The organism is Azospirillum picis, from assembly GCF_017876115.1.
GTDB classification, from domain to species: domain Bacteria; phylum Pseudomonadota; class Alphaproteobacteria; order Azospirillales; family Azospirillaceae; genus Azospirillum; species Azospirillum picis.
Genome location: NZ_JAGINO010000006.1, coordinates 1 through 57,671, shown reverse-complemented (window position 1 = coordinate 57,671; position 57,671 = coordinate 1). Strand labels below are relative to the sequence as shown.

The following is a 57,671-nucleotide window of genomic DNA, read 5'->3' as shown; positions in this document are numbered from 1 at the left end:
GTACGGTCAGGATGCGGCCGTTGTCGTCCTTGTTGAAGTTGACGAAGCTGTGCTGGCCGCCGCCGGTGAAGAACACCTCGCCGGGGCTGGCGGAATAGCGCCGCTCCATCGCCGCCTCCAGCATGGCCGGCAGCCCGCGGTCGGCGGCGGCGGCCAGCCAGGCGGTCGCCCAGCGCGTCAGGGTGTCCGACGCCTCCTCGCCGACGTCGCCCAGCAACTCCTTGGGCAGATGGGCATAGCGGCTGTGCAGTTCCGCCACGATCTCCAGGTAGGTCGTCAGCGTGCGCAGCTTGGCGGTCGAGCCGAGATCGAGCTTCGCCCCTTCGTTGATGTCCAGCGGCTGGTCCAGGTTGTCAGCCTGGACGCGCAGGTAGTTGGCCTCCGGCCCGCGCTCGAACAGGGCGATCGAATAGACGATCTTCGACAGGTCGTTGTTGCGGGCGTCCAGCAGCCGTTCGCCGGTGAGGCCGAGCGAGCGGGCGAAGTCCGGCTGGCCCAGCCTGCCCAGCACCTCCACCACCCGCGCCTGGGCCGCGGCGTCCAGCGTGGATTGCGCGGTGAGGTCCAGGCGGTCGAGCTGGTAGAGGCCCGGCACCCCCAGCATCGCCAGCAGCCGGGCGCGGATGGCGTTGGTCGCCTTCTGCTCGACGAAGGAGGCGGCCGGAGCCGCCGGCAGGTCGTCGCGGAAGGCGAGCGGCATCGCCAGCGCCGCGTCGCGCAGCCCCGGGTCGATCACGCCGGCCTGGGCGAGCGCCCGCAAGTGGGCGTCGGCCAGCCGGTCGAGCGCCGGGCGGTCCTGGATCAGGTAATGGGAGGGCCGCCGCTGGGCGAGCAGGAGCGCCAGGACCTGCTTGTAGGCCAACGCCTTCAGCTTCAGGCCGCGTCCGTCGGCCGACGGTTCGGCCAGCACCCGCTTGGCGATCGACAGGTCGGTGCCGAACCAGGCCCATAGCCCGTCGCCGAGCCCGTTGACCTCGCCGTAGCCCGCCCGCCCGGTCAGCGGGGTGGAGTTCAGGTAGTCGACCAGGATGCGCCGGCGTGCCGCGCCGGTGTCCTCGCCGTCGCGGTAGGCGCGGACGCTGGCCGAGATCATCTGGCGCAGCTTCTCGACGCTGCCGGTGGTCTGGCCGTCGGGCGAATGGCGGTACTTCTCGATCTGGGTGGCGAGGGTCGAGCCGCCGGGCGAGCGCTGGCCGGGGCGGAGCACCTGCAGCGGCAGCATCGCCACCGCGGCACCGAACCGGTCCCATTCCACCGCCGGGTTGCGCCGGGGCTGGTCCTCGTTCAGCAGCTCGCGGTTCTCGATGAACAGCAGGGTATCGGCGACCAGCGGCGGCACGTCGTCGAAGCCGTCGAACACCCGTTCCGGGTAACGCGCCGCATACATGGGGGCGCCGTTGCGGTCGAGCAGGGTCAGCCCGGCCTGCGTCTTTTCCCGATAGATCGGAAAGCCGCCGCCGGCCATGAAGCGGTCCAGCGCCGGCGAAGCCACGGCCTGCTGCTCGACGCTGTAGAGGTCGCGGGTCAGCGCGTCCAGGTAGCCGGGCAGGGCGGTGTAGCCCAGCCGTTCATTGTAGGGGCCCTGGCGGGGATAGCGGGTGTCCGGGTTGGGGCCGTCGCGCAGGGTCACGGTCATCGACTGCGCGTAGCCGGACAGCAGGCGGGCCTGGAGGCGGGAGGTTTCCATCTCGCGCCAGCCGGTGAACCCGGCAGCCGCGACGGTGGTCGCCAGCGCGGCGCCGATCGTCGCCCGCCGTGCCCAGCGTCCGGCCCGCATCCATCCTTGAACCCACCCCTTCGCCATACCGGATGCGTGTCCCTTACCGCCCGACAAGCTTCGGCCCAGGTCGGAACGATAGGGGCGTCATGGTAAATCGAAGATTAAGGGCGTGCCTGTTCAGCCTTCCAGCAGCGCCTTCGCCTGCGCCGCCAGCTCGGCGAGCGGCACCTCGACCTGCTCGCCCTTCACGAGGTGCTTCAGGGTCGCGGTGCCGCGCGCCTTCTCGTCGGAGCCCATCAGCAGGACCACCGGGATGCCGGCGCGGTCGGCATACTTCATCTGCTTGGCGATCTTGCCGCCGTCGAGCTGGATTTCCGTGTTGATGCCTGCGGCGCGCAGCTCGCTGGCCATGCGGAAATAATCGGCCGACAGCGACGGGTCCATCTGCGTCACCAGCACCTGGGCGGTGGGGGCGGCGTCCTTGATGATGCCGGCCTCCATAAGCTGGTAGAACAGCCGGGTGGCGCCGATCGAGATGCCGACGCCCGGCAGCTTCGACTTGGTGTAGTGGCTGGCGAGGTTCTCGTACCGGCCGCCCGAGCAGACCGAGCCGATGCCGGGATGGTCGTTCAGGAAGGTTTCGTAGACGGTGCCGGTGTAGTAGTCGAGCCCGCGCGCGATGGCGAGGTTGATGCGGACCGTGCCGTCCGGCACCTGGAAAGCGCTCAGCCCCTCGATGACGGTGGTCAGCTCGCCGACGCCCTCGCGGAAGGTGGCGTTCTCGATGTCCAGCGCGCCGAGCGCCGCCAGCGTCTCTGCATTGGTGCCCTTCATGTCGATCAGCGACAGGATGGTGTCCGCGGCCCGCTCGCCCACGCCGAGGCCGAGCAGGCTCTCGCGCACCTTGTCGCGGCCGATCTTGTCGAGCTTGTCGATCTCGCGCAGCACCAGCACGCGGGTGTCGGCGTCGGCGACGCCCAGCCCGTCCAGCAGGCCCAGCAGGATCTTGCGGTTGTTCACGTTGATGGTGAAGCCGCCGAAATCCAGCTCGGTGAAGACGTGATGGATGACCGCCGGGATCTCGGCGTCGTAATGGGCGGACAGGCTGTCCTTGCCGATCACGTCGATGTCGCACTGGTAGAATTCGCGGAAGCGCCCGCGCTGCGCCCGCTCGCCGCGGTAGACCCGCTGGATCTGGTAGCGGCGGAAGGGAAAGGCGAGGTCGCGCTCATGCTCCGCCACATAGCGGGCGAGCGGCACCGTCAGGTCGAAGCGCAAGGCCAGCTCCGGCTTGTTGCCCTGCTGGATGGCGCCGGTCGACTGCACGAAATAGACCTGCTTCTCCGTCTCGCCGCCCGACTTGGTCAGCAGCGTGTCCACCGTCTCGAACACCGGGGTTTCGACGGGGACGAAGCCGAACCGTTCGTAGCCGCGGCGGATCGTGTCCAGCATGCGCTGGAAGGCCACCTGCTGGCGCGGCAGCAGTTCCATCGTTCCGGGCGGGGTGCGGGGCGTGATCAGGCTCATCGGAAGGGTCCGGGCTGGATGGGAAAAGCGTGCGTTTTCTAGCCCCTTTCGCCGGTCGCGTCACCTGTGGCCAAAAAGCGGCCGGAAAAAATTCGGCAAGGGCCGGAAATTTTCGCAAGGACGTGGAATGAAGCGGCGGGAGGCCACGTTCATCTAAGCACGATCCCGCAACGAGGATCGCTCACCGAAATGGAGAAACCAAATGTCCGGCACCGTCTTCGGGTCGCGTATCCGTTCGTCCGTTTCGACCTTTGCGTTTGCTGCCCTGGTGGCGGCGGCCCCGATGCTGGCCGCCGGTGCCGCCGGCGCCGCGACGATCGTTCCGGCCAGCCCGACCGCACCCGCCCCGGCCGCGACGACCGACTCCACCACCGCCACCCCGGCGCCCAAGGTCGAGCAGAAAGCCGATCAGAAGGCGGAGGGCAAGTCCGTCACCAAGGCCGAGGGGGCGAGGACCGAAACCCAGGGCCAGGCCGCTCCCGCCACCAAGCAACAGCATCAGCAGGTCGCCGCGACGCCGAAGGCCGAGGTGACCAAGGCGCAGGCCGATGCCGTCGCCAAGGAACTGGGCGCCAAGCCGACCGAGCAGCTTTCGGTCCAGCTCGGCAAGTATCATGAGCAAATCCTGGCCGCCCATGCGCTGAAGGACGGCGCCGCTCGCGACAAGGCGGTGGCCGAGGCCCGCCAGCAGCTCGCCGCCATCGGCGGCAAGCCGGTGACCGCCGAGCAGGCCGCCAAGATCGACGGCATCCTGGGCGTGAAGACCTCGACCACCATCCAGTAAGGCCATCCGGCAAACCCGTCCACCCGGATCGCGCTCTCCATCCGCCAACGCCGGCCGGCGGTTGGGGAAGCGGTCCAGGTGGACTTTTCCGGGCCGGCAGGACGCGACGGCGCCTTTGCCCTGGGCGCGCAGGCGCAAGGCACGTCGGGTCGGTTCTGTTGAGATGCGGCGGCGTTGGCGATAGAACCTCGGTCAGTCTTCCATCGCCTCTTCACTCCCAGCGCCGGGACCTCGATCCATGCCGTTCGACCGTATTGTCATCCGCCGCCCCGACGACTGGCACGTTCACCTGCGCGACGGCGCCATGCTGAAGGCGGTGCTGCCCTTCACCGCCCGCCAGTTCGGCCGCGCGATCGTGATGCCGAACCTGAAGCCGCCGGTGACCACCACCGCCGACGCCGACGCCTACCGCGGGCGCATCCTGGCGGCGCTGCCGGACGGCGTGTCCTTCACCCCGCTGATGACCGCCTACCTGACCGACGGCACCGATGCCGGGGATCTGGCCCGCGGCTTCGCCGACGGGGTGTTCGCGGCGGCCAAGCTCTATCCGGCCAACGCCACCACCAACAGCGCCCATGGCGTCACCGACATCGCCCGCATCGCCCCGGTTCTGGAGCGCATGGCGGAGATCGGCATGCCGCTGCTGATCCATGGCGAGGTCACCGACCAGTCCGTCGACATCTTCGACCGCGAGGCGGTGTTCATCGACAGCATCCTGGCGCCGCTGCTGGAGCGCCATCCGACCCTGCGGGTGGTGCTGGAGCATGTGACGACCTCCGAGGCGGTGCAGTTCGTGCGTGCCCATGCCGCCAGCGGCCGCATCGGCGCCACCATCACCGCGCACCATCTGCTGATCAACCGCAGCCACATCTTCCAGGGCGGCATCCGCCCGCACCTGTACTGCCTGCCGATCGCCAAGCGCGAGACGCACCGGGTGGCGCTGGTCGAGGCGGCGACCTCCGGCGACGGGCCGTTCTTCCTGGGCACCGACACCGCCCCGCACACGGTGACGGCCAAGGAGGCGGCCTGCGGCTGCGCCGGCTGCTTCACCGCCGCCAACGCGCTGGAAGTCTATGCCGAGGCGTTCGAGGACGCCGGCGCGCTCGACAAGCTGGAGGCGTTCGCCAGCCTGAACGGCCCGCGATTCTACAACCTGCCGGTCAGCGAGGAGCGCGTGGTCCTGGAACGCCGCCCGTCGGTCGCCCCGGACCTCATCCTGGTCAGCGAAGGCGACGCCGTCCTGCCCTTCCGCAGTGGCGAAACCCTGCGTTGGAGCTTCGGCGGAACGGTCTGAGGCGCGGCTGGCAATCCCGGCCGTGCCGCCGCCTCAGGCGGGGGGACGGGTGCGGGAGCCGGCGTTCCGTTCCATCGCCGCCCGCAGCAGGGCGGCGACCCGGAACGGAGCGTGCAGGAATTTGCCGTAAGGCAGCGTCGCGAAGACACCGAGCACGATGCCGAGATGGGTCAGCAGCAGCGGTCCCATCGCCGCCGTCCCGCGCAGCGCCAGCAGGGCCAGTCCGCTGGCCGCCGCCAGGAACAGAACGAGCAGGAACGCCCGATCGCCCCCGGTCACGCTCGCCGCAACCGGCACGGGGTCGGCCCGGCGCTTCAACAGGGCGAGTCCGGCCGTGCCGGCCATGATGCCGCCCCCGCCCAGGCTGCCCAGCAGCACCGGGAGGCTCAGGACCGGGTAGGGCGCCTGCCAGCCGAACAGATGGTCGTAGAGCGTGGCGACGGCGGTGGACGCGAAACAGAGCGCCACGCTGTAGAACAGCGCATGGTGGAACCGTCGCCTCGTCTGCGAGAGGCCGCCCTCCCGGCCGCCCTCCCGTCCATAGCATCCGGCCCCGCCACCGCCCAGGTTGCGCAGGGTCAGGACATCCAGCACCGTGTCCCGCAGCGCCGCCGGCAGCGACACCCCGGCCGGTGCCGGCCCCATGCCGCGCCAGAAGGCGGCGACGCTGAGGGCGATGGCGAGCAGCGACCACAGCATCACGATCCCGGCCACGCCGGCCATCACCTCCCACGGCACCACCCGGTAGAAGGCGCCGGGGCCGGAATGCCGTCCAAGCAGCGTCCCTGCCGGAACCGCCAGGATCGCCGCCAGCGTCAGGACCTCCACCGCCAGCAGGGTGGCGATGACGACCGCCCTGCCGGTATAGCGCAGGCGTCGCCGCAGCAGCGGCGGCCAGGCATGGTCGCGGTAGGACCGCTGCCTGACCAGGCTGAGGCTCTTCGGCAGGTTGACGCCGAAGGCGTGCGGCGGCGCGTATTGGCAGGCGTGGTAGCAGGACCGGCAGTTGTGGCAGAGGTTCGCCAGGAAGAGCAGGTCGGCCGTGCCGACCTGCCGCCGCGCCTTCAGCGTCCGGAACACCGCGCAGTAGCCGTTGCAGTACTGGCAGGCGTTGCAGATCTCCAGCGCCCGCCGCGCCTCGGCCATAATGTCCGCCGCGATGTCCTCCGGGTGGTCCTCAGTGCAGGGCATGGGCCGCCGCCTCCCGGCCGGCGATCCGCCCGAACACCGCCCCGATCGACATGGCGCTGCCTGCCAGGTAGCCCCGGCCGAGGATGTTGGGCGCCATGATCACGCCCGCCGCGAACACGCCGCAGATGGGCTGCCCGCCGTCCCGCAGGACCCGCGCCTTGCCGTCGACCCGGATGCCGAGGCAGGTGGAGGTGACGCCGGCCCGCACCGGGTAGGCCCCGAAGGGAGGAACAAGGAGTGGCGCGGCGAGCCGCGTCTTCGGCGGCTCGGTGCCCATCGCAAAGCCATCGGCACCGATCCCGCCACTCCCCAATGCCGCGTTGAAGCTGCCGACCGTGGCCTCCAGCGCCGCCGGGTCGATGCCCAGCTTCCCCGCCAGCTCGCCGATGCCGTCCGCCCGGATCGCCGGGAAGATGGACGGGCGGAAGCGGGCCTCGCTCGCCGCGTCGAAGATCGAGAAGGCGACGCCCCCCGGACAGCGGGCCACGCGGTCTCCCCACACCGAGAAGCGCGTCGGTCCGGTGTGGGATCCCTCGTCGGCGAAGCGGCGGCCGTCGCGGTTCACCACGATGCCGTGGGGGATGCCGTCCAGCCGGGTGACGATGCCTGCGTCGAATCCGGGAGAGCGGCCGTCCACGGCGACCATGTGGCAGTGGCCGGCGGCACCCACCGGCTGCGCGCCCTCCGCCAGCAACGCCTTCAGCATGGTGCCGGTCGCGTGGGGCGTGCCGCGGATCACGAAGCCGTCGGCCGCCTCGCCCCACTCGTCGCGAAGCCAGCCGCGGTTCGCCTGGAAGCCGCCGGACGCGACGACCACCGCCCGTGCCCGGACCACCTGCAAGCCCTTGGGATGCCCGACCGTGACGGACGGCAGCCCGTCCTTCAGGTGGAGGGCGCAGGCCTCGCTGTCATAATGGATGGCGACGCCCAGCCCTTCGGCGGTGGTGTAGAGCGCATTCACCAGCGCCTTCCCGCCGCCGAGGAAGAAGGCGGTCTTCCGGGAATGGGGCAGGCAGTCGTCGGCGCCGCTCTGGAACCGCACGCCGTTCCGGCCCATCCAGTCGATGATCCCGGCGGAGTCGGCGATCAGCATGCGTGCCAGCGTCCCGTCGGCGGCAGCGCCCGTCGCGGCATCCGTTACGGCGTCCAGGTCGGACCGGTAGTCCTCCGCCGGATAGCTGCCCCTGGTCCAGGGCGTCGGGCCGGGATGCATGACGCGGAAATTGCGGGAATGGCGGGCGTTCCCGCCGCGCAGCGCCCTGGGCGCCCCCTCCAGCAGGGTGACGGCGGCACCCGAGCGGCGGGCGGAAATGGCGGCGCAGAGCGCCGCGTTCCCGCCCCCGATCACCAGGACGTCGCAGTCGCGCGGGACACGTGTCATCGATCAGCCATCGCAGGAGACGTCGCGTCCGGGATCGCGGAGCGAATCCTGTGGAGCGAGCCTTGTGGAGCTGATGGCTTTAGCCCCGACGGGTGCGGCCTGGGAAGGGGCCGCCGCCTGCGACACAGGGCAGCGGCCGGCCGCACGGGCCGGCCCGGTTCCGTGCTCAGAACAGGGTGCCCTGCACCGGAACCACCCGCGGCTTGCGGGGCTCGGCCCTCTTCTCCGGCTTCGCCTCCGTCCTGGGGGTGCCGCCGTCGATGGTCGCGGCCACCTTGGCGTCGCCGGCGAAGACGATGTTGACCTCCAGGCCCGGCGTCGCCTGGTCCGGCCGGGTGACCGGGCGGCCGTCGCGGTCCTCGACCAGGGCGAAGCCGCGGGCCAGCACGCCCTTGTAACTGTAGCTTTCCAGCAGTTGGCCAAGCGACGCCAGCTTCGCCGCCTTGTCGGCGACCCCCTTGGCATGGCTGCGGTCGAGGCGGGGCGCCAGGTCGGCGACGCGGCGCTCGCCATCGGCCAGCTTCACCCGCGCCGGGGTCAGCGACAGCCGGCCGGCGATGCGGTCGAAGCGCCCGCCGGCGGTGGTCACCGCATGGCGCAGCGCCGCGTCGAAGGCGCGGCTCTCCGACGCCAGCTTCTGGTCCGCCTGGGCCAGCTTCTCGCGCGGGTGGCGCAGCTTGGCGGCCAGCTCGCCGACGCGGGTGCGCCGCCGTTCCAGCAGGGAGGCCGCCGCCAGGTTCAGGCGCTCCGCCCGGTCGTCCAGCCGCTGGGCGTGCCCCTCCAGCAGGGCGCGGGGATCGCCCAGCCCGCGGGCCAGCCCCTCCACACGGTTGCGGCGATCCTCCACGGCGCGCGAGGCGCAGGCGAGCAGCCGGCGCTCGTCGTCCAGGATCTGGGCCATCAGCTCGCCGCGCACCGGCACCGCCATCTCGGCGGCGGCGGTCGGGGTGGGTGCGCGCAGGTCCGACGCGAAGTCGATCAGCGTGGTGTCGGTCTCGTGCCCGACCGCGGAGATCAGCGGGATGGCGCTGGCCGCCGCCGCGCGGACGACGTTCTCCTCGTTGAAGGCCATCAGGTCCTCCAGCGAGCCGCCGCCGCGCGCCACGATGATCAGGTCGGGGCGCGGCACCCGGCCGCTGCCCGGCTGGATGCGGTTGAAGCCCTCGATGGCCGCCGTCACCTCGGCCGCCGCGCGCTCGCCCTGGACCGCCACCGGCCACAGCAGGACATGGCGCGGGAAGCGGTCGTTCAGCCGGTGCAGGATGTCGCGGATGACGGCGCCGGTCGGCGAGGTGACGACGCCGATCACGTCGGGCAGGAAGGGGATGCGCTTCTTGCGGCCGGGATCGAACAGCCCCTCCGCCGCCAGCCGCCGCTTGCGCTCCTCCAGCATCTTCAGCAGCGCGCCTTCGCCGGCCAGTTCCATCGACTCGATGACAAGCTGGTATTGCGAGCGGCCGGGATAGGTGGTCATCCGTCCGGTGACGATGACCTCCAGGCCCTCCTCCGGCTTGACCGCCAGCTTGGCCACCGTGCCGCGCCAGCACACCGCCTCGATCACCGCCGTATCGTCCTTCAGGCGCATGTAGCAGTGGCCGGAGCTGTGCTTCTTCGGCTGGCTGATCTCGCCGCGGACGCGGACGAAGCCGAATTCCTCCTCGATGCTGCGCTTCAGCCGGCGGGCGAGGTCGCCCACGGTGAATTCCGGAAGGTTGGAGCCCGGCCGCGGCTCCGGGGCGATCAGGGGCGAGGAGTCGGAATCGTAGGTCATGGCGCTCTTGAGTTGGGGTGCGGCCATGATACAAGGCGCGCAGCTTGCAACAAGGCGGAAGGAGCGCCTCCCCATGAAAGTCCTCGTCGTCGGATCGGGCGGTCGTGAGCACGCGCTCTGCTGGGCCATCTCCAACTCGCCGCTGTGCGACGCGCTCTTCTGCGCGCCGGGCAACGCCGGCATCGCCGACGTCGCCACGCTGGTCCCCATCGGCTCGGAGGATGTCGAGGCGCTGGTCCGCTTCGTCCAGGACACCGCCATCGACTTCGTCGTCGTCGGCCCGGAAGGGCCGCTGGTGCTGGGCCTGGTCGATCGGCTGGCGGCGCTCGGCGTCAGGGCGTTCGGCCCCAGTGCCGCCGCGGCGGAGCTCGAGGGCTCGAAGGGCTTCATGAAGGACATCCTGGCGAAGTACGGGGTGCCCACCGCCTTCTACGAGCGCTTCAAGGACGCGGAGGCCGCCAAGGCCTATGTCCGCAGGCATGGCGCGCCGATCGTGGTGAAGGCCGACGGCCTGGCCGCCGGCAAGGGCGTCACCGTCGCCCGCAGCGAGCAGGAGGCGTTCGACGCCATCGACGACGCGCTGGTCGGCGGCCGATTCGGCGCCGCCGGTGCCGAGGTGGTGGTCGAGGAGTTCCTGGACGGCGAGGAGGTCAGCTTCTTCGCGCTGTGCGACGGCGAGAACGCGCTGCCGCTGGCCTCGGCCCAGGACCACAAGGCGGTGGGCGACGGCGACACCGGCCCCAACACCGGCGGCATGGGCGCCTATTCTCCCGCCCCGGCTCTGACCCCCGGGCTGCAGGACCGCGTGATGCGCGAGATCATCCTGCCAACGGTCAAGGGCATGGCGGCGGAAGGCAAGCCCTTCAAGGGCGTGCTGTTCGCCGGCCTGATGATCATGGCCACGCCGGACGGCCCGGTGCCGAAGACGCTGGAGTTCAACGTCCGCTTCGGCGACCCGGAATGCCAGACGCTGATGATGCGGCTGAAGTCCGATGCGCTGGCGGCGCTGGTCGCGGCGGCCGACGGCGTGCTCGACAGCATCGACCTGCGCTGGCACGACCAGACCGCGCTGTGCGTGGTGATGGCCGCCAACGGCTATCCCGGCGACTATGTGAAGAACAGCGAGATCCGAGGCCTGGACAAGGCCGGCGCGGTCGACGGGGTCACCGTCTTCCATGCCGGCACCAGGCGTGCCGAGGACGGCCGCGTGCTGTCCACCGGCGGCCGCGTGCTGGGCGTCACGGCGCTGGCCCCGACGGTGGCGGAAGCGCAGGCGGCGGCCTACGAGGCGGTCGACGCGCTGGATTGGCCGGAGGGCTTCTGCCGCCGCGACATCGGCTGGCGGGCGGTGGGCCGGTAAGGTCGCGGCGTTCAGGGAATGGGGGCGCAGCGATGCGCCCCCTTTTTCATTCCGGCGTCAGGCGCGCAGCCGCTCCGACGCGGTGGTGATGTTCTGGGACACCACCTCGATGTCGCGGACCACGCGGGTGACGCTGTGCGCGATCTCCTTGGTGGCCGATTCCTGCTGCGACACCGCCGCCGCGATGGTGGTGGAGATCTGCTGCACGTCGGTGACGATGGTGCCGATCCGCCGGATGGCGTCGACCGCGTGCAGGGCTTCCTGCTGCACGGCCGCGATCTGGGCGGCGATGTCGTCGGCGGCGCTGCCGCTCTGCTGGGCCAGCGACTTCACCTCGTTGGCGACCACGGCGAAGCCGCGGCCGGCCTCGCCGGCGCGGGCGGCCTCGATGGTCGCGTTCAGCGCCAGCAGGTTGGTCTGCGAGGCGATGCTGTTGATCAGCTTGGTGATGGCGCCGATCCGCTCGGCCGAGGTGACCAGCGCCTCGACCGCGGCGTTGGTGCGCGTCGCCTCCTCCGACGCCTTCAGCGAGGCGCCCGACGCCTCGGTGGCGCGGTTGCTGATGTCGGAGATCGAGGCCGACAGCTCCTCGGTCGCCGCGGCGACGGTCTGGGCGTTGGTGGTGGCGCGCTCGGCGGCGGAGCCGACCTCGCTGTCCAGCGATTCGGCGAGCCCCGAAACCATGCGGCGGCGCTCGACCTCCGTCTCCGACTGGCGCAGCTCCGCCGATTTCTGCGCGTCGATGTCGATCAGCGAGCCGCAGGCGCGCAGCGCCCGGCCGCTGGCGTCGCGGGCCACGCCGCCGATGGCGCGGAACCAGCGGTATCTGCCGTCTTTCATCTTAAGGCGGTAGTCGACGTCGTAGCCGGTGCGGCCGCTGCGGTCGTTCAGGCAGGCCATGAAGGCGTCGAAGGTCGGCTTGGCGTCGTCGGGGTGCAGCCGGTCGGCCCAGGAGCTGACGCCGTTGGGGAAGCCGACGGTGTCGTCGCGGTCGAAGCCCGCGAGGCGGCGGAACTCCGGCGACCAGTGCCAGCGGCTCTGCGCGTGCATGGGGTCGCTGTCGTGGAAGACCGCGTCCCACAGCCCGACGCCGGCATGGCGGTCGAGCAGCTTCGCCCGCTCCAGCTCGTTGCGCTCGGCGTCGATGTCGATCAGCGAGCCGCAGGCGCGCAGCGCCCGGCCGCTGGCGTCGCGGGAGACGCCGCCGATGGCGCGGAACCAGCGGTAGCTGCCGTCCTTCACCTTGAGGCGGTAATTGACGTCGTAGCCGGTGCGGCCGCTGCGGTCGTTCAGGCAGGCCATGAAGGCGTCGAAGGTCGGCTTGGCGTCGTCGGGATGCAAACGTCCGGCCCATGAATCGACATGGTCCGGGAAGCCCACGGTGTCGTCGCGGTCGAAGCCGACGAGGCGGCGGAACTCCGGCGACCAGTGCCAGCGGCTTTGCGCGTGCATGGGGTCTCCGTCGTGGATCGCCGCGTCCCACAGCCCGACGCCGGCATGGCGGCCAAGCAACGCCAGTTCCTCGGCAGCGCGGTTGTCCTGTGGTTTGCGGAACGACAGCATCCTCAACTCCTGATGTATAGAGATACCGGGGAGGCATGGTTGCGCGGTCCGATTAAAGAAACACTTAATGACATCGAGTTTGATCAATCTTTTTACCGGCAATTCGTTGGATATGACTTAGGGTGTAGGGATTATTCATGCCGGGTTGCATTTCTAAACTATGTCGGACTGCGAAACCCAATTTCCGCGAGCGAGAAACTAAATTCCAATATTGCCGGTCAGCGCCGGTCCCGGAAGAAGTCGCGCAGCAATGCTCCCGCCCGCGTCTCGCCGATGCCGCTGTAGACCTCGGGGGCGTGGTGGCAGGTCGGCTGCGTGAAGAAGCGCGGCCCATGATCGACGGCGCCCCCCTTCGGGTCATAGGCACCGTAATAGACGCGGCGCAGCCGTGCGAAGCTGATCGCCGCGGCGCACAGGGCACAGGGCTCCAGCGTCACGTAGAGGTCGCAGCCTGGAAGGCGGGGCTGCCCGCGGGCGGCGCAGGCTTCCCGGATCGCCAGCAGCTCGGCATGGGCCGAGGGGTCGCACAGTTCCTCGGTGCGGTTGCCGGCGGCGGCCAGCACGCGTCCGGCGACCGGGTCCACCAGGACGGCGCCGACCGGCACCTCGCCGCGTGCGGCGGCGGCCTCGGCGGCGGCGAAGGCAAGGTCCATATAGGGCGGGGGCGGCATGGGCGGGCAGGGTGCCAACCGCCCGTCGGCGGCGTCAACCGGATTCCGGCGCCCTCCCACGGGTCTCGTGTTGCGGGCGGCGCGCCCAGGCCCTATGGTCCGGCCATGGACCGCTCCGATACCGCCAAGAAATCCGACTCCGCCGCAGATGGCGGTGAACGCATCGCCAAGCGCCTGGCACGTGCCGGCCTCTGCTCGCGCCGCGACGCAGAGCGCTGGATCGCCGAGGGCCGCGTCTCGGTCAACAGCCGCGTCCTGGACAGCCCGGCCTGCGTGGTGCATCCCGGCGACATCGTCCAGGTCGACGGCAAGGTCGTTCCGGAACCGGAGCCGTCGCGCCTGTGGCGCTATCACAAACCGTCCGGGCTGGTCACCACCGCGCGCGACGAGAAGGGACGCGAGACCGTCTTCGACCGCCTGCCGGAGGATCTGCCGCGGGTGGTCTCCATCGGCCGCCTCGACCTGACGACGGAAGGCCTGCTGCTGCTGACCAACGATGGCGAACTGGCGCGCTTCCTGGAGCTGCCCGCCACCGGCTGGACCCGCCGCTATCGCGTGCGCGTGTTCGGCGAGGTCGACGAGGCGCAGCTTGCCGGCCTCGCCAAGGGGCCGACCATCGAAGGCGTGAAGTACGGCCCGATCGAGGCCGTGCTCGACCGCGTCCAGGGCCGCAACGCCTGGCTGACCGTCAGCCTGAAGGAAGGCAAGAACCGCGAGATCCGCAAGGTCATGGAGGCGCTCGGCCTCCAGGTGAACCGGCTGATCCGCGTCGCCTATGGTCCCTTCCAGCTCGGCAAGCTGGAGGAGGGGGCGGTCGAGGAGGTGCCCAAGCGCGTCGTCCGCGAGCAGATCGCCCCATTCTTCACCGCGCAGGAGCCGGCGGAGCCGGCGGAATCGGCGACCAAGCAGCGTGCCAAGGCACGGGCCGATTCGGAAAAGGCATCCTCGGCCAGGGCCGGGGCGGCCGGAGCCCCCGCGAAGGCTCCCATGAAGGCCGCGGCCAAGCCGGAGACCAAGCGCCCGCCGCGCACCGCGGCCAAGCGGCACGAGGCGGAAGCCGCCCGCAAGGGCGAGGATGCCGCGCCTGCCCGCCGCAGCACCCTGTCGCTGTCCGCCAAGGCGGGCGGCAAGCCGGCCGCCGCCAAACCTGCCACAAAGTCGGCGAGGAAGCCCGGAGAGGCTGGTCCCAAGCCGCAGGGGAAGCCTGCGGGAAAGCCGGTTGGCAAGCCGTCCGGGACGATGTCCGCCAAGCCGGGACCGAAGCCGGGACCTAAGTCCATCGACGGCGCCGGTCCGCGTGGCGGCAGGGGCGGCAAGCCCGACGGTTCCAAGGCCGGCCCGGCCGCTACCGGCGGCGCGAAGCCGGGAGCCAAGGCCGGTGGCCGGACGGAGCGCCCGCGTGCGGATCGTCGGCGGTAAGCACCGCGGCCGCAGCCTGGCCGCGCCTGCCGGCCGCGACACCCGGCCCACCACCGACCGTACGCGGCAGGCCATCTTCAACATCCTCGCCCACGCCGACTGGGCGCCCGACCTCGACGGCGCGGCGGTCGTCGACGCTTTCTGCGGCACCGGCGCGCTGGGGCTGGAGGCGATGTCGCGCGGGGCCGCCTGGTGCGGCTTCCTCGACATCGGCCGGCCGGCGCTGGACGCCGTGCGCGCCAACCTTGCCGCGCTCGCCGAAGCCGGCAATGCATTGGTGCTGCGCGCGGATGCTACCCGCCCGCCGCCGGCACCGCGGGCCTGCACGCTCGCCTTCCTCGATCCCCCCTATGGCCAGGGGCTGGCGCCGCGCGCGCTGGACGGGCTGCTGAAGGCCGGTTGGCTCGCCGACGAGGCGCTCGCGGTGGTCGAGGTGGCCGACCGTGATCCGCTTCCGTTGCCCGACGGCATTGTGCAGGTCGACGAACGTCGCTACGGCGATACCCGCGTCGCCTTCCTGACGGTCCGCCGGACCGCCTGATCCCCGGCACCGCCGACGACCGCTCCCGCCATCGCCTCCGCTCCCACCACCGCAGTAGGCCCGGCCGCCGCTATACCCCTCGCGCGGTCGAGTTCCATTTTTTCCCGAACCCGGTGCCTGCGGGCCGGTGGTCCGAACTTGGCGCACCAAGGGGTGCGGCATCGTTTTTCCATCATGCGGAAAGACGAAACGGACTGTTGAGTTCCAAAACAATCCGAGTAAATGATCAAGGGTCGCCGATGCGGTTCCTATATGGAAACGGCGGCATCTTACTATCTCCTTTGACTGCACACCCTCGTTTGAGGGGGCCGTGCAGGTACCGGCACGGCTTTTTTTCAAGAACGTGGATCGAAACGGAGCATAGGGCCACCCATGGGATGGTGGACCCGACACCGAAGAGGGCATGTTCGGCAGGTTTTATTTGATCAAAGGAGAAATCGCGGAGCCCGACCATCTTTTGGAGGGGATTTTTGTTCCCGGCTTTGGTATACCAGATTAGATATCTGGCATTCCTAAATCGGGACAATCGAACTCCGAGCGATTGTCGGCATCCGCGCCGAGTTCCGGAATGGACCCGTCGCCAAGAGCGGGCCGTCCGGCCAGTCCGCAATCGTGATTGGTGTGCCCGCACACCCCCGCAAGACATCTCCGGCAACCGGGGAGCGGGACGAGGGCCACCGGCTCAGGCAAGCTCAATGGGAGGCACGATGGCTCATATGAACTCTCAACCGGCGGCGCAGGCGGCGCCGGTGTCCGATGCGGTCCGCTGGACCCAGATCGTCGTCGGCATCGTCTGCATGGTGGCGGCGGCCAACATCCAGTACGCCTGGACGCTGTTCGTTCCGGAAATCCAGGCGACGCACGGCTGGACGCGCGCGTCGATCCAGACCGCCTTCACCATCTTCGTCGTCGTGCAGACCTGGCTGACGCCGATCGAGGGCTACTTCATCGACAAGTACGGCCCCCGCGTGATCGTCGCCGCCGGCGGCTTCTTCACCGGCCTCTCCTGGATCATCGACAGCTATGCCGGCTCGCTCAGCATGCTGTATGTCGGCTCGGCCATCGGCGGCGTCGGCGTCGGCTGCGTCTATGCCACCTGCGTCAACAACGCCCTGAAGTGGTTCCCGGAAAAGCGCGGACTGGCGGTCGGCCTGACGGCGGGCGGCTACGGCGCCGGCTCGGCCCTCACCATCCTGCCGATCTCGGCGATGATCCACAGCAGCGGCTACCAGACGACCTTCTTCTGGTTCGGCCTGCTGCAGGGCGCGATCATCATCGCCGCCGCGCTGTTCCTGCGCATGCCGCAGAAGGAACAGGTCAAGGCGTCGACCAAGGTCGCGCAGACCCGCCGCGACTACACGCTGGGCGAGGCGATCCGCACCCCGGTGTTCTGGGTGATGTGGGCGATGTTCATCGGCACCGTCACCGGCGGCCTGATGGCGGTGGCCCAGCTCGGCGTCATCGCCCACGACCTCGGCGTGAAGGAGGCCCCGGTCAGCGTCTTCGGCCTGACCATGGCGGCGCTGCCCTTCGCCCTGATGCTCGACCGCGTGATGAACGGCATCTCGCGCCCGCTGTTCGGCTTCATCTCGGACCATATCGGCCGTGAGGCGACCATGTTCGTCGCCTTCACGCTGGAAGGGCTGGGCATCATCATGCTCAGCAAGTTCGGCCACGACCCGATGATGTTCCTGATCCTCAGCGGCATGGTCTTCCTGGCCTGGGGCGAAGTGTACAGCCTGTTCAGCGCCACCTCGGCCGACACCTTCGGCACCAAGCATGCCGGCAAGATCTACGGCGTCCTCTACTGCGCCAAGGGTGTCGCGGCACTTCTGGTGCCGATGGGCAACCTGCTGATGGAAGCCACCGGCACCTGGGCAACCGTGCTGTACGTCACCGCCACCATGGACCTGACGGCTGCGGCCTGTGCGCTCCTGGTCCTGAAGCCGATGCTGGCCCGCCACCACGCCCGCAACGAGGAAATGGCCCGTCGTGCCGAACAGGGGGAAACGACGCGGACGGTTCCGGTCGGGGCGGCTGCCGGCACGGCCAACGGGTAAGGGTCGACGGGCGACGGCCGCCGGGCGGGTGCCACCCGCAACATGGGCAACAGCCGGCCGCCGACAGCCCGATCGGGGGCTTGACCTGACAGTGTGAGACGGAGGCGGACCGGGGCGGAAGCGCTCCGGTCCGTCTCCTCATTCGATCCAGAACGGACGGTCGGCGGCCTTGTCGGACTTGGGCGTCTGCTGGAGCCGCTCGGAGGAGAACAGGACGCCCGGTTCCTCGTCGGTCTCTTCCTTCTCCGGCCGGATGAGGGTGAAGCCGCCGCGACCGCTGGCCATGTAGACGGCATGCCCGATCATCCCGGTCAGCGCGAGGAACAGAAGGGCCTGGGTCTCGATCATGGCGGGGCATCCTTGTCGGAAGGGAAGGGGCCAGGGAAGGGGCATCTGCATCATCAACACGGCGTGACGGCAATCGGCGTCAGCCGCGGCCTGGGGGAACCGTACGGTCCAGCCAAGGCCATGCTGTGCTGCAACATAAGCATTCTGGCATGCCACCGCAAAAAGTTTTGCATGCCAGATACCGGATGTCAGACCTGCAACTTTGCTGCAGTGCTCCCTACCCAAACGATCAGTCCCGCCCTGCAACGAACGGGGCGCGCCGCTGTTTCCGCCCTGTTGCCCCGGCACCCCGCCGGGGGCCGGCGGACGGAGCGGTGCGCATGATCCAGGACCTCTGGTACAAGAATGCGGTCATCTACAACCTGTCGCTCGCCAGCTTCATGGATGCCAACGGCGACGGTATCGGCGATTTCCAGGGACTGCTGCGACGGCTGGACTACCTGCACGGTCTGGGGGTGACCTGCCTGTGGCTTGGGCCGTTCCAGACATCGCCGATGAAGGACGACGGCTACGACGTCGCCGACTACTACAACGTCGATCCGCGCTACGGCACGCTGGGCGACTTCGTGGAGTTCACCCATGCCTGCGAGCAGCGCGGCATCCGCGTCATCATTGATCTGGTGATCAACCACACCTCCGACCAGCATCCCTGGTTCCAGGAGGCCCGCCGCGATCCCGGCAGCAAGTACCGCGACTGGTATGTCTGGTCCGACAGGAAGCCGGAGAATGCCGACAAGGGCATGGTCTTTCCCGGCGTGCAGAAATCGACCTGGACCTACGACCGCGAGGCGCGCGCCTGGTATTTCCACCGCTTCTACAAATTCCAGCCCGACCTGAACACCGCCAACCCGGCGGTGCAGGCGGAATTGCTGAAGATCATGGGCTTCTGGATCCAGCTTGGCGTCGCCGGGTTCCGCATGGACGCGGTGCCCTTCATCATCGCCGAGAAGGGGCCGGACGTGACCAAGCCGAAGGAGCAGTTCGGCATGCTCCGCAGTTTCCGTGAGTTCGTGCAGTGGCGCCGCGGCGATGCGGTGCTGCTGGCGGAAGCCAACATCCTGCCGGAAGATGACCTCGAATATTTCGGCAGCGACGGCGACCGCTGCCATATGATGTTCAATTTCCAGGTCAACCAGCACCTGTTCTATGCGCTGGCGACCGCCGATACCGAACCGCTGGCCAAGGCACTGGAGATCACCAAGCCGCGCCCCGCCACCGCGCAGTGGGGCACCTTCCTGCGCAACCATGACGAACTCGACCTCGGCCGTTTGACCGAGGAGCAGCGTCAGGCGGTGTTCGCCGCTTTCGGCCCCGACAAGTCGATGCAGCTCTACGACCGCGGCATCCGGCGGCGGCTGGCGCCGATGCTGCACGACGACCGCCGACGGATCGAACTGGCCTACAGCCTGATGTTCACGCTGCCGGGAACCCCGGTCATCCGCTACGGCGACGAGATCGGCATGGGCGACGACCTGTCGCTGCCGGAACGCAACTGCGCCCGGACGCCGATGCAATGGTCGGACGAGCCGCACGGCGGCTTCACCAAGTCCGACGAACCTGAGATGCCGGTCATCTCCGGCGGCGTCTTCGGCTATGAGCGGGTGAACGCCGCCATCCAGCGCCGCGATCCCGAATCGCTGCTGAACTGGACGGAGCGCATCATCCGCATGCGCAAGGAATGCCCGGAGATCGGCTGGGGCGACTTTCGCATCCTCGACACCGGCCGGCGCGAGGTGCTGGCGCTGCGCTACGACTGGCGTAACAACGGGGTCGTCGTGCTGCACAACCTGTCGGAAAAGCCCTGCGAGTTCGTGCTGGACGTCGACGGGCATGGCGAAGGCTGCCGGCTGGTCAACCTGCTGTCGGAGGACCACAGCGAGCCGGACGGGGAAGGCCGCCACCGCCTGGTGATGGAAGCTTACGGCTACCGCTGGTTCCGCGTCGGCGGGCTGGACTACCTGCTGCGCCGGACCGAGGAGGAGCGGCAGCCCGGCAAGTGATCCCTCATCTCCAACGGTATCCGGTCCTCGCGCAGGTGCCGATGCTGCCCCCTCCCCATCCCTCCCCCGCTTTGCGGGAGAGGGGACTGCCGCCGCTCTTTGTAAACTTCCGGCAAAGCTCCCACCCCCTCTCCCGCGAAGCGGGGGAGGGATGGGGAGGGGGCACCGTCACCGATCATCCTGCGGGAGCCGCGGGATGCCTCTCCGCAAGCGCCGCCGACGGTCAGGCCGCGTCGGCGGTCCGTTCATCCGCCATGCGGTCGTCCCCCGCCCGGTCATAGGCGGCGCGGGCCTCCAGCATCCGGGTGATATGGGTTTCGGCCCAGACGCGCAGGGGCACCAGCGTCTGGGCCAGCGTCGCGCCCAGCGGCGTGATGGAATATTCGACGGTGACCGGCACGGTGGCGAAAGCCCTGCGGCTGACCAGCCCGTCGCGCTCCAGGCTCTTCAGCGTCTGTGACAGCATCTTCTGCGAGATGCCCTCGATCTCGCGGCGCAACTGGTTGAAGCGCATCGGGCCGCCTTCCAGCAGGCCCAGGACCAGCACCGTCCATTTGTCGGCGATCCGGTCGAGCGCCTGCCGGGTCGGGCAGGCGGAGACATAGGCGTTCGGATCCTGAACCGCCTCCGACAGCGTCTTTCCTCCCAGCCCCAACAGCGTTCCGTCCATCCGCGATCACTCCGTCGGCGCGTGCCACCGGCCAATCCGCTTGCGTGGGTTACGCGCGGGTGACCATGTCACGAAAAGGTGCCCTCTTTACACCAGATTTCCGAAAAAGCATCAAGTCACCATTAGAAACCTATTCTGGAGACAGCACCATGAACGTTGCGATCATCGGCGCAGCCGGACGTGCCGGCAGCCGCATCCAGGCCGAACTGCTTCGCCGGGGCCATGGCGTCACCGCCATCGTCCGTGATCCCGCCAAGGTCGCCGCCACCCCCGGCCTGACCGTCAAGGCCGGCGACGCCAACAAAGGCGAGACGCTTGTCCCCCTGCTGGCCGGCCATGACGCGGTGGTCAGCGCCGTCATGTTCCTGATGAGCGATGCCGAGACGCTGATCGGTGCTGTGAAGCGCGCCGGCGTGCCGCGCTACCTTGTGGTCGGCGGGGCCGGCAGCCTGGAGGTGGCCCCCGGCGTCCGTCTGATCGACACCCCGCAATTCCCCGAGCTCTACAAGGCCGAGGCGACCAGGGGCGCCGAGTTCCTCGACCGCCTGAAGGCCGAGCCGGACCTGAACTGGACCTTCCTTTCGCCCTCCGCCGAATTCGTGCTGGGCGAGCGGACCGGCACGTTCCGCCTCGGCGGCGATGCGCTGCTGGCCGACGAGAGCGGCCGGAGCTGGATTTCCTACGAGGATTTCGCGGTGGCGCTGGCCGACGAGATCGAAGTGCCCAAGCATGAGCGCAAGCGCTTCACGGTCGGGTACTGACCGGGCCGGCAGGGCGCGGCGGACAGCCCACCGCCGCGCCCTCCACCTGCAAGCCCGCAGGCGAGGGAGAGGTTTCCCATTCCATGGTTCCACAACCGCCGGCTTTTCCCCAGACGGGACTGGAATGGACCGCGGCACCTCCCATGTCTTCGGCAAGGGCAAATCCGGCCCGGCAAGACATGGGAAGGAACGGCATGGCTTTGATCCCCTGCACCGCATGCGGCCATACGATTTCCACTGAAGCTTTGTCCTGCCCATCCTGCGGGCATCCCGGCGCGAACGCGTCGCGAGGCGGGCGCGAGGGGGTGGCACGCATCGCCGGGACTGTCGCCGGCTCCTACATCTCGGCGCAGATGCTGGCCAGCATCATCGTCGGCTCCGTGGCGATCGTCAGCTTTGCCGCCATCATGATCGCGGTGATCCTGGCAGGCTGAATGCCGCGCCGCCTCCCTCTCGGCTGGCTGTCCGCCGGCGAACGGACGTGGCAATCGGCGATCGACCCGACGGTGGTCGCGTGCTACCGCCGCCCGAACAACCGCTCGATGTCCGCCAGCTTCAGCTCCACATAGGTCGGTCGGCCGTGGTTGCATTGCCCGCTGTGCGGCGTCGCCTCCATCTGGCGCAGCAGGGCGTTCATCTCGTCGACGCTCAGGCTGCGGCCGGCGCGGACGGAGCCGTGGCAGGCCATGGTGGCGCAGACCTCTTCCAGCCGCTCCTTCAGCGACAGGGTGTCGCCCAGTTCGGACAGCTCTTCCGCCAGATCGCGGATCAGGTTCTTGACGTCGGACTGGCCGAGCAGGGCGGGCACCTCGCGCACCATGATGCAGCCATGGCCGAACCCCTCGATCACCAGGCCAAGCTCGGCGAGTTCGGCGCCGCGGGCCAGCAGGCGGTTGGCGGATGGTTCGTCCAGCTCCACCAGTTCGGGGATCAGCAGGGCCTGGCGCTTGACGCCGCCGTCCAGCAGGGCCGTCTTCATCCGTTCATAGACCAGCCGCTCATGGGCGGCATGCTGGTCGACGATGACGATGCCCTCGCGGGTCTGCGCCACGATGTAGGTGGTGTGGACCTGCGCCCGTGCCGCGCCAAGCGGGTGGCTGTCGGGCGGCGGTTCGGGCTTGTGCGTGGACGGCGCCGGCTGCCGGTATTCCGGCGGCCGGGCGGCCGGGGCGAACCCGTTGCCGAAGCCGCTGAGCCGCCCTTGCAGCGGCGGCGGCCCGCCCTGTACCGGCGCCTGGAAGGCGGCCGACCGCTCGGCGAGCCCGCGCGGCACGGCGGCCGGCGTGTAGGAGCCGCCCCACCCACCGCCTGCACCACCGCCCGCATTGCCTCCGGAGCGGCCATGGGGCAGGGGGGAGGGGGTGAAGCCGCCGCCGGCGTCCGCTTCGCCGGCCGGTTCCGGCCGCAGGGCGCCCAGCGTCGCGAGGCCGACGGTGGTGGAGGCGCGGTGTCCGGCCTCGGCCAGCGCGTGCTTCAGCGAGCCGACGATCAGACCGCGCACCAGCCCCTGGTCGCGGAAGCGCACCTCGGCCTTGGCCGGATGGACGTTCACATCGACCTCCTGCGGGTCGATCTCCAGGAACAGGGCCAGCATCGGATGGCGGTCGCGCGGCAGGAAATCGGCGTAGGCGGCCCGCACGGCGCCGACCATCAGCTTGTCGCGGACCGGGCGGCCGTTGACGAACAGATGCTGGTGCTTGGCGGTCGGGCGGTGCAGGGTGGGCAGGCCGATCCAGCCGGCCAGCCCGACCTCCTCGCGCTCGGATCGGACGGGAACCGCGTTCTCCTGGAAATCGCGGCCCATCAGTGCGCCGAGCCGGGTCAGCCGGGCGTCGAGCAGGTCGCCCTGCGCCGCGCTCAGCCGCAGCCCGCCGCGGCCGCCGTCGGTCAGGGTGAAGGCGACGCCCGGATGGGCCATCGCCAGCCGTTCCAGGCAGTCGGCGATGTGGTCGTATTCGGTCCGCGCGGCCTTGAGGAACTTCAACCGGGCCGGCACGGCGGCGAACAGGTCGCGCACCTCGATCCGCGTGCCCTGGGCCAGGGCCGCCGGCTGCGGCGTGCCCTTGGCCCCGGCATCGACGGTCAGGCTCCAGGCGCTGTCGGCGCCGCGGGCACGGCTGGTGATGGTCAGACAGCTTACGGCGCCGATCGACGGCAGCGCCTCGCCGCGGAAACCCAGGGAGCGGATGTCGAGCAGGTCGTCGCCCGGCAGCTTGGAGGTGGCATGGCGTTCCACCGCCAGCACCAGCTCGTCGGGAGTCATGCCGCAGCCGTCGTCGGTGACGGTGATCAGCGACTTGCCGCCGTCGCGCGCCACCACGTCGATGCGCGTGGCGCCGGCGTCGATGGCGTTCTCCACCAGCTCCTTCACGGCGGCGGCGGGGCGTTCGACCACTTCGCCGGCGGCGATGCGGTTCACCAGGGTCTCGGGCAGAAGGCGGATCGGCATGCCCATAGATATAGTGGGTTGCCGCGCCATGCACCACCAGCTTCGACGGGAAGCTTACAGGCCCTTCCAGGCCTTCAGGTAATCGACCAGCTTGCGCTCGTAGAAGGGCTGGGGCGACTGGTACCGGGCGACCAGACCCGACTCGCCGGTCAGCTTCACGACCAGGCCGCGGCAGCCGATGTCGACCGGGTCGCCGCCGAGGTCGAACACCAGGCGGAAGTCGAACTGCTGCTTGGCGATCAGGTCACCGTCATAGGGACGGAGCCGGAACGAGCCGATGACGAACTCCTCCGGCTGGTACTCGTGATGGTCGATCACGATCCGGGGCGGCGAGGACGGGCGGTCACGCCGGGCCGTGACGGAGGCGGCTGCACCGCCGGAGGTCTTGTTGCTTCCGGAAAATTTCGACAGCCACGACATGAAGAGTTGAATCCCCTTGTTCCGGAAGCCTGAAGCCGTCCCCACCCATGTCCGATAGTTTCCCTGCACTCCGTTTAGCAAGGGTTAATGACCCGGATAAGGGACGTCACCGGGTAATTCCTGCGATGGATCAGGCTTTAAAGCCTCGCCACGCTGAGATGCGGCTTTGCGGCATCTCTCTACCGCGCCGCAGCGATCCCGGGCCGCCCGACAATTGACGGTCCCGGGGCAAGTCTGCGGGCGATCGGCGCGGGGATTTGCAGGCCCGTGCGCCGGTCCTTTTCCAGCCGCGGCCGGCCGCATGCGCCACCGGTTCCCGGTCAGGCCCGGCCCACCATGCGGCGGCGGTCGGCGTCCTCGGCCGGGACGATCTCGGTGCCGACCGGCCACAGCGCGAGCAGCGCCAGCTTCAGGTGCGCCCAGGCGAAGGGCAGGCCGATGATGGTGATCGCCAGCGCGACGGCGGCGGCGAGATGGCCGAGCGCCAGCCACCAGCCGGCCAGCACGAACCAGATCACGTTGCCGATGAACCCGACGGCGCCGGTGCCCAGATCTTCGCGCCCGCGGAACTCATCGCGGCGTACCGCGGTTTGCCCAAAGGGGAGCAGCGTATAATGGGCGATGGTCAGAGCGGACCGGGCCCACGGCAGGCCGATGATCGACAAGGCCATCAGGACCGCGGCCAGAAGCCAGCCGAGCGCCATCCAGATGCCGCCCGTGACCAACCACAGAGCATTGAGGAGAAAGCTGACCAAAGGCATGAAACGACCCTCCCTTTCGCCGCAGATGTGGGGACGCCTCCACCCGCCGCCTAGAGGGCCGGCGCCCGAAAGCGGGATCCCGCAATTCCACAGCGGCGGCGCGAAAGAGCGGGCCGGCCGGACCACACCCCGCCTTGAACCGGTTCCGTGCGCTGCACAGATCCTGGAATGGGCATCATGACGACGCGTCCGGAGGGGGTTCCCGCCGTTGGCCGCCAGACGGCCAGCTCGCGCGGGTCGCCCGCCTCCGGAATACACGGATCGGAGGCCGCATGAATGAGGCACTGAACACCGAAGCCGGCGCCGACGCGCCGAACATGCCACGGGAAGGTGAATCGCTGTCGCCGGTGGTTGCGGCGATCTTGGGCACCGCGGTCGCCGCGGCGGCCAAGCGTGGCGGCAGCGGAGACGTCGCCCGCGGGCTGATCGCCGGGCTGCGCATCCTGCGCGCCACCGTCGAGGAGGAGGCCGGCTACACCATGGCCGCCGCCGTCGACAACGCGATCCGCACCCGTCTCCTCGCCGACAACCTGTCGCAGTTGCGGGTGACCGGACAGAAGCCGGAGGCCGTGCCGCTGCCGGTCCCGGGGCCGGGAGCCACCGCCGCCGCCGCCATCTTCGAAAGCGCGGCCGAGTCCTGCCTGACCGTCAACGCGCATGCCGAGGACAACGGACCGCTGGAGCATGCGGTGTTCGCCTTCACGGCGCAGCTCCTCCAGCAGCTCGGCGGCGCACCGGACTGGCGCAGCCTCGCCGGTGAACTTCGCCGCCCTCTCGTCGCGATACCCGACGGCGAGGATATGGAGGTGACGCTGCACTGACGCGGCACCGGGGTGCCGCGTTAACGGATTGCTCCGGAGGCAGGCGCCCTCCAGCCGGCTTTTCGGGCTTTTGAGCCGTTTCGGCGGCTCCTGAAACCTTTTGCGGGCGTGGCTCTATTAAGCTTTCTGCCCGATTTATCGAACGGGACGGCGTGTGCCCGGCTTCGTTAGGGTTGGCTTCGGCGATGGGGTTCATCCATCGCGGAACGCCAGCTCCGGGAAACGCGACCGTGTTTTTTCACACTCAGCCTTCCGCCGTCCGTATCGGACGGGCAGACCACGCCCGCATTCCGGCGACCGGCGCTCCCGAGATGGTGGATGCCAGAACGGATGCGAGGCCGGACACCGGGGCGATCGACCGTCTCGGCGATCGTGCCGGCGACCCCTGGGGGCAGCGGGTGATCTTCCTGCATTCCGGCAAGGGGGCGTGGTGGCGGTTGCTCGAACATGTTCCGGCCGGACAGGAGTGGATGACCCTCGCGGCCACCGCCGACGCCGCACGCCTGCCGTCGCTCCTCGTTGACCGTGGCGGGCGCCGCACCGTCCTGGTTGCCGGCGTCGCGGTGGCGGCGCTGGCGATCGCGGCAGCGCTCGACCAGCCGGGGCAGGTGGGCGGCGTGATGATCATCGACGATGTTGGGGCCGACACGCCGCTGCGCCGGCACTGGAACGCGCTCGCTGCCCGCTTCGGCCGCCAAGCCCACGACGGGCTCGGCGACCTGGAAATCGAGCTGCCGGCGGTGCACCAGCCGGTCACGCTGCTGCAGGGCACGGAGCCTGCCGACCTCTTCACCCGGCTGGAGCGGGGCCTGACCGGCTGCCGGACGCTGACCGTCGTGGCGGTGCCGGATGCGGTGGCCGTCCGGCCGCGCACCCATGCCGCCGAACTGCGCGGCGCGCTTGCCGCGCTGGTCGCAGCGGTGGAGCGGGCGAAGCGCTAGCGGAGGAAGCCGACGGCGCCTGATCGGCCCATAGAGGCCGGTATAAGCCCGTGGGCCACCCAAACGTCCTGAAGCGCCTGGGGCCGCGGCTTGCGCGGCGCGTAACGCATCCGGAGAGCCGGAAGCCGGCAGCGCCGTAAAGTGGGCGCCATAGGGAGGGGCAAGACGAATGCGGCCGCGCGGTGGCGCGCGGCCGCTTGCCGGTCAAGCCGTATTTGCGTGTCGGCCGCTGCGGCGGCGCGCTACAGGCTTTGCGCCGTCAGCGCGGCCTGGGTGCGGTTGCGCACCCCGAGATGCCGCAGGATCGCCGTGACGTGGACCTTCACGGTGCCTTCCGTCAAACCCAGTTCATGCGCGATCTGCTTGTTGGACTTGCCGTCGCGCAACCGCGCGAGCACGTCGCGCTGGCGTGGCGTCAACTGGTCGCCGTTGGCATTGGCGAAAGGGGACTGGTCGTCCGCAGCGTCGGTGCTGCCGTTGCCGCCATAGGGCGCATGCCCGTGGTCCAGCCGCTCGCCGCCGCGGATGGCCTGCTCCGGCAGGTAGATGCCGCCGGCGAGCACGAGTTGCAGGGCGCCGAGGAGAACCTTGGCGCTCGAAGATTTCGGGATGTATCCGGCGGCACCGTTCTCCAGGGCCGCAAGCAGGTCGGACCGCTTCTCCGATCCCGACACCACCACGAGCAGCGCCTTCGGCAGGTTGGCGTGAATCTCGCCCAGCGCCGAGAAACCGGTCCAGCCCGGCATGCCGAGGTCGAGCAGGATGAGGTCGAAGTGGCGCGAACCGTCGCACAGCGCCAGCACCTCGTCGTAGCTGCTGGCCTCGAAGAACGTCATCTCGGCATCGAATTGCGCCAGGAGCCGGCGCAGACCGTCTCTGAACAACAGGTGATCGTCGGCGATCAGCACGTTCATCGCTGGCATTTCCAAAGTTTGCGGCGACGGCACGCCGGAATGGGCGCCGGAACGGGGCATCCGCCCCGTCGATCACATGGGGAGGGTCACACTGACGCTGTAGTTCTCTTTTGGTCTTAGGCCGGTCCTTCTATGCGGCCGGTCCGGCCCCCGTTCCGCAGGCCGCCCGGCTCCAAGTGGAGCGGGCGGCCATCCGACAGGCGGTCGGTGGACGGGAGGCACGGCCGGAATGGAGAAGGGCGATGCTCAGACGGTGGCGGCGACGCCGGTTTCGGCGGCCTGGTCGCCGATGCCGTTGTTGAGGGCCCAGATCGCGGCCTGGGTGCGGTTGGAGGCGTTGATCTTGCGCAGCAGGCTCTTCAGGTGAACCTTCACGGTGGCTTCCGTGATGTTCAGGTGGTTGGCGATCATCTTGTTGCTGTTGCCGTTCAGCAGGCAGCGCAGGATCTGCACCTCGCGCTGCGACAGGCCCTTGCGGCGCGTCGGCAGCTCGGCGCCCATATCCTCGGTGCGGCCGCTGACCAGCAGTTCCGCCAGATGGGTCGGGAACACCTTCTCGCCCATCATGACCAGCTTCAGCGACTGCATCAGCGCCTCGCAGGCGATGTCCTTCAGCAGGTAGCCGCCGGCGCCGGCGCCCAGCGCGCCGGACAGGCGGCGGGTGCACAGGTCGTTGGTCAGGATCACCGTCTTGATCGACGGATGGTCGGCGCGGAGCGCGCGCATCGCCTCGACTTCCTCGTCGGCGCCGCTGGGCAGGTCGATCAGGATCAGGTCGGGCGTGGTGCCGGAATGCAGCGTCGACACGCCTTCGCGCAGGCTGCCGGCCTCGCCGACGACATTGAAGGGGGTCCCTTCGAACAGGCGCTTCATACCCTCACGGAAGAGCTTGTTGGCGTCGATGAGAAAAACGTTGATGGCATCCATGGTCTCAGCCCGCCTTTTTTCCATTCCGGTGACAAGGGCGCCTTTCGGCGCTTCCGGGGCATCCCTCCACCGACCGCTGCCGCGTCCGGCGTGTTTCCCCGACAGGGTGCGGGGTGCCTCGTTGTGATCCATAGATACCCCCGATTTGCGCGGCGCAAAATTTCGCTTAGGTAAATTTTGCGTCGAGCGATGGGCATATGCCCTAAGCCCGGATAAGACAAGAAGCGGAAGAACTCCCAATTCCGGCGAAGGGGTGGAGTAACGGACCGTGATAGAAAAGGGGAAAAAGTTAATGGTCGATCGCCAGTTTTGTCGGGAGACTAAACATGAGTGACAATGGACTTACTCTTATGTCGGTCTGAAGATCCCAGCATTAGGTCCTATCCGAATGGATGGCGCTTCGGCATCTGAGCCGCACCTTTCCGCATATCTGATACGGCGTAAGTGTGGTGAAATGATAGGGCTTTGGCCCCGGCCACCGGTCTCTACGGGTTCGTGTGCGGGCGGAGCGTGCTATATACGGTCGGACTTCAAGACTGCATTCCCATGCCGGGAGCGATTTCCCGTGCCGGCATCGGCGACCGTGCAGGATCATCCTCTTTGGTGAACGCCAGGCCAGACCGCCCATGTCCGATGCATATGATGACGATCCGTTGAGCCATGCCGCTCCTCCCGCCGCGCCGGCCCCGGTCCAGCGCTTCGCCTATCTGGACGGGCTGAACCCGACCCAACGGGCCGCGGTCGAGGCGCTGGACGGGCCGGTCCTGGTACTGGCGGGGGCCGGTACCGGCAAGACGCGGGTGCTGACCACCAGGCTCGCGCATCTGCTGATGACCCGCCGCGCCGCCGCCTTCCAGATCCTGGCCGTCACCTTCACCAACAAGGCCGCCCGCGAGATGCGCGAGCGCGTGGCCCATCTCGTCGGCATCGAGCCGGAAGGCTGGTGGCTCGGCACCTTCCATGCCCTGGCCGCCCGCATCCTGCGCCGCCACGCCGAGCTGGTCGGGCTGAAATCCAACTTCACGATCCTCGACACCGACGACCAGGTCCGGCTGATCAAGCAACTGCTGCAGGCGGAGAACATCGATTCCAAGAAATGGCCGCCGCGGCAGGTGCTGGGCGCCATCGAGCGCTGGAAGGACAGGGGGCTGACGCCCGACCGTCTCGCCGACAGCGACGGCGGCGACGTGGCCGGCGGCCGGGTGGTGGCGATCTACCGCGCCTACCAGGAGCGGCTGCGCACGCTCAACGCCTGCGACTTCGGCGACCTGCTGCTGCACAACCTGGCGATCTTCCAGGGCCACCCGGACGTGCTGGCGGAGTACCACCGCAAGTTCAGGTACGTCCTGGTCGACGAATACCAGGACACCAACGTCGCGCAGTATCTCTGGCTGCGCATCCTGTCGCAGGCGCACAAGAACATCTGCTGCGTCGGTGACGAGGACCAGTCGATCTATGCCTGGCGCGGTGCCGAGATCGGCAACATCCTGCGCTTCGAGACGGATTTCCCCGGCGCCACCATCATCAAGCTCGAGCAGAACTACCGCTCGACCGGCCACATCCTGGCCGCGGCCTCCGGGCTGATCGCCAACAACCAGGGGCGGCTCGGCAAGACCCTGTGGACCGAGGCCGACGGCGGCGAGCGGGTGAAGGTCAAGGCGGTGTGGGACGGCGAGGAGGAGGCGCGCTGGGTCGGCGAGGAGATCGAGGCGCTGCAGCGCAAGGGCACGACGCTGTCGAATGTCGCCGTGCTGGTCCGCGCCGGCTTCCAGACCCGCGAGTTCGAGGAACGCTTCATCACGCTGGGGCTGCCCTACAAGGTGCTGGGCGGTCCCCGCTTCTACGAGCGCCAGGAGATCCGCGATGCGCTGGCCTATTTCCGCGTGGTGAATTCCGGGGACGACGACCTCGCCTTCGAGCGCATCGTCAACCTGCCCAAGCGCGGCATCGGTCCGGCCGCCATGCAGTGCCTCTATACGGCGGCGCGGGCGCAGGGTGTCTCGCTGACCGAGGCCGGCTGGGCGCTGACCGGGACGGACGAGCTGAAGCCGAAGCTGCGGTCGACCCTGCGCGGGCTGCTGCAGGACATCTTCCGCTGGCGCACCCTGATGGCGACGGTGCCGCACACCGAACTCGCCCGCACCATCCTGGACGAGTCGGGCTACACCCGCATGTGGCAGGAGGACAAGACGCCGGAGGCCCCCGGCCGGCTGGAGAACCTGAAGGAGCTCGTCACCGCCATGGCGGAGTTCGAGAACCTGCCGGGTTTCCTGGAGCATGTGGCGCTGGTGATGGAGAACGCCGAGGCCGCCGGCATCGAGCAGGTGACGGTGATGACCCTGCACGGCGCCAAGGGGCTGGAGTTCGACCATGTCTTCCTGCCGGGCTGGGAGGAGGGCGTCTTCCCCAACCAGCGCGCGCTGGACGAAACCGGCATCGCCGGCCTGGAGGAGGAACGGCGGCTGGCCTATGTCGGCCTCACCCGCGCGCGCCGCCGGGCCTATGTCAGCCATGCCGCCAACCGCCGGCTCTACGGCAACTGGGTCAGCGCCCTGCCGTCGCGCTTCGTGGACGAATTGCCGCAGGACGACATCGAGGCGGAGGCCGCCAACGGCCTGTTCGCCGGCAGCGGCGCGCGGAGCGGCGCCGGTGGCGCGGCCGGGTACGGCGTCGGTGGATATGGTGGCGGCAGCGGGTTTGGCGGCGCCGGCTCCGGAGGCGGTGCGGGCGGCGGCTTCCAGTTCCGCGGCGCCGGCCGGCAGGCACCGGCGCCCAAGACCATCACCCTGGACCAGGGAGCCTATGCGGTGGCGCCGCGGCCGCGGCCCGACGCGCCGTTCGCCAAGGGTGCGCGGGTGTTCCACCAGAAGTTCGGCTACGGCACGGTCACCGCCGTGGCCGAGGACAAGCTGGAGATCGACTTCGACCATTCGGGCAGCAAGAAGGTGATGGACAGCTTCGTCGTGCCGGCCGACAAGGCCGGCTGAATCCAAGCCGTCCCGGCCGGGGCTTCCGGGGGTGCCGGCGAGCTGCGCCGGCATCCTCAGTCCTTGGTCTCTTTCCGGCTTAATGCTAAAACGCCGCCTCTGTTGTCGCCCCGTCGCCGGAAAGCTCCCGTCATGTCGCAAACTCCGCTCTGGCGCATCGCGCTGGTCGTTCCCGAAGCCCATGCGCCGGCCTTCGCCGAGGCGGTGGGGGACCATGCCGATGCGGTCTCCACCTTCGAGCTGGAGGAGGGCGGCGAGTGGCTGGTCGAGGCGACCCTGTACGGCGCACCGGACGAGACGCGCCTCCAGTCGCGCGTCGCCGTGCTGGCCAAGGCGCTCGGCATCGACGAGCCCCGGCTGGCGGTCGAGAACCTGCCGCCCATCGACTGGGTGTCGCACAGCTACCAGGGCTTCCCGCCGATCCGCGCCGGGCGGTTCTTCGTCCACGGCTCGCACCACGAGGGCACCATCCCGGCCGGCAGCATCTCGCTGCTGGTCGACGCCGCGACCGCCTTCGGCACGGGGGAGCACGGGTCGACCAACGGCTGCCTGCAGGCGCTCGACCGCCTGTCGCGCCACCTGAAGCTGCCGCGCCGCGGCCGGGGCGGGGCGCTCGACATGGGCTGCGGCTCCGGCATCCTGGCGCTGGCGGTGGCCAAGCGCTGGCGCGTGCCGGTGACCGCCGTCGACATCGATCCCGAGGCGGTGCGCGTGACCCGCGTCAACGCCGCGCTGAACGGCCTGACCGGCCGCATCCGCTCGCAGGGCGGCGACGGCTACAACACCCGCATCGTCTCGCGGCACAAGCCCTACACGCTGGTCACCGCCAACATCCTGGCCCGCCCGCTGTCGCGCATGGCGCCGCAACTGCGCCGCCACCTGAAGAAGGGCGGCTATGCCGTGCTGGCCGGGCTGCTGAACCGGCAGGAGCGCCACGTCATCCAGGCGCACCGCAACCAGGGGCTGCGGCTGGTCGCCCGCATTCCGGTCGGGGAATGGACCACTCTTGTGGTGAGGCGTTGAAACCTTAGGCGGGGGTTGCGACTTCCCTAGGGGACGGAACACCAAACCTTTCCAGGGGAGTCCCCATGCTGAACCGCATCCGGTCCTTGTTCGCGGGCGACGACGACGCCGAGCCGGGCGAGGACGCCCTGCAGGCCGCCGCCGCCGCACTGATGGTCGAGGCCGCGCGCACCGACAACAGCATCTCCGAGGCGGAGCGCGAGCGCATACTCGCCGTCGCCCGCCGCCACTTCAACCTGAGCGAGGACGAGGCGCAGGACCTGTTGTCCGCCGCCGTGTTCGACACGGAGGGCGCCTCGCCCTACCACCGCTACGTCAGCGTCATCCTGGACCGCTGCCCTCCCGAGCGGCGCATCTGGATCATCGAGATGCTGTGGGAGGTCGCCTATGCCGACGGCGTCCTGAACGACCTGGAGGCCAGCCTGCTGCGGCGGATCGGCGGCCTGCTCCATGTTTCGGACGTGGAGAGGGGCGAGGCGCGCAAGCGCGTGCTGCAGCGCCTGGGGCTGCCCGACGACGCCGGCCTTCCCGTCTGAGCCTGGCGGCCCGGGCCGGAGGCCGTTCGCGCGCAAGCGGCATAGACCCCCTTGCCGCCGCTTGCGCCGGGCGGGCCGGGTGCCTAGCCTGTGATCCACAGGCTCCACCCTTCGAGGACCCGCTCCGTGCCCAGTGATTCCCCGTCCGGCATCTACCGCGGCGACGATGCCCTTGCCACCCTGTTGACCGAGGCCGGGACCGGCCGCTCTCCCGCCGAGATCCGCGCGCTGGTCGCCGGCGTGCTGGCGGCGCCCGAGGGCGAGGATCCCGCGGCCTGGCTGGAACTGGTGGGGGAGGGGCTGCCGACCGGTCTCGCCGGGCAACTCCAGGCGCTGAAGGCGGCCATGGCGGCGGAAGCCCCGCCGCCCGCGACCGGGCCGGCCGAGCGTCTCGCCGACCTGCGGGCCGCGCTGAAGCGCCGCGACCTCGACGGCTTCATCGTTCCGCGCGGCGACGAGCACCAGGGGGAGTATGTCCCGCCCCGTGCACAGCGGCTGGCCTGGCTCACCGGCTTCACCGGCTCGGCCGGCAATGCCGTTGTCACCGCCGCCCGCGCCGCCATCTTCGTCGATGGCCGCTACACCCTCCAGGTCCAGGGCGAGGTGCCGGCCGACCTCTACGAGTACAAGCACCTGGTCGAGGACCCTCTGACCGACTGGATCGTCGCCGCGCTGCCCGACGGCGGCCGTTTCGGCTTCGATCCCTGGCTGCACACCATCGGCTGGGTGGAAAAGACCCGCGCCACGCTGGAGCGGTCCGGCATCCTGCTGGTGCCCTGCGAGGACAATCCGCTCGATTCGGTGTGGCGCGGCCAGCCGCCGGCGCCGCTCGCCCCCGTCGTCCCGCAGGACGAGGCGTTCGCCGGTGACGGTTCCGCCGACAAGCGCGGGCGCCTGGCGGAGGATCTCGGGCGCAAGGGCATCGCCGCCGCGGTGCTGACCCAGCCCGACAGCATCGCTTGGCTGCTGAACATCCGCGGGGCCGACGTGCCCTGCACGCCGCTGCCGCTGTCCTTCGCCATCCTGTCGGCCGATGCGTCGGTCGACCTCTTCCTCGACGGGCGCAAGCTGGCGCCCCGGACCCGCGCCCACCTGGGCAACCAGGTGCGCGTCCGCGGCGTGGAGGAGTTCGGCCCGGCGCTGGATGCGCTGGCCCGCGGCTCCGCCCGCGTGCTGGCCGACCCTTCCTGCACGTCGGCGTGGATCGTCGACCGGCTGCAGCTCGCCGGCGCCCGGGTCGAGCGCGACGGCGATCCCTGCGCCCTGCCGAAAGCCTGCAAGAACGAGGCGGAACTGGCTGGCACCCGCGCCGCCCATGTGCGCGACGGCGCCGCCCTCGTCCGCTTCCTGCACTGGTTCTCGCAGGAGGCGCCGAAGGGCGGCCTGACCGAGCTGGCGGTGGTGGAGAAGCTGCTGGCCTGCCGCCGGGAAAGCGACCGCTTCCGCGGCGTCAGCTTCGAAACCATCGCCGGTGCCGGGCCGAACGGCGCGATCGTCCATTACCGCGTCACCCCTGAAACCGACCGCCGCCTCGAGCCGGGCAGCCTCTTCCTGCTGGACAGCGGCGCCCAATATCTGGACGGCACCACCGACGTCACCCGCACGCTGGCCGTGGGCGAGCCGGACCCGGCACTGGCGGCGGAGATGCGGGACCGCTTCACCCGCGTGCTCAAGGGGCACATCGCCCTCTCCACTGCCCGTTTCCCGCGCGGCACCACCGGGTCGCAGCTCGACGTGCTGGCGCGGCTGCCGCTGTGGCAGGCCGGGCTCGACTACGACCACGGCACCGGCCACGGGGTCGGCAGCTTCCTGTCGGTGCACGAAGGGCCGCAGCGCATCTCCAAGGTCGGCAACACCGTGGCCCTGCAGCCGGGCATGATCCTGTCCGACGAACCCGGCTACTACAAGACCGGCGCCTACGGCATCCGCATCGAGAACCTGATCGTCGTGCGGCCGCTGGACGCCGGGGAGGCGGCCGCGGCCGAGCGGCCGATGCTCGGGTTCGAGCCGCTGACCCTGGTGCCGATCGACCGCACCCTGATCGAGCGCCCGTTGCTGACCGCCGAGGAGGCTGCCTGGCTCGATGCCTATCACGCCCATGTCCGCGATTCGCTCGCCCCGCTGGTCGACGGCGAAGTCGGGCGCTGGCTTGCCGCGGCCACCGCGCCGCTCTGACGGGATGGCGCGGCGCCGGCCGGCGGGCATCCGCCGCCACGGCGCATCGGCCCTGTAGCGGATGCGCCGCAGGTGCGGAATCGGTGCCGCACCGCCGTGCGTGGTAACACGTTCTTTACCAGGCTGCGTCACTGTGCCCGGGGGGATGACTTTTGGCGACGATTAGGGCACTAAGGTCGGCATAACTTCCCGGTATATGGCGCAGCCCCCGCGCCAGGTGGGCGTAACGGCCGGAGAGACACCGGCAACGGATTATTGCGGAGACGTCTAGATGAAGATCCTCGTCGTCGATGATTACGCCACCATGCGGCGCATCGTGCGGAACCTGTTGACCCAGATCGGCTATACCGACATCGACGAGGCCGGCGACGGCGTGTCGGCGCTGGCGAAGCTGCGCGAAAGCAAGTTCGGGCTCATCATCTCCGACTGGAACATGGAGCCGATGACCGGTCTGCAGTTGCTGAAGGAAATCCGCGCCGACGCCAAGCTGGCGGCGACCCCCTTCATCATGGTCACCGCGGAAAGCAAGACCGAGAACGTGATCGCCGCCAAGCAGGCCGGCGTGAACAACTATATCGTCAAGCCCTTCAATGCCGACACGCTGAAGCAGAAGATCCAGGCCGTCATCGGCGGCTGACCGCCGGCGATGGCTTGAGACTGCTTGACCGGTCCGGGCAGCCGGGCGGCCGAAGGCCGTGGGTGTCCGGATCGCCGCGCGGCGGATGCATCCAGTTTGGGGAGTGGACCGGTTTGGAGCAGCTTCCGCAGCTCTCCGATGAGGAGTTCGAGCAGATCGAGGACGCCATCGCCCGATCGGCGAAGGGCAGGGCCTTCCTGCGGCGGCTCCATCGACGGTCCCTCGGGGCCGCGACGGAGGAAGTTCGCGCCATGCTCCAGGAATTCCGCGATTCCTGGTACCGGCAGACCGAGGCAGTGGAGGCCGGCAAGCATGTCGGCGTCCTGCGCCGCGAGCTGATGGAGATGGCCGCCTCGATCGAGCAGGCGAGGCGGGAGGTCGCGGCCCTGCGGCCGCCGGACGGGTCGGGCGACAAGATCCTGTCGGCCACCAACGAACTGGATGCCATCGTCATCTCGACCGAACGCGCGTCCTTCGAGATCCTGAACGCCGCGGAGCGGCTGATGGAGCTGTCGGGCAAGCTGCGCGGCGTCGGCGCGGACGCGGCGATCTGCAACGAGATCGACACCCAGGTCAACGACATCTTCACCGCCTGCTCCTTCCAGGATCTGACCGGCCAGCGCACCAGCAAGGTCGTGAATGCCCTGCGCTACATCGAGCAGCGCGTGATCGCCATGATCAGCATCTGGGGCGAGGACGGCCTTGCCGGCATCATGGTGGCGGAGGAGCAGACCGACACCCGTCCGGACGCGCATCTGCTGAACGGCCCGCAACTGGATGGCCACGGCGTCAGCCAGGCCGACGTCGACAGCATGTTCGACACTCCGGCACCGGTTCCGCCGCCACCGCCGCCGTCCGCCGCCCCGGCAATGGCCAGCCAAGCCGACATCGACAGCATGTTCGGCGGCCCGCTGCCCGCCGCTCCGGCCCCGGCCGCCGCGCCCGCGGTGGCCAGTCAGGCCGACATCGACAGCATGTTCGGTGGCCCACCGCCTGCCGCCCCGGCCCCGGCCGCCGCACCCGCGGTGGCGAGCCAGGCGGACATCGACAACATGTTCGGCGGCCCGCCATCCGCCGCCCCGGCCCCCGCCGCCGCGCCCGCGGTGGCCAGCCAGGCGGACATCGACAGCATGTTCGGTGCCCCGGCCGCCCCTGCCGCCCCGGCTGCAAAGAAGCCGGTGCCGAAGCCCGCCGCCCCGGCGGCCAAGGCGAAGGCTCCTGCCAAGCCCGCCGCTCCGCCCCCGCCGCCCGCCGCGGCGGAACCACCGGCGCCGCTCGACCAGGCGGCGATCGACGCCCTGTTCGGATAGACGGGTGGCCGTGCCCGGCCGCTCCCATCCCCTGAGCCTGCCCGACCGACACGCAGACCCGACACGCCACCACGCATCCCATCACCACCACCCCAGGCCAAGGCGGCCGTTTCCGAGAGGCGGGACCTAGGATGAAGCAGATGACCAAGCCCTTCATGGCCGAGCTTCAGAGGGCCCGCAAGTCCGGGCATCCGTTCCAGGCCGCCATCGACGACGCGGGCGCCGTGGCGGCGCTTCCGGTGCCGGCGCAGGTGGTGCAGGCGGACAACAGCGAGGTGCTGCGCGCCATCGGCGACCTCGGCTCCAAGCTCGACCGCTTCCTGACCATGGACGCGGCGCAGATCGACCAGATCCAGGTCGAGATCGCCGACATCTCCGGGCGCATCAAGGCGACCAAGGTCGAGATGGCGGCCATCCGCCACCCGCTGGCCGGCGACGACAAGTTCCAGCAGGCGAGCCAGGAGCTGAGCGCCGTCGTCGCCGCGACCGAGGCCGCGACCAACACCATCATGGCCTGCGCCGAAGAGCTCGAGGAGGTGGTGCAGGAACTGAAGTCGTCGCTGCCCGAGGGCTACCATGCCGATCGCGTCAACGACATGGTCGACGTCATCGTGCGCATCTACGAGGCCTGCAACTTCCAGGACCTGACCGGCCAGCGCATCACCAAGGTCGTCCGCGCCATGTCCTTCATCGAGGAGCGCGTCGACGCGATGATGGGCCTGTGGAACAAGCGCGAATTCGAGGCGATGCCCCTGCCGCCGTCGGTCACCAAGAAGGACGAGAACCTCGACCTGCACGGCCCGGCCGAGGCGACGCCGGACAACGGCAACATCAGCCAGGCCGACATCGACGCGCTGTTCGCGTAAGCCCCGGCCGGCCGCTCCGCAGGCGGACGCGGACGCCCACTCCCGCACGGCTATCGCATATGATTCCCTCTCCCGGGGCGGGGGAGGGTGATCATCGCCATATGCGATAGCCGCCCCACCCCCGCGTTACCGCTTGCGGCGCCCTCACCTCGGCGTGCTATACAGGGGCAACTTCGAAAGCGCCCAAGACGACGATGCCTCCTCGCCCGTACCGTTTGCCGCTGGCTGCCATCCTCCTGTCGGCCGCCCTGTCCGCCTGCTCCACGCCCAAAGAGGACGCCTATGTCGAGCGTCCGGCCGACCAGCTTATGTCGGAGGCCGACGCGGCGATGGGGGAGGAGTCCTTCAAGAAGGCCGCGCAGCTCTACGACGAGGTCGAACGGCAGCATCCCTATTCGGATGCCGCCAGCAAGGCGCAGCTCATGGCCGCCTATGCGCATTACCAGGCTCTGAAGTACGACGACGCCATCCTGGCGCTGGACCGCTTCATCCAGCTTCATCCCGGCAGCCCGGACGTCGACTACGCCTACTACATGCGGGCGCTGTGCTATTACGAGCAGATCACCGACGTGCGCCGCGACCAGCGGATCACCCGGCAGGCGCTCGACTCGCTGTCGGAGGTGGTCCGCCGCTTCCCCGAAAGCAAATACGCCCGCGATGCCAAGCTGAAGATCGACCTGACCAACGACCATCTCGCCGGCAAGGAGATGGAGGTCGGGCGTTTCTACCTGCGTCAGCATCAGTATACCGCGGCGATCAACCGCTTCCGCACCGTCGTTGAAAACTTCCAGACCACGTCCCATGTGCCTGAGGCGCTGCACCGGCTGGTGGAGTGCTATCTGGCGCTGGGCGTGACCGACGAGGCGAAGGCCGCCGCGGCCGTGCTCGGCCACAACTTCCCCGGCAGCGAATGGTACACGGACAGCTACGCACTGCTGGTGGACGCCAATCTGCGTCCCGAGCGAAACGAGAGGTCGTGGCTCAATCAAGTCTGGAACTCAGTGTTCTAGGCCGTTCCATGCTCGTGTCGCTGACGATCAGGGATGTCGTCCTGATCGAGCGGTTGAGCCTGTCTTTCCGCAAGGGCCTATGCGCCCTGACCGGCGAGACCGGCGCCGGCAAGTCGATCCTGCTCGACGCGCTCGGGCTGGCGCTCGGCGCGCGCGCCGACTCCGGCCTGGTGCGCCATGGCGCCGAACAGGCCGCCGTCACGGCGGAGTTCGAGCTGTCGGGCGATCACCCCGCCTTCGCCATCCTGAAGGAACAGGGGCTGGACGCCGACCCGGGCGACGGTGCGCTGGTCATCCGCCGCACCGTCAACACCGACGGCCGCAGCCGCGCCTGGGTCAACGACCAGCCGGTCGGCGTCGGGCTGCTGAAGACGCTCGGCGCCGAATTGGTCGAGGTGCATGGGCAGTTCGACACCCACGGTCTCCTGAACCCGCAGACCCACCGCGGCGTGCTCGACGCCTATGCCGGGCTGGGGGCGCAGGCCGCCCAGGTCGCCGCCGCCCACCGCGCTTGGCGGCAGGTCGAGGATGCGCGGCATTCCGCCGCGGCCGACATCGCCCGCGCCCGGTCGGAGGAGGAATATCTCCGCCACGCCGTGGCCGAATTGGATGCGCTCGCCCCCAAGGCGGGCGAGGAAGAGGAACTGGCCGAAACCCGCGCCGTGCTGATGCACCGGGAGAAGCTGGTCGACGGCATGAACGCCGCCTATGCCGAGCTGTCGGGCGAGCGCGGCGTCGAGCGCTCGCTGTCCTCCGCCATCCGCACGCTGAGCCGCATCGCCGACAAGGCCGGCGGCACGCTGGACCCGGTCATCGCGGCGCTGGACCGCGCCGCCACCGAGGCCGGGGAGGCGATCGCCGCGCTGCAGTCGGTCTCCAGCGGCGTCGACATGGATCCGCGCGCACTGGAGAAGCTGGAGGAGCGGCTGTTCGCCCTTCGCGCCGCCGCCCGCAAGCATGGCGTTGACGTCGACGCACTGGCCCGCCTGCGCGACGACATGGCCGGGCGGCTGCTGCTGATCGAGGATCAGGGCGACCTGCTGGCCAAGCTGGCCAAGGAGGCCGGCCAGGCCCGTGCCGCCTTCCATGAGGCGGCGGCGACGCTGAGCGCCGGCCGCCGGGAGGCCGCCGGCCGGCTGGATGTGGCGGTCGCCGCCGAACTCGCGCCCCTGAAGATGGAGAAGGCGAAGTTCCGCACCCTGGTCGAGCCGCTCGACGAATCCGAATGGAACGCGTCGGGCGTCGACCGCGTCGCCTTCCAGGTGGCCACCAATCCGGGGTCCCCGCCCGGCGCGTTGAACAAGATCGCCTCGGGTGGCGAGCTGGCGCGCTTCATGCTGGCGCTCAAGGTGGTCCTCGCCCAGACCTCCACCGTGGGGACGTTGGTGTTCGACGAGGTCGATACCGGCATCGGCGGCGCCGTCGCCGCCGCGGTCGGCGAGCGTCTGGAGACGCTGGGGCACGCGCTCCAGGTCCTGGTCGTCACCCACAGCCCGCAGGTGGCGGCGCGCGGCGCTGTTCACCTGAAGGTGCAGAAGTCGCTGAAGGGCGATCAGGTGACGACCGGCGTCGCCGAACTGGATGGCGAGGAACGGCGCGAGGAAATCGCCCGCATGCTGTCGGGCGCCACCGTCACCGCCGAGGCCCGTGCGGCTGCCGACAGCCTGATCGCCGGCCGCGGCTGACGCCCGGGGCGGGCGGGGCGGGCGCGGGCCGGACGCCCCCCGGTCTCTCACCCTTCGCCGGCCAGCGCGCCGGCGTGGCGGCGGAACAGCCGCACCAGCGCCTCCACCATCGCGGCGACGGCCGGTGCGTCGCGGCGGTCGCGGTGGACCAGCAGATGGACGTCTTCGCGCAGCGCGGCAGGGGGAGCGATGACGCGGACCAGCGTCGGCTCGGCATCGCCGACGACACACGGCAGCAGTGTCGCTCCCACGCCGCGCCGGGCGGCGTCGAGCCGCATCGGCAATTCGCTGAGCCTCGCCACGATGCGGGCTCCGCGCTCGCGGGCGGTATCGTCCACCCATCCCGATTGCGAGGGGCGCCGCCTGGATTCCGGTAGGCCGATGACCGGAGCGCCGTCCCAGCGGCCGGACCAGTCGTCGCGCAGGGACGGTGCGGCGTAGAGCGTGAAGGCGAAGCACCCGAGCCGCCGGGTCATCAGGTCGCCTTCGACCGGCACGCGGTCCATGCGCAGGGCGATGTCGGCCTCCCGCTGCGCCAGGTTCAGGGCGATGCGGGTGCTGAGGATGGTCAGGTCGGCTCCGGTTTCGGCAAGAAGCTCAGGCAGGTGGGCGGTGAGGAACGCCGAGACGGACGTGGTCGCCGTCACCCGGACCGGCTGGGCGGCCGCGGCCAGCCGGTCCGCCTGCCGGGCGAAGGCGGCCGCGGCCTCGCCCATTGCGGTCGCGCTGTCCAGAACGGACCGGCCCAGCGCGGTCGGCTCCAGCCGGTTGGGCAGCCGGTCGAACAGCGGCCCGCCCAGCGCATCCTCCAGACGCTTCAGCTTGCGGCCGAGGGTCGGCGGGCTGAGGCGGAGGCGGCGCGCCGCCTCCGTCAGGCTGCCGCCCTGCGCCGTGGCCAGGAAGGCGCGGATGTCCTCCCAGTCCAAATCCCCATCGTCGATCATCCAGGCCCCGTCCGACTCCGCTGTTCCTGCGGGGCGGGCGGATGCCGTCACCGCGGCAGCAGCCCGTGAAGGGCGGCATGCTGCAGCAGCATGATGGTCTTGCCGTCCACGATTTCCCCGCCGGCGACCATGGCAAGGGCATCGGAGAAGGTCAACTCGACCACCTCGATGTCCTCGCCCTCGTCGGCGATGCCGCCGCCACCGCCGCGGTCGCCCGCCCGGTATTCGGCGATGAAGAAGGCCAGCCGTTCGGTAACCGATCCCGGACTCATGAAGGCGTCGAACACGCGGCGCGGCTCCCGTACCGCCACCCCCAGCTCCTCCGCCGCCTCGGCGCGGATCGCCTCCTCGGGGCTGCGGTCGTCGAGCAGGCCGGCGCATACCTCCAGCAGCGCCTCCGGGTGGCCGTTGACGTAGGCCGGGAAGCGGAACTGCCGCGTCAGCAGGACGGTGCCGCGCGTCGGGTCGTACAGCAGCAGGGCGGCGCCGTTGCCGCGGTCGTAGGTCTCGCGGTTCAGGGTCTGCCAGCGGCCGTCGCGTCGGCGGTAGTCGAAGGTCGTCTTCTTCAGCACATACCAGTCATCGGACAGCAGCGTGACGTCGCGGATGCGGATGCGGTCGTCCTGCTGGTTGGAGATGCTTGTCATTGTCGAACCCGATGGTGGAGCAAGGAGCGCCATCCTCTCCGGCACCGGGCGGCCGGTCAGCCCGCCAGAGTTGAAAGGCGGGACTGCGATCTTGTCGGGGTGACGCCGCCGGCATATCCCCGGATGAGAAACGGGTCTGACGGCAGGTTATTTGCGCTTTAAAATCCATGTATGCCGGAACAGATTCTGTCGCCGGCCGGTCAGGATCTTATCCTATGTTAAGTTGACGCTCCGTAAACGGAGCCTAGAATAGCCTTTTTGGAGCATTGCGGCGTGATCGCCCCATGCGTAAATTGATCCCGATCCCTTAGACAGCGCGTGGCAAACGCCGCTTGTCCAGCTTCCGCTCGAGGTTGCGTTTGTCAGAAGTCTTTATTCGATGAGCAGTGCGGTTCCTGCGGGGTCTGTCGACCTCACCGACTGCGACCGGGAGCCGATCCATCAGTTGGGGCTGATCCAACCGACCGGGTTCCTGGTTGCCGTAACCGCCGACTGGATCATCCTTCACGCCTCCGCGAACGTTGGCCGCTGGCTGGGGGCGGAGCCCGAGGAACTGCTCGGAACGCCGCTGTCCCGCGTGATCACGCCGGAGGCGCTGCACACCATCCGCGGCCGGCTGCAGATCGCCCACATCAACGGCAGCGTCGAGCGTGCCTTCGGCGTCCACCTGTCGGACACCGCGGCGGTGTGCGATGTCGCGGTCCATCTGTCCGGCTCGACGATCGTCATCGAGGCGGAACCCAGCGAGGGGGAGGGGCCGCAGGATTCGGGCTCGCTTCTTCGCTCGATGATCGCGCGCATCCAGAACACCCGCGGCTTCGACGCGTTCTGCCGGGAGGCCGCCCGCCAGATGCGGGCGCTCACCGGCTTCGACCGGGTGATGGTCTATCGCTTCGCCTCCGACGGCTCGGGCGAGGTGATCGCGGAATCGGCGGTGCACGGCATCGGCAGCTTCCTCGGCCAGCGCTATCCGGCGTCCGACATCCCGCAGCAGGCCCGGCGCCTGTACGAACGCAATTGGCTGCGCTGCATCGCCGACGTGAACGCGCCGCCGGTGCCGATCGTGCCGGTGCTGGATCCCACCGGCCAGCCGCTCGACCTGTCGCTCAGCATGCTGCGCAGCGTCTCCCTGATCCATGTCGAGTACCTGCGCAACATGGGGGTCAACGCCTCCCTGTCGGTCTCGATCCTGCGGCATGGCAAGCTGTGGGGCCTGTTCGCCTGCCACCACCGTCAGGCCCGCGCGCTGTCCTTCGAGAGGCGCACCACCGCCGAACTGTTCGGCCAGATGGCGTCGCTGCTGCTTGAGGGGCGTGAGCGCGAACAGGAGAGCCAGAACGAGGCGCAGGTCCGCCGCGTCCATGTCCGCATCATGTCGATGCTGGCGGACAGCGAATCGCCGCTGGACAGCCTCGTGACCTTCGCGACCGAACTGCGCACCATGATCCAGTGCGACGGCTTCGCCTGCTGCATCGACGACCACCTGCACATGGAAGGCGAGACGCCGACGCGGGAGGAGACGCTGGGCGTCATGCGTTTCCTGCACCGGACGCCGCCGAGCAAGGTGTATGTCACCGACAATCTCGGGGCGGTGCATCCGCCCGCCCGCGACTTCACCGCGCGCGCCTGCGGCCTGCTGGCGATCCCGGTCTCGCGCACGCCGCGCGACTATCTCGTCTTCTTCCGCAAGGAGGTGGTGCGCACGGTCACCTGGGGCGGCGATCCGTCCAAGCCGGCGCACTACGGCCCCAACGGTCCCCGTCTAACCCCGCGCAAGAGCTTCGAGGCGTGGAAGGAGACCGTCCACGGCCAGTCGCAACCCTGGAGCGATCTCGACCAGCGCAGCGCGGAATCGCTGCGGGTGACCCTGCTGGAGGTGGTCCTGCGGTTGGCCGACGTCGCCGGCCGCACCCGCAAGGAGGCGGGCGAGCGGCAGGAGTTGCTGATCGCCGAACTCAACCACCGGGTCCGCAACATTCTCAGCCTCGTCCGCGCGCTGGTGCGGCAGAGCGAGAGCGGGGCGGAGACGGTCCAGCAGTTCGCTGGCATCGTCGCCGGCCGGATCGAGGCGCTGGCCCGCGCCCATGACCAGATCACTGCCGACAATTGGGGTCCGGCGTCGCTGCGCGCCCTGATCACCGCGGAGATCGGCGCCTATCTGTCGGCCAAGAACGAGCGGGTGCGGTTGACCGGACCGGAAGTTCTGCTGGCTCCCCAGGCATTTTCCGTCTTTGCGCTGGTGGTGCATGAGCTGACGACCAACTCGGCCAAATACGGTGCGCTCAGCGACAGCAGCGGCTGGGTCGAGGTCGACTGGTCGATGGGCGAGGACGGGCGGCTGCTGATCGACTGGCAGGAGAATGGCGGCCCGCCGGTGCGGGCCCCGACGCGCACCGGCTTCGGTACCACGGTCATTGAGCGTTCGGTCCCCCATGACCTGCGCGGCGAGGCGGAGGTGACCTACGCCCTGCCGGGCCTGCGCGCGCGGTTCATGATCCCGGCCACCTATGTCACCATCTCCCCGGCTCTACTCGACCGCAGCCGGAGCAGCCTGCCGGCGCCGGCGGCCGATTTCACCATCGGCGGCCCGGTTCTGCTGCTGGAGGACAACATGATCATCGCCATGGCGACGGAGGACGTCCTGCTGAGCTTCGGAGCCAGCCGCGTCAACACCGCCGCCGGCGTCCGCCAGGCCCAGCGCCTGATCGACGACGACCCGCCGGTGGTCGGCGTGCTGGACATCAATCTCGGCAGCGAAACCTCCGTCGCGGTGGCCGACCGGCTTCGCGAACTGGGCATCCCCTTCGTGTTCGCCACCGGCTACGGCGATTCCGCCGCGGTGCCGGAGCGCTTCGCGGGCGTGCCGGTGCTGAAGAAGCCGTACGGATCGGAACAGGTGGTCCAGGTGCTCGCTGCGGTGCTGGGCTAGCGTCGCGCATTCGGCCGGAAGGGCGGCGAAGCGGTCCCCTTCACGCGCTTGCCTTCGTCGGGACGGCGGGAAACCTCACCGCTGCCTGCGGCTGCCCATAAGACGTGACTGCTTATCCCCTCACCGCAGCAAAGCGCGCGAACAGCGCCATGCTGGCCGCCACGGTGGCATTCAGCGACTCCACCGCCCCCGTTGTCGGCACAGACAGGCGCCGGGCCGGGCAATCCGCCGGCACGCCCTGGCCCTCCTCTCCCAGGATCAGGCGCATGTCGGCCGGCCAATCGAAGCGCGTCAGATCCTCGCCCCCGCCATCGAGGGCAAAGAGTGGCCCGGCGGCGTCGTTCACGGCCGCCCAGCGCGGGCCGCGCAGCATGGTCAGTGCGAACTGCGCGTTGGCGGCCGCACGCAGGCATTTGGGATGGAAGGGATGGGCCGCCCCTTCCAGCAGGACGACCCGCGTCACGCCGAAGGCGGCAGCGCTGCGCAGCAGGGCGCCGAGGTTGCTCGGGTCGCCCAGCGCGCACAGCAGCTCCAGCCCCTGCGGCGGCAAGGCGAGGTCGACGGCCGGCATCGCCGGCACCGTGCCGACCAGCAGGGGAAAGCCGGTGCCCGACACGTCGAGCGTGCGGAACAGCGCCGGGGCAAGCTGCACCGGCTCCACCCCCGGCGGCAGGCGCCAACCGGCGACCTGGTCGGGGTCGGTGAACAGGAGCCGCTCGAAATGGCCGGCATGGTGGCGCAACGCTTCCGGCACCGTCTTCAAGCCGGCCAGCAGGAACTTCCCGGCCTTCTTCAGCCCGCGGCTCTCCAGCGCGGATTCCCACAGTTTGAACTGCGGGTTCTGCAGGCTTTCGATCAGCAGGGGCGGGCGGGTCATGGCGGCGGCTTTCCGGCAGGGGGATGGTCCCTGCCTAGCATAGGCGCCGGCCCGATGTCAGCGTCTCCGGCTGTGCCTCAGGGCAATGGCATTTGGCGCCCCTGCTGTGTGCCTGGCTGCCCCCCGCGGCTCGATCCTTCAAGCCCGTGCCGGCAGCCTGCGTCCCAGGAACAGCAGCGGGCCGCGCTGGCAGGCGTCGGAGAAGCCGGCGCGCTGGTAGAACTCGACGTTGCGGGCGAAGGCCCCGGTGACCAGATGCACCCCCGGCAGCCCTTCGGCTGCGCAGTCGGCGGCGAAGCGGTCGACCAGCCGGCGGCCGAGCCCATGATCGCGCCAGCCCGGACGGACATTGACGTGGAAATGGGCCGGGTAAGCGGCGAAATGGTCGGCGAACACCTCGTATTTCGGGATGCGGCGCGCCAGTTCCGGGGAGCCGGCGCTGTCCTTGCATCCGGTCAGGTAGCCGACGATCCGGCCGTCCGGCGCCAGGGCCATCCAGACCTCGCCCGGCGCCGCCGCCACGTACCATCCGGTCCAGCGGTCGAGGAAGCCGGCGCGTTCCGCCTCCGAGGCGAAGTCCGCGCGGGTGGTGGACGCAAAGAAGATCTCCTCCAGCGCCGCCAGCGCCGCGGTGCGGTCGGGCAGGGTGGTCAGCCGCGCCAGGCGGATCCCGGTCCCGTCCACCCCGTCACTTCCGCTGGGCCGTTTCGACCGACAGGTTGCGCGGAGCGAGCAGGGTGTAGTGGCCGCGCGCCTTCATCACGCCCGCTCCGTCCGCGGCCTGCTGGCCATGGCCCCAGAAAAGGTCGCCCCGGACGGGACCCTTGATGGCGCCGCCGGTATCCTGAGCCACCACCAACCGATTGATGGCGCCGCCGGGTACCGGGGCGTCGCGCACCTCCAGCCACAGCGGCGCACCCAAGGGGATGTGGTCCGCATCCACGGCCAGGCTGCGCCCGGGGGTCAGCTCCATGTTCCGCGCGCCGCGCGCGCCGACCTGGTCGCTGAGCCGGAAGAAGACGTAGGAGGGGTTGAGGTTCATCACCCGCTGGGCCTCTGCCGGATGGTTCTTCAGCCATTGCCGGATCAGTTGCAACGACATCTGCTCCGGCGTCGCATCGCCGCGGTCGATGATATGGCGGCCGATCGGGTAGTAGCTGTGACCGTTCTGCCCGGCGTAATGGATGCCGACCACCGAGCCGTCGGCCATCACCGCCCGCCCCGACCCCTGGATTTCCAGGAAGAAGGCGTCGATGGGGTCGTCGACCCACATCAGCTCCAGCCCCTTGCCCTTGAGGGCGCCGCCATCGATGCGCGCGCGCGTCGGCAGCCCCTTCTTCCCGCGGGCCGGCATGCGGTAGAGCGGCACGGTGTAGCGGTCGCTGCGGGTCCAGCTTCCGTGCAGTTCGATCTCGTAATAGCCGGTGAAAAGGCCGTCCTGGCCGCCGGCGAGATCGCGCGGTGTGAAAAAGGCTTCGAAGAAGCGGCGTGCCGCCTCGGAATCCCCCGGCGGCAGGGTGCGCGCGGCGGAGCAGATGGCGCGCCAGTCGTCGGTGGTGCCGGCGGCGCGCAGCGACCCCAGCGACTTGCCCGGCGGCTGGTTCCTGACCCAGCCGCAGGTCCTCTGCACGGCGGGAACCGCCTGGGAATGGTCGTCGTCGACCCAGCCGGCCAGATGGCGGAAATCGGGAGCGACCTGGTCGAGAGTAGGCCGCTGTGCCAGCGGGCGCTGGCCCTCCAGCGGCGGCGTTCCGCCGGCGCAGGCGGCCAGGGTCGCCACCATCCCGGCGGCCAGCGCCATGCGCCCGTATCGCGTCGCCCGCTCCTTGGCGTGCGCCATGGCTTTCCCCATGACGCGCGCACAAGCGCTCCCTGCCGCAGCCGCCATCGCGCACTCCGTCCCTGAACTCTGAATGTCCGTCGAAGACTCTTCCGGCCCGGCTTCGGATCGGCGGGACCGGTCACGATTAAGTTACATCGCTACCTCGTTTGTGAGCTCTGAGCACCCGAGTCGTCAATCCCTAACCATCACTTTCGGATAGGTCGTAGCCTCTTGTCACGGACGGGAGGTGAGACTCGCGGCGGTCGGGGCGAGGGGGAGAGCGGGATGCATGCCTGCGATGCGTGACAGCGGCCGGCAAACAGGCTATCGACGGTCGGTATGCGATCGGATGCGCCGCCGGACGGAACGTGCCGGCCCGTTTCCCGTTCGCCGCTTTCAGACTCCCAAGGGACCAGACGCCATGACACCCGCCGCCCGCCTCCAGGCGGTCATCGATCTGCTGACCGAGATCGACGAGACCCCTCGCCCCGCCGACGCGGTGATGAGCGCCTATTTCCGCAACCGCCGCTACATAGGTTCCAAGGACCGCACCGCGGTCGCGCAGACCGCCTACGCCATTCTGCGCCGCCACGCGCGGCTCGGCTGGTGGATCGAGCGTGGCGGCTACGAGCGCCCCACGCCGCGCGCCCGCGTCCTGGCCTTCCTGCTGCTGGAGGAGCGCCGCAACGCCGGCGTGGTGCTGGAGATGTTCAGCGGCGGCAAGTTCGCTCCCGCCCGCCTGACCGATGGGGAGCTTGAGCTGGTCCAGGCGCTCGAAAGCCATACGCTGGACCATCCCGAAATGCCCGAGACGGTGCGGGTCGAATGCCCGGATTGGGCGGAAAGGCCGATGCGCGCGTCCCTTGGCGACCGCTTCGCCGTCGAGATGGAGAAGCTGCTGGAAGCCGCTCCCCTCGACCTGCGCATCAATCCCCTGAAGGCCAACCGGCAGAGCGCCATCAAGGCGCTGTCCAAGGCGCAGATCTTCGCCGAGGAGACGCAATGGTCGCCGCTCGGCCTGCGGGTGAAGGGGCGGCCGCCGCTGGGCGGCGTCGACGCGTTCAAGGACGGCTTGGTCGAGATCCAGGACGAAGGCTCGCAGCTCGTGGCGCTGGCGGTGGCGCCGAAGCCCGGCCAGCAGGTGGTGGATTTCTGCGCCGGCGCCGGCGGCAAGACGCTGGCGGTCGCGGCGCTGATGAAGAACAAGGGCCGGGTGGTGGCCTGCGACGTGCTGGCCGGGCGCCTGAAGCGCGCGGCCGAACGGTTCCGCCGCGCCGGCCTGCACAACATCGAGCCGCATCCGCTGACCAGCGAGCGCGATCCCTGGGTGAAGCGCCACAAGCGCAAGTTCGACCGGGTGCTTGTCGACGCTCCCTGCTCGGGTACCGGAACCTGGCGCCGCAACCCGGATGCCCGCTGGCGCCAGCTCGGCCCCGGCCTGGAGCAGCTCCTGCCGTTGCAGGCCAACATCCTCGACAGCGCAGCAAGGCTGGTGAAGCCGGGCGGCCGGCTGGTCTACGCCACCTGCTCGATGCTGCATGACGAGAACGAGGCGCAGGTGGAGGCCTTCCTGCAGACCCACACCGACTTCATCGTCAAGCCCGTTGCCGACGTGTGGGCGGAGGAGGAGGCCGGGGCGCCGCCGGCCGAGGGGCCGTACCTGCGCCTGACCCCCGCCCGGCACGACACCGACGGCTTCTTCGCCGCCGTGCTGGAGCGCCGCGCCGAGGAGAGCCTGTCTGAGGCCGGCGTGGAGCAGGACGAGGTGGACCCGGTGGAACTGGGCAAGGCGATCGACGCCTGATCTGTGCCGGCGCTCCCTCCGGGCGCGCCGCCTCCAGGAAGACGGGCGTCCGGACTCTTCACGTCCAAGGACGGGAAGGCCGGCGCCCCCCTTTCTCCCGCACCGTGGTGCGGCCGGTGCTTTTTCCAACCCTGGCGGTGGCCGCCGGCTGTTCGTGCTATAAGAGACCGGCTCCTGACAGGCTACGGAAGGTCCGCATGCCGCAGTCCTCGCCGTTCCGAGCCCGCTGCCGCGCCGATCGCCCCACGGCTGTGCCGCCGGCCGGATTGAACAATGGAACGGGCCGCCGGATCTGTTTCACCCGGTTTCAAACGTTCCATACGCGGCGGCGCAGCTTGACGTCGACTTCCGCCCTAGCCCTTCGCGATATCGCCACTGCCGGTTATCCGCGCTATAACCGCGCCATCTCCCGCTGGTTGAAGGCGATATGATGGCACGGCTTCTGACGCTGCTCTCGGTCTTGGTGTTAATGGTCGTCACGGCGGCCCCGGTCAGGGCGGACTACACGCCGCCCGGCGCGTTGTCGGATGCCACCGCCTATGCCAACGGGCTGTTGCTCAAGTCGCCGCCACAGCCGAAACCCCAGGTCATCGCCGACCTCCTGAAGCAGGCCCGCGCCGCGCGCGACCGCAAGGATTTCGCCGGGGCCATCCAGAAATACGAGCAGGCGATCAACCAGGGCGGCGGCTCCCCGTCGCTGTGGCTGGAGCTCAGCGACGCCTGGATGTCCGCCACCCCGCCCAACAAGGACCGCGCGTTGCAGAGCGCGGTCATGGCCGGCCAGTTCAACCCGAAGGACGAGGAGCGGGTCGCCATCCTCTGGCGCCTCGCCACCCTGATGGACGAGGCGTTCGGCAAACCGGACGAGGCGGTGAAGGCCCTGGCCTCCATCCGCGAGATGGCTCCGCGGCTTGACGCCGCGACGATCGACGCCCGTGCGCCGAAGCTTGAGGAGCGCCTGGTCGCCATGCGCCGCAAGGCCGGGCTGACCCTGGCCAACGTCCAGGTCGATGCGGAGGGCAGCAGCCCGCGCGTCTGCTTCCAGTTCTCCGACCGTCTGAGCGTCAAGCAGGGGGTCAGGTTCGACGATTATGTCCGGATCGAGCCGGCGGCCAAGATCGCCGTCGAAGCGCGGGAGAACAGCCTGTGCCTGAGCGGCCTCGATCATGGCAAGGCCTATGCCGTCACCCTGCGGCCGGGGCTGCCGGGCGAGGACGGGGTGGTGCTGAAGGCTGAGGAAACCCAGCGCTTCCGGGTGCCCGACCGGCCGGCGATGGCGTCGTTCCGCGGCTCCGCCTACATCCTGCCGCGCCGCGGCGCCGACGGCATTCCGGTGATCAGCGTCAACACCGAGCGCCTCGACGTCGCGGTCTACCGCATCGCCGATCGCGCCCTGGTGGCGAACAAGTACGCGGGCAACATCTTCGGCGAGCTGACCAGCTATTCCGCCGAGCAGATGGCCCAGGAGAATGGCGAGCAGGTCTGGACGGGGACGCTGGACGTCAAGGGAGAGCTCAACCGCGACGTCACCTCCGCACTGCCGTTCCGCCAGGCGGTCGGGGACGACCCCAAGCCCGGCCTCTATGTCGTCACCGCCCGTCCCCACGACGTCGAGGCCGGTGAGCGCTGGGATGCGATGGCGACCCAATGGGTGCTGCTGTCCGATATCGGCCTCACCAGCTTCCGCGGCGCCGACGGGCTGACGGTCTTCGCCCGGTCCTATGCGACGGCCAAGCCGATGCCGGGGGTCGAGGTGGCGCTGGTCGCCCGCAACAACAGCGAACTTGCGCGGGTGACCACCGACGAGTTCGGTCGCGCCCGGTTCCCGGCCGGCCTGATGAAGACCGGCGGCAACGCGCCCGAGATGGCGATGGCCTATCTGGGCAACGACTTCGCCATGCAGGACCTGACCAACGCCGCCTTCGACCTCAGCGACCGCGGGGTCAGCGGACGGCCGGCGCCTGGTCCGATGGACGCCTTCGTCTATTCCGACCGCGGTGTCTATCGCCAGGGCGAGACGGTCAACCTGTCGATCCTCCTGCGCGACGACAAGACCGAGGCGGTCGAGAATTTCCCGCTGACCGTGAAGGTGCTGCGCCCCAGCGGCACCGAGTATTACAGCGGCGCGCTGCAGGGCCAGGGGGCCGGCGGCTTCACCCTGCCGCTGTCGCTGACCCGCACCGCGCCGCTCGGCGGCTGGGACGTGCTGGTCTATGGCGACCCCAAGGCCGAGCCGATCGGCCGGGGGTCCTTCCAGGTCGAGGATTTCGTGCCGGTCAAGCTGGCGCTCGACCTCACCGCCAGCGCGCCGATCCTGGTGCCGGACCAGCCCTTCGAGGTGACCGCCCAGGGGCGCTTCCTGTACGGCCCGCCAGCCGCCGGCCTGACCGGCACCGCCGAGGTGGCCCTGGCCCCCGATCCCACTCCCTATCCGGCCTTCAAGGACTACGCGTTCGGCCGAGCCCAGGACAATCCGACCGAGCGGCTCGACCAGTTGGAGTTCCCGACCACCGACGAGCAGGGCGTGTCGCATGTCGCCGTGACCCTCCCGGAGGTGCCGGACACCAGCAAGCCGCTGCGTGCCGACATCCGGGTCACCCTGTCGGAGCCCGGCGGGCGGCCGGTCCGCAAGTCGGTGTCCGTGCCGGTGCGGCCGAAGACCTACGCGCTGGGCCTGCGCCCGCGCTTCAACGACAGCCGCATCGGTGACGGCGGCGAGGCCAACTTCGACCTGGTGGCCGTCGCTCCCGACGGCAGTGCCATCGCCAAGCAGGGCATCCATTGGGAACTGGTGGAGGAGCGCGTCTCCTTCGTCTGGTACCGCCGTGACGGCCGCTACAGCTACAGCGCCACGGTGCGGGACGTGCCGCTCGCCTCGGGCAACTTCGCCGTCGGCACGGACAAGCCGGCGGTCGTGGCGCTCGGCAAGCGCGAGTTCGGCCGCTACCGCATCGAGGTGACCGACAAGGCGGCCGGCGTCGCCAGCTCCTATCGTTTCTATTCCGGCTGGGCCAACGGCGACGAAACCGCCGATATCCCCGACAAGCTGGAGGTCACCACCGACAAGCAGGCCTATAAGCCGGGCGAGACCGCGCGCATCCGCGTCGCCCCTCCCTTCGCCGGCGAGCTGCTGGTGACGGTGGCCACCGACCGCCTGTTCGACGTCCGCACCCTGTCGGTCCCGGCCGGCGGCACGACGGTGGAAATTCCCGTCGATGCCGCCTGGGGGCCGGGCGCCTATGTCACCGCCACCGCCTACCGTCCGCCGGTCAAGGGCCGCGAGCGGCAGCCGGTGCGCGCCATGGGCGTCGCCTGGGTGTCCATCGACCCGTCGGTGCGCAAGCTGGACGTGGCGCTCGACGCCCCGCAGGTGCTGCGCCCGCGCAGCAGGCTCGACGTCGGGGTGAAGGTCGCGGCGGCCGGTGGCGGCACGCCGAACGGAACGGAGGACATCTACGTCACGCTGGCCGCGGTGGACGAAGGCATCCTGCGCCTGACCGACTTCGCCAGCCCGCAGCCGGAGAAGCATTATTTCGGCAAGCGGCGCCTCGGCCTTGACATCCGTGACGATTACGGCCGGCTGATCGACCCGATGGACGGGCCCTTCGGCGCCATGCGCCAAGGCGGCGATGCCAGCGGCGCCGGGCTGCCGGTCGTTCCCTTCACCGTCGTGTCGCTCTTCCACGGCCCGGTGAAGGTCGGGGCCGACGGCACCGCCCGCATCGGCTTCGACGTTCCGGACTTCAACGGCGAGCTGCGCCTGATGGCGGTGGCCTACAGCCGCACGCGCGTCGGCTCGGCCGCCGGGCCGGTGACAGTCCGGGATCCGCTGGTCGCCGACGCCATCCTCCCACGCTTCCTCGCGCCCGGCGACGACAGCCGGGTGACGCTGTCGCTGCACAATGTCGAGGCGGCGGCCGGCACCTACGAGGTCGCCGTCACCGCGCAGGACGCCGTGGCGGTGGAGGGCGGCAACCTGTCCGTCGCGCTGGCGAAGGGCGAGCGCAAGTCGCTGGTGATCCCGCTGAAGGGGGTGTCGGCCGGCATCGGCCATGTCGCCGTCTCGGTGAAGGGGCCGGAGAACCTGGCGCTATCCCACGACTACGGCATTACCGTCCGCCCGGCCCGCGCGGTGGAGACGCAGTTCGTCACCCGCCAGTTGGCGCCGGGCGAGACGCTGCGCTTCGACGGGGCCGAACTGGCCGCCTTCCTGCCGGGTACGGCGAGCTGGTCCGCCAGCTACACCAGCGCACCGCCCTTCGACGTCGGCGGAATCCTGCGGGCGCTCGACCGCTATCCCTACGGCTGCCTCGAGCAGACGGTCAGCCGCGCGCTGCCGCTGCTGGTCGTGCGCGACGTCGAGCTGGCGCTCGGCAAGGACCGCAAGCCGGAGGACGGGCTGGAGTCGCGGGTCCAGCAGGCGATCTCGCGGACCTTGGACAAGCAGCGCTTCGACGGCTCCTTCGGCCTGTGGGGCGCGCATGACGAGGCCGACGGCTGGTTGACCGCATACGCCACGGAGTTCCTGCTCCGCGCCAAGCAGAAGGGCCAGCCGGTTCCGGACAAGCCGCTCGCCGACGCGCTGGCCTGGCTGCGGCAGCGCGCCATCTCCAGCGCCTCCGGCGACGAGGAGCTGGCGGTGCGCGCCTATGCCCTGCACACGCTGGCGCTGGCCGGGGTTTCCGTGCCGGGTCCGGCGCGCTACATGCTCGATACGATGATCGAGAAGCTGCCGACCCCGCTCGCCAAGGGGCAGCTCGGGGCCGCCCTGGCTCGCATGGGCGACAAGGAGCGGGCGGCCAGCGCCTTCGACAGCGCCGTCGCCCATCTCGTGCGCCAGGAGTGGCATGTCGATTACGGTTCCACGGTCCGCGACGCCGCGGCCCTGCTGGTGCTGATGGGCGAGGTCGACATGGCCGGCAACCGCCTTCCGACGCTGCTGGACCGGCTGCCGGTCTCGGCCACCGCCGCCAACCGCACCAACACGCAGGAACAGGCCTGGTCGGTGCTGGCCGCCGACACGCTGATGCGCGGCACCCCGGCGCGGGTGGAGGTCACGCTGGGCGGGGCGAAGCGCGACGGCGCGCGGGTCGACCTGACCCCGACGCTGGCCCAGCTCAAGGCCGGCATCCCGGTCGCCAACTCGGGTAAGGCCGCGGTCTGGCAGGCGGTCTCGCTGTCCGGCGTTCCGGTGGCTCCGCAGCCGGCGGCGCGCGAAGGGCTGCGCATCAAGCGCAACTTCTTCGACCGTGCCGGCAACGTGCTGAACCTCGATACGATCAAGCAGAACGACGTCTTCGTCGTGGTGCTGGAGGGCGAGGCCAACACCGGTGTCTACCACCAGGCGATCGTGACCCATCCGCTGCCCGCCGGATGGGAGATCGAGAACGCCAAGTTCGGCGGCGGCACGCCGGAGGAGTTGGCTTGGCTTGGCGATCTCGCCTTCACCCGCATGACCGAGGCGCGTGACGACCGTTACGTCGCCGCGGTGGACCTGACCGAGGACCAGCGGACCTTCAAGCTGGCCTTCCTGGTCCGCGCCATCACCCCCGGCACCTATGAACTGCCGGGCGCCATGGTGGAGGACATGTACAAGCCGCGCTTCTTCGCCCGCCAGAACACCGGGCGGATCATCGTCCATCCGGCGGAGTGACGGCTTGCGGCGGCGCTGGATCAGGCGGACGGGGATCGTGGCGGGGACGCTCGCCGCTCTCCTGGGAACGGCGCTGGCGCTCGACCGGCTGTTCCCGCCGCCGCTTGCCAGGCTCGCCGACCTGTCGGTTACGGTGACCGACCGCAAGGGTGTTCCCTTGCGCGTCTTCACCAACGAGGCCGGGGCCTGGCGGTTGCCGGCGACGGTCGACGACGTCTCGCCTCTCTTCCTCCAGCTCCTGCTGGCCTATGAGGACCGGCGGTTCGAAAACCATGCCGGCGTCGATCCGCTGGCGGTCATGCGCGCCGCCACCCAGAATCTCGGTGCGGGGCGGGTGGTGTCCGGCGCCTCGACCCTGACCATGCAGGTCGCCCGCCTGCTGGAGCCGCGGCCGCGGACCTTTGGCGCCAAGCTGATCGAGGCGGCGCGCGCCGCCCAGCTCGAATGGCGCTACGACAAGCGCGAAATCCTCGGCATGTACCTGACGCTCGCCCCCTATGGCGGCAACATCGAGGGGATTCGCGCCGCCTCGCAGATGCTGCTGGGCAAGTCGCCGATCGAGTTGACCGCGGCGGAGGCGGCGCTGCTGGTGGCGTTGCCGCAGGCCCCATCGCATCTCCGCCCCGACCGCTATCCCCAGCGTGCCCAGGCTGCCCGCGACAAGGTGCTGGATCGCGTCGGTGAAGCCGGGACCTTGTCGGCCAAGGCGATCGCCGAAGCCAAGACCGAGCCGGTCCCGTCGGCCCGCCTGTCGCTGCCCGCCGCTACGCCGCATCTTGCCGACCGGCTGCGCCGCGCCCATCCCGGCCGTCCCACGGTGGTCAGCACCATCGACGGCGGGCTCCAGTCCGCCATCGAGGCGATGGCCCGCCGGGTGGCCGGAACGCTCAGCGACCATGCCGGCTTGGCCGCCCTGGTGGTGGACAACCGCGACCGGTCGGTGCTCGCCTATCTCGGCAGCCCGGACGCGCTCGACGAGAACCGGCTGGGGCCGATCGACATGGTGCGGGCGGTGCGCTCGCCGGGTTCCGCGCTGAAGCCCTTCATCTATGGGCTGGGATTCGATGACGGCATCATCCACCCGCTGACCCAGATCGCCGACGTCTCCACCCGCTTCGGCGACTGGGCGCCGCGCAATTTCGACCGCAGCTTCACCGGTGACCTGACGGTGGCCGAGGCCCTGCAGCGCTCGCTGAACGTACCTGCCGTCCTGGTGCTCGACCGTGTCGGCCCCCTGCGCTTCGCCGAGGCGGTGCGGCGGGCCGGGGCACGGCTGGTGCTGCCGGCCGGCACCACGGTGCCGGGCCTGCCGGTGGCGCTTGGCGGCGCCTCGATCAGTCTGTGGGACATGACGATGCTCTACAGCGCGCTGGCCCGCGACGGGCTGGCGGCCCCGCTGCGTGCGGACCCCGAGATGCAGGAGGGGCCGGAGCGGCGCCTGCTGTCCGCGGCGGCAGCCCAGCAGGTGCGGGCCATCCTGGAGGGCTCGGCTCCGCCGCCGGGCGTGGTCCAGGCGCAGGAACTGCGGGCCAGGGGGCCGGTCGGCCTGAAGACCGGCACCAGCTACGGCTTCCGCGATGCCTGGGCCTTCGGCGTCACCGGGCGCTATACGGTGGGCATCTGGGTTGGCCGGCCGGACGGCACGCCGAGCCCCGGCCATTACGGCCGCAACACCGCGGCCCCACTGCTGTTCGAGCTGTTCGACCAGCTTCCCGCCGACCGCGGCCGACCTGCCGGGCCGGTCACCGCTGATGCGCCGCCCGATCTTCTGCGCCGCCTGCGGCCCGGCGATACCGGCCTGGTCGGGCACTACCAGCCTGACCGGCTGCGCCTGACCTTTCCCGTCAGCGACATGGTGCTGGAGGCGTTGGGGCCGGACGGTGCGGGGGAGCCGCTCACCCTGACCGCCAGCGGTGGCCGGCGTCCGCTGTCCTGGATGATCGACGGGCGGCGGATCGCCTACTCGCCCATCGCGCGCGAGGTGGTCTGGCGGCCCAACGGACCGGGGACGGTGCGGGTCACCGTCCTGGATGCCGACGGCCGCAGCGACAGCGCGACCGTCGAGATCCGCTGAGCGCCGTCAAACCGCTCGCCGCACGCCGACGGAGTCGTCGGCCCGCCTGCTCCAGCCCGCGACCGGACCCGCATCTGCTTCTGGCAGTCGGCCGAGCAGTAGAGCGGAGCCGGCCCGCGCGTGGACGGGCGGACGAAGGGGCGGCCGCAGCAGGCGCAATGGAGTTGGCGTGCGTGGACCGGCTGGTCGCCGACGGCGCGGGCACGGTGGGTGGAGGCGGACATGACGGCAGAGCAGGGGGTTGGTTTCGGGTGAGCGCCAATATAGGCAAAGAATGTTGCAGTTCCATGCTGGGGACAGCCCCTAGCACTACTTTGGCAGTTCCGGCGTGATGGCACGAGATGAAGGCTGTTGTGCAGCCCAAGGGGTGAGCTGCGCTGGAGGCAATCATGCTGGAG

Annotated in this window: 43 protein-coding genes (1 of these 43 running past the window's edge); 24 read left to right on the top strand and 19 right to left on the bottom strand. The window is 69.8% G+C overall.

Features of this window, described 5'->3' with window-relative positions; genetic code table 11:
• Both J2850_RS10600 and hisS read right to left on the bottom strand, forming a co-directional pair.
• On the bottom strand, positions 1-1,777 hold the 5' portion of the coding sequence (locus J2850_RS10600; RefSeq protein ID WP_246512976.1) for a transglycosylase domain-containing protein. Its footprint begins 1,253 nt before the window's first position; the window shows 1,777 of its 3,030 coding nt (coding positions 1-1,777); it begins with the start codon at positions 1,775-1,777; the stop codon falls past the left edge of the window.
• Between the two features lie 120 nt (positions 1,778-1,897).
• Complete coding sequence (hisS, locus tag J2850_RS10595; protein WP_209981377.1) at positions 1,898-3,247, bottom strand: histidine--tRNA ligase; 1,350 nt, start codon at positions 3,245-3,247, stop codon at positions 1,898-1,900.
• 202 nt (positions 3,248-3,449) lie between these two features.
• On the opposite strand from hisS, the gene J2850_RS10590 reads away from it, so the two are divergent.
• Together J2850_RS10590 and pyrC are read left to right on the top strand one after the other, a co-directional pair.
• A complete protein-coding gene (locus J2850_RS10590; protein WP_209981375.1) occupies positions 3,450-4,031 on the top strand; it encodes a hypothetical protein in 582 nt (193 codons plus the stop codon).
• A gap of 238 nt (positions 4,032-4,269) precedes the next feature.
• A complete protein-coding gene (gene pyrC / locus J2850_RS10585) occupies positions 4,270-5,325 on the top strand; it encodes a dihydroorotase (protein ID WP_209981373.1) in 1,056 nt (351 codons plus the stop codon).
• A gap of 33 nt (positions 5,326-5,358) precedes the next feature.
• Here pyrC and tcuB read toward each other — a convergent pair whose 3' ends face one another.
• The 3 genes from tcuB to xseA all read right to left on the bottom strand — a co-directional run bounded on the left by tcuB (position 5,359) and on the right by xseA (position 9,668).
• A complete protein-coding gene (gene tcuB / locus J2850_RS10580) occupies positions 5,359-6,516 on the bottom strand; it encodes a tricarballylate utilization 4Fe-4S protein TcuB (protein WP_209981371.1) in 1,158 nt (385 codons plus the stop codon).
• Complete coding sequence (tcuA, locus tag J2850_RS10575; RefSeq protein WP_209981369.1) at positions 6,503-7,897, bottom strand: FAD-dependent tricarballylate dehydrogenase TcuA; 1,395 nt, start codon at positions 7,895-7,897, stop codon at positions 6,503-6,505. The genes tcuB and tcuA overlap by 14 nt, the downstream gene beginning before the upstream one ends.
• Positions 7,898-8,063: 166 nt before the next feature.
• Positions 8,064-9,668 (bottom strand): exodeoxyribonuclease VII large subunit, encoded by a 1,605-nt coding sequence (xseA, locus tag J2850_RS10570; protein WP_209981367.1) that lies wholly within the window; start codon positions 9,666-9,668, stop codon positions 8,064-8,066.
• A gap of 73 nt (positions 9,669-9,741) precedes the next feature.
• On the opposite strand from xseA, the gene purD reads away from it, so the two are divergent.
• Complete coding sequence (purD, locus tag J2850_RS10565) at positions 9,742-11,028, top strand: phosphoribosylamine--glycine ligase (RefSeq protein ID WP_209981365.1); 1,287 nt, start codon at positions 9,742-9,744, stop codon at positions 11,026-11,028.
• Positions 11,029-11,085: 57 nt separating this feature from the next.
• Here the strand turns inward: purD and J2850_RS10560 are convergent, their stop codons facing one another.
• Positions 11,086-12,591: a methyl-accepting chemotaxis protein gene (locus J2850_RS10560; RefSeq protein ID WP_209981363.1), complete on the bottom strand. Its 1,506-nt coding sequence runs from the start codon at positions 12,589-12,591 to the stop codon at positions 11,086-11,088.
• Positions 12,592-12,809: 218 nt separating this feature from the next.
• Complete coding sequence (locus J2850_RS10555; RefSeq protein WP_246512975.1) at positions 12,810-13,262, bottom strand: nucleoside deaminase; 453 nt, start codon at positions 13,260-13,262, stop codon at positions 12,810-12,812.
• 105 nt (positions 13,263-13,367) lie between these two features.
• Here J2850_RS10555 and J2850_RS32320 point away from each other — a divergent pair, with 105 nt between their 5' ends.
• The 3 genes from J2850_RS32320 to oxlT all read left to right on the top strand — a co-directional run bounded on the left by J2850_RS32320 (position 13,368) and on the right by oxlT (position 17,282).
• A complete protein-coding gene (locus J2850_RS32320; RefSeq protein WP_209981360.1) occupies positions 13,368-14,681 on the top strand; it encodes a pseudouridine synthase in 1,314 nt (437 codons plus the stop codon).
• Positions 14,662-15,222 carry a 16S rRNA (guanine(966)-N(2))-methyltransferase RsmD gene (gene rsmD, locus J2850_RS10545; protein ID WP_307354389.1) on the top strand — a complete coding sequence of 187 codons (561 nt, stop codon included), beginning with the start codon at positions 14,662-14,664 and terminating at the stop codon, positions 15,220-15,222. Before J2850_RS32320 ends, rsmD begins: the two co-directional genes overlap by 20 nt.
• A 716-nt stretch (positions 15,223-15,938) precedes the next feature.
• Positions 15,939-17,282: an oxalate/formate MFS antiporter gene (oxlT, locus tag J2850_RS10540; protein ID WP_209981761.1), complete on the top strand. Its 1,344-nt coding sequence runs from the start codon at positions 15,939-15,941 to the stop codon at positions 17,280-17,282.
• Between the two features lie 138 nt (positions 17,283-17,420).
• Here oxlT and J2850_RS10535 read toward each other — a convergent pair whose 3' ends face one another.
• Positions 17,421-17,630, bottom strand: coding sequence for a hypothetical protein (locus tag J2850_RS10535; RefSeq protein WP_209981357.1), 210 nt, complete (start codon positions 17,628-17,630; stop codon positions 17,421-17,423).
• Positions 17,631-17,950: 320 nt separating this feature from the next.
• On the opposite strand from J2850_RS10535, the gene J2850_RS10530 reads away from it, so the two are divergent.
• Positions 17,951-19,630: an alpha-amylase family protein gene (locus tag J2850_RS10530; protein ID WP_209981356.1), complete on the top strand. Its 1,680-nt coding sequence runs from the start codon at positions 17,951-17,953 to the stop codon at positions 19,628-19,630.
• A gap of 223 nt (positions 19,631-19,853) precedes the next feature.
• Here J2850_RS10530 and J2850_RS10525 read toward each other — a convergent pair whose 3' ends face one another.
• Positions 19,854-20,300, bottom strand: a complete 447-nt coding sequence (locus J2850_RS10525) for a winged helix-turn-helix transcriptional regulator (protein ID WP_209981354.1) — start codon at positions 20,298-20,300, stop codon at positions 19,854-19,856.
• A 149-nt stretch (positions 20,301-20,449) separates the two neighbouring features.
• Between J2850_RS10525 and J2850_RS10520 the strand changes: the two genes are divergently transcribed.
• Entirely contained in the window at positions 20,450-21,061 is a 612-nt protein-coding gene (locus J2850_RS10520) for an NAD(P)-dependent oxidoreductase (protein WP_209981352.1), read from the top strand.
• 305 nt (positions 21,062-21,366) lie between these two features.
• Entirely contained in the window at positions 21,367-21,495 is a 129-nt protein-coding gene (locus J2850_RS32070; RefSeq protein ID WP_281414972.1) for a hypothetical protein, read from the top strand.
• A gap of 83 nt (positions 21,496-21,578) precedes the next feature.
• Here J2850_RS32070 and mutL read toward each other — a convergent pair whose 3' ends face one another.
• The 3 genes from mutL to J2850_RS10505 form a co-directional block, all read right to left on the bottom strand.
• Complete coding sequence (mutL, locus tag J2850_RS10515; protein ID WP_209981351.1) at positions 21,579-23,510, bottom strand: DNA mismatch repair endonuclease MutL; 1,932 nt, start codon at positions 23,508-23,510, stop codon at positions 21,579-21,581.
• Between the two features lie 54 nt (positions 23,511-23,564).
• A complete protein-coding gene (locus tag J2850_RS10510; protein WP_209981348.1) occupies positions 23,565-23,930 on the bottom strand; it encodes a hypothetical protein in 366 nt (121 codons plus the stop codon).
• A 320-nt stretch (positions 23,931-24,250) separates the two neighbouring features.
• On the bottom strand, positions 24,251-24,691 hold the full coding sequence (locus J2850_RS10505; RefSeq protein WP_209981347.1) for a YccF domain-containing protein: 441 nt from the start codon (positions 24,689-24,691) through the stop codon (positions 24,251-24,253).
• 272 nt (positions 24,692-24,963) lie between these two features.
• Here J2850_RS10505 and J2850_RS10500 point away from each other — a divergent pair, with 272 nt between their 5' ends.
• Positions 24,964-25,512, top strand: coding sequence for a hypothetical protein (locus tag J2850_RS10500; protein WP_209981345.1), 549 nt, complete (start codon positions 24,964-24,966; stop codon positions 25,510-25,512).
• 230 nt (positions 25,513-25,742) lie between these two features.
• Positions 25,743-26,453 carry an alpha/beta hydrolase gene (locus J2850_RS10495; protein WP_209981343.1) on the top strand — a complete coding sequence of 237 codons (711 nt, stop codon included), beginning with the start codon at positions 25,743-25,745 and terminating at the stop codon, positions 26,451-26,453.
• A gap of 242 nt (positions 26,454-26,695) precedes the next feature.
• On the opposite strand, the gene J2850_RS10490 is transcribed toward J2850_RS10495, so the two are convergent.
• Complete coding sequence (locus J2850_RS10490; protein WP_209981341.1) at positions 26,696-27,367, bottom strand: LuxR C-terminal-related transcriptional regulator; 672 nt, start codon at positions 27,365-27,367, stop codon at positions 26,696-26,698.
• A gap of 246 nt (positions 27,368-27,613) precedes the next feature.
• On the bottom strand, positions 27,614-28,294 hold the full coding sequence (locus J2850_RS10485) for a LuxR C-terminal-related transcriptional regulator (protein WP_209981339.1): 681 nt from the start codon (positions 28,292-28,294) through the stop codon (positions 27,614-27,616).
• A gap of 626 nt (positions 28,295-28,920) precedes the next feature.
• Here J2850_RS10485 and J2850_RS10480 point away from each other — a divergent pair.
• From J2850_RS10480 to recN, 9 genes are all read left to right on the top strand, one after another.
• The gene (locus J2850_RS10480; RefSeq protein WP_209981337.1) at positions 28,921-31,281 is read left to right on the top strand and encodes an ATP-dependent helicase; all 2,361 of its coding nucleotides are present in this window, start codon (positions 28,921-28,923) and stop codon (positions 31,279-31,281) included.
• 132 nt (positions 31,282-31,413) lie between these two features.
• Entirely contained in the window at positions 31,414-32,304 is an 891-nt protein-coding gene (locus tag J2850_RS10475; RefSeq protein ID WP_209981335.1) for a 50S ribosomal protein L11 methyltransferase, read from the top strand.
• A 65-nt stretch (positions 32,305-32,369) separates the two neighbouring features.
• Positions 32,370-32,840 (top strand): tellurite resistance TerB family protein, encoded by a 471-nt coding sequence (locus tag J2850_RS10470; protein WP_209981333.1) that lies wholly within the window; start codon positions 32,370-32,372, stop codon positions 32,838-32,840.
• Positions 32,841-32,966: 126 nt separating this feature from the next.
• Positions 32,967-35,015 (top strand): M24 family metallopeptidase, encoded by a 2,049-nt coding sequence (locus tag J2850_RS10465; RefSeq protein WP_209981331.1) that lies wholly within the window; start codon positions 32,967-32,969, stop codon positions 35,013-35,015.
• A gap of 271 nt (positions 35,016-35,286) precedes the next feature.
• The gene (locus J2850_RS10460) at positions 35,287-35,652 is read left to right on the top strand and encodes a chemotaxis response regulator CheY (protein WP_012974572.1); all 366 of its coding nucleotides are present in this window, start codon (positions 35,287-35,289) and stop codon (positions 35,650-35,652) included.
• Between the two features lie 113 nt (positions 35,653-35,765).
• Positions 35,766-36,962: a protein phosphatase CheZ gene (locus J2850_RS10455; RefSeq protein WP_209981329.1), complete on the top strand. Its 1,197-nt coding sequence runs from the start codon at positions 35,766-35,768 to the stop codon at positions 36,960-36,962.
• Between the two features lie 140 nt (positions 36,963-37,102).
• Positions 37,103-37,828: a protein phosphatase CheZ gene (locus tag J2850_RS10450; RefSeq protein WP_246512974.1), complete on the top strand. Its 726-nt coding sequence runs from the start codon at positions 37,103-37,105 to the stop codon at positions 37,826-37,828.
• A 194-nt stretch (positions 37,829-38,022) separates the two neighbouring features.
• Positions 38,023-38,838 (top strand): outer membrane protein assembly factor BamD, encoded by an 816-nt coding sequence (locus tag J2850_RS10445; protein ID WP_209981325.1) that lies wholly within the window; start codon positions 38,023-38,025, stop codon positions 38,836-38,838.
• Positions 38,839-38,846: 8 nt separating this feature from the next.
• Positions 38,847-40,523, top strand: a complete 1,677-nt coding sequence (recN, locus tag J2850_RS10440; RefSeq protein ID WP_209981323.1) for a DNA repair protein RecN — start codon at positions 38,847-38,849, stop codon at positions 40,521-40,523.
• A 47-nt stretch (positions 40,524-40,570) separates the two neighbouring features.
• On the opposite strand, the gene J2850_RS10435 is transcribed toward recN, so the two are convergent.
• Both J2850_RS10435 and J2850_RS10430 read right to left on the bottom strand, forming a co-directional pair.
• Positions 40,571-41,467, bottom strand: a complete 897-nt coding sequence (locus J2850_RS10435) for a LysR family transcriptional regulator (RefSeq protein WP_209981321.1) — start codon at positions 41,465-41,467, stop codon at positions 40,571-40,573.
• A 47-nt stretch (positions 41,468-41,514) separates the two neighbouring features.
• Positions 41,515-42,114 carry an NUDIX domain-containing protein gene (locus tag J2850_RS10430; RefSeq protein WP_209981319.1) on the bottom strand — a complete coding sequence of 200 codons (600 nt, stop codon included), beginning with the start codon at positions 42,112-42,114 and terminating at the stop codon, positions 41,515-41,517.
• A 379-nt stretch (positions 42,115-42,493) separates the two neighbouring features.
• Here J2850_RS10430 and J2850_RS10425 point away from each other — a divergent pair, with 379 nt between their 5' ends.
• The gene (locus J2850_RS10425; protein WP_209981317.1) at positions 42,494-45,043 is read left to right on the top strand and encodes an HWE histidine kinase domain-containing protein; all 2,550 of its coding nucleotides are present in this window, start codon (positions 42,494-42,496) and stop codon (positions 45,041-45,043) included.
• A 112-nt stretch (positions 45,044-45,155) separates the two neighbouring features.
• Here the strand turns inward: J2850_RS10425 and J2850_RS10420 are convergent, their stop codons facing one another.
• The 3 genes from J2850_RS10420 to mltA all read right to left on the bottom strand — a co-directional run bounded on the left by J2850_RS10420 (position 45,156) and on the right by mltA (position 47,760).
• A complete protein-coding gene (locus tag J2850_RS10420; protein WP_209981315.1) occupies positions 45,156-45,920 on the bottom strand; it encodes a TrmH family RNA methyltransferase in 765 nt (254 codons plus the stop codon).
• 138 nt (positions 45,921-46,058) lie between these two features.
• The gene (locus tag J2850_RS10415) at positions 46,059-46,604 is read right to left on the bottom strand and encodes a GNAT family N-acetyltransferase (protein ID WP_209981314.1); all 546 of its coding nucleotides are present in this window, start codon (positions 46,602-46,604) and stop codon (positions 46,059-46,061) included.
• A gap of 4 nt (positions 46,605-46,608) precedes the next feature.
• Entirely contained in the window at positions 46,609-47,760 is a 1,152-nt protein-coding gene (mltA, locus tag J2850_RS10410; protein ID WP_246512973.1) for a murein transglycosylase A, read from the bottom strand.
• A gap of 403 nt (positions 47,761-48,163) precedes the next feature.
• On the opposite strand from mltA, the gene J2850_RS10405 reads away from it, so the two are divergent.
• From J2850_RS10405 to pbpC, 3 genes are all read left to right on the top strand, one after another.
• Entirely contained in the window at positions 48,164-49,546 is a 1,383-nt protein-coding gene (locus tag J2850_RS10405; RefSeq protein ID WP_209981310.1) for an RsmB/NOP family class I SAM-dependent RNA methyltransferase, read from the top strand.
• A gap of 427 nt (positions 49,547-49,973) precedes the next feature.
• On the top strand, positions 49,974-55,199 hold the full coding sequence (locus tag J2850_RS10400; protein ID WP_209981309.1) for an alpha-2-macroglobulin family protein: 5,226 nt from the start codon (positions 49,974-49,976) through the stop codon (positions 55,197-55,199).
• Between the two features lie 37 nt (positions 55,200-55,236).
• A complete protein-coding gene (gene pbpC, locus J2850_RS10395; RefSeq protein WP_209981307.1) occupies positions 55,237-57,273 on the top strand; it encodes a penicillin-binding protein 1C in 2,037 nt (678 codons plus the stop codon).
• Positions 57,274-57,671: the final 398 nt, after the last annotated feature.

Excerpts from the sequence above, each read along its gene's own strand:
- J2850_RS10590 (WP_209981375.1), top strand. The coding sequence starts at position 3,450 with ATGTCCGGCACCGTCTTCGGGTCGCGTATCCGTTCGTCCGTTTCGACC.
- J2850_RS10535 (WP_209981357.1), bottom strand. The coding sequence starts at position 17,630 with ATGATCGAGACCCAGGCCCTTCTGTTCCTCGCGCTGACCGGGATGATC.
- J2850_RS10405 (WP_209981310.1), top strand. The coding sequence starts at position 48,164 with ATGACACCCGCCGCCCGCCTCCAGGCGGTCATCGATCTGCTGACCGAG.
- J2850_RS10480 (WP_209981337.1), top strand. The coding sequence starts at position 28,921 with ATGTCCGATGCATATGATGACGATCCGTTGAGCCATGCCGCTCCTCCC.
- pyrC (WP_209981373.1), top strand. The coding sequence starts at position 4,270 with ATGCCGTTCGACCGTATTGTCATCCGCCGCCCCGACGACTGGCACGTT.
- J2850_RS10555 (WP_246512975.1), bottom strand. The coding sequence starts at position 13,262 with ATGCCGCCCCCGCCCTATATGGACCTTGCCTTCGCCGCCGCCGAGGCC.
- J2850_RS10450 (WP_246512974.1), top strand. The coding sequence starts at position 37,103 with ATGACCAAGCCCTTCATGGCCGAGCTTCAGAGGGCCCGCAAGTCCGGG.
- J2850_RS10525 (WP_209981354.1), bottom strand. The coding sequence starts at position 20,300 with ATGGACGGAACGCTGTTGGGGCTGGGAGGAAAGACGCTGTCGGAGGCG.
- mutL (WP_209981351.1), bottom strand. The coding sequence starts at position 23,510 with ATGCCGATCCGCCTTCTGCCCGAGACCCTGGTGAACCGCATCGCCGCC.
- hisS (WP_209981377.1), bottom strand. The coding sequence starts at position 3,247 with ATGAGCCTGATCACGCCCCGCACCCCGCCCGGAACGATGGAACTGCTG.
- J2850_RS10490 (WP_209981341.1), bottom strand. The coding sequence starts at position 27,367 with ATGAACGTGCTGATCGCCGACGATCACCTGTTGTTCAGAGACGGTCTG.
- J2850_RS10485 (WP_209981339.1), bottom strand. The coding sequence starts at position 28,294 with ATGGATGCCATCAACGTTTTTCTCATCGACGCCAACAAGCTCTTCCGT.
- J2850_RS10530 (WP_209981356.1), top strand. The coding sequence starts at position 17,951 with ATGATCCAGGACCTCTGGTACAAGAATGCGGTCATCTACAACCTGTCG.
- J2850_RS10425 (WP_209981317.1), top strand. The coding sequence starts at position 42,494 with ATGAGCAGTGCGGTTCCTGCGGGGTCTGTCGACCTCACCGACTGCGAC.
- J2850_RS10435 (WP_209981321.1), bottom strand. The coding sequence starts at position 41,467 with ATGATCGACGATGGGGATTTGGACTGGGAGGACATCCGCGCCTTCCTG.
- J2850_RS10460 (WP_012974572.1), top strand. The coding sequence starts at position 35,287 with ATGAAGATCCTCGTCGTCGATGATTACGCCACCATGCGGCGCATCGTG.
- mltA (WP_246512973.1), bottom strand. The coding sequence starts at position 47,760 with ATGGCGCACGCCAAGGAGCGGGCGACGCGATACGGGCGCATGGCGCTG.
- xseA (WP_209981367.1), bottom strand. The coding sequence starts at position 9,668 with ATGACCTACGATTCCGACTCCTCGCCCCTGATCGCCCCGGAGCCGCGG.
- recN (WP_209981323.1), top strand. The coding sequence starts at position 38,847 with ATGCTCGTGTCGCTGACGATCAGGGATGTCGTCCTGATCGAGCGGTTG.
- J2850_RS10420 (WP_209981315.1), bottom strand. The coding sequence starts at position 45,920 with ATGACCCGCCCGCCCCTGCTGATCGAAAGCCTGCAGAACCCGCAGTTC.
- J2850_RS10505 (WP_209981347.1), bottom strand. The coding sequence starts at position 24,691 with ATGCCTTTGGTCAGCTTTCTCCTCAATGCTCTGTGGTTGGTCACGGGC.
- purD (WP_209981365.1), top strand. The coding sequence starts at position 9,742 with ATGAAAGTCCTCGTCGTCGGATCGGGCGGTCGTGAGCACGCGCTCTGC.
- J2850_RS10560 (WP_209981363.1), bottom strand. The coding sequence starts at position 12,591 with ATGCTGTCGTTCCGCAAACCACAGGACAACCGCGCTGCCGAGGAACTG.
- tcuB (WP_209981371.1), bottom strand. The coding sequence starts at position 6,516 with ATGCCCTGCACTGAGGACCACCCGGAGGACATCGCGGCGGACATTATG.
- J2850_RS10475 (WP_209981335.1), top strand. The coding sequence starts at position 31,414 with ATGTCGCAAACTCCGCTCTGGCGCATCGCGCTGGTCGTTCCCGAAGCC.
- oxlT (WP_209981761.1), top strand. The coding sequence starts at position 15,939 with ATGAACTCTCAACCGGCGGCGCAGGCGGCGCCGGTGTCCGATGCGGTC.
- J2850_RS32320 (WP_209981360.1), top strand. The coding sequence starts at position 13,368 with ATGGACCGCTCCGATACCGCCAAGAAATCCGACTCCGCCGCAGATGGC.
- J2850_RS10430 (WP_209981319.1), bottom strand. The coding sequence starts at position 42,114 with ATGACAAGCATCTCCAACCAGCAGGACGACCGCATCCGCATCCGCGAC.
- J2850_RS10470 (WP_209981333.1), top strand. The coding sequence starts at position 32,370 with ATGCTGAACCGCATCCGGTCCTTGTTCGCGGGCGACGACGACGCCGAG.
- tcuA (WP_209981369.1), bottom strand. The coding sequence starts at position 7,897 with ATGACACGTGTCCCGCGCGACTGCGACGTCCTGGTGATCGGGGGCGGG.
- J2850_RS10445 (WP_209981325.1), top strand. The coding sequence starts at position 38,023 with ATGCCTCCTCGCCCGTACCGTTTGCCGCTGGCTGCCATCCTCCTGTCG.
- J2850_RS10510 (WP_209981348.1), bottom strand. The coding sequence starts at position 23,930 with ATGTCGTGGCTGTCGAAATTTTCCGGAAGCAACAAGACCTCCGGCGGT.
- J2850_RS10520 (WP_209981352.1), top strand. The coding sequence starts at position 20,450 with ATGAACGTTGCGATCATCGGCGCAGCCGGACGTGCCGGCAGCCGCATC.
- J2850_RS10500 (WP_209981345.1), top strand. The coding sequence starts at position 24,964 with ATGAATGAGGCACTGAACACCGAAGCCGGCGCCGACGCGCCGAACATG.
- J2850_RS10400 (WP_209981309.1), top strand. The coding sequence starts at position 49,974 with ATGATGGCACGGCTTCTGACGCTGCTCTCGGTCTTGGTGTTAATGGTC.